A 53,787-nucleotide genomic window follows, 5' to 3' on the forward strand; every position below is an offset into this window, starting at 1 on the left:
GCGAGCTCGCCCTCCAGCCATTGCTGGATGTGGCTGCGCGGCGCGGCGCCGACCTTCTGGGCAACGGGCTGGCCGCCCTTGAACAGCAGCATGGTCGGGATGCCGCGGACGCCATAGCGGCCCGGCGTGTCCGGGTTCTCGTCGATGTTGAGCTTTACGATGTCGACCTTGTCGCCGATGTCGCCGGCGATCTCCTCGAGCGCCGGGGCGATCATCCGGCAGGGGCCGCACCATTCGGCCCAGAAATCGACCAGCACCGGGCCGGTGGCGTTGAGCACGTCCTGCTGGAAGGAGGCATCGGTAACAGTTTTGGTGGCCATGACAGGAATCTCCTGAACGGGAAGTTGGACGGCATGTAGGGTGAGTGGCAAGCTTGCTCAAGCGGTCGGGCGATAAGCATCCAGCAAGGCGTCGGGCAGCGGCAGCAACACCGGCGCGGCGGTGTAGAGCAGAGCCGTTTCGACCGGCCGGTCCGGGAAGATGACCCGCAGCGCGTCGCGATAGGCGGCCATCTGGCGGAGATGCGACGCGGGCGCGTCCGCGGCGGCGCCGGGAACCCGTCGGCCGGTCTTGAAGTCGGCCACGAGGATGCGGCCCTCCTCGACCAGCAACCGGTCGACCGTGCCGGACACGACCGCGCCGCCCGGCACGACCGCCGCGATCGGCGCCTCGGCAAGCGCGTCCGGCCCGAAGAGCGGCGCGAAATCGGGGTGGTCGACGATCCGGCAGGCGTCGGCGACCAGGGCCGAGCGCTCGGCCTCGTCGGCGACACCGGCCGAGCGAAGCAGCCAGACGTCCGCGCGGTCACGCCGCTGCTCCGGCGGCACCGCCGGCAGCCGCTCGAACAGCCGGTGGAGCAATTCGCCACGCCGGGCAGCCGCGCGAGCGGCAGTGTCCGGCGGCGGATAGGCCGCCTCGTCCTCGCCCGGGGCGGACGGCGTCAGCGGCCGTGGCGGGCGCGCTTCGGCGGGCGCGGCGACGGCAATCCAAGGGGGAAGCGATATCGCTCGCGCCGTTGCCCGCGGCGGGACGGCAGCCGATCGTGGCTTTTCACCCAATCTCAGCTCTGAACCCCAAATATCTGTTTCGGCAGCCGATGTTCCCATTCCCGCGAGCGCTGTCTCAATCGCCCGGTGCCAGCTCGCCACGGGCGCGACGCCCTTCGCCATCGCACCCAGCGCGCCGCCGACGTAAAGCCGCTCCTCCGCTCGCGTCATTGCAACATAGAGAAGCCGCCAATGCTCCTGCATGTCGCGCATATCTTGTCGCGCGACGATCGATGCCAGCGGCTCCGCCATCGCCTCGGCGCGCGGTCGGAAGACCGGCAGCTTCTCCTCGATGTCCGGCAGCGGCAGCGCGGCGAGGCGCTGGCCCGGGCCGAGCCGGGCCGGATCGGCGCAGGCGTCGGCGAGGATCACCACCGGCGCCTGCAGGCCCTTGGCGCCGTGGGCGGTCATCACCCGCACTGCGTCGCGCGGTGCCGAGGGGTCGCGGACGATCTCGACCTCGCCGCGCGCGAACCAGTCGAGGAAATCCTGCAAAGAGGTTTGCGGCCCGGCGAAGTCGAGCGCGGCGGAAAGCAATTCCTCGATCGGGTCGCGCGCCTCGCCGCCAAGCCGGTCGAGCAACCTGCGCCGGCCATCGAGCGGCCCGGAAAGCGTCGCCTCAAAGAAACCGTACGGCGTTTCCAGATCGGCCATGGCGAGCAGGCCGGCCAGCCCGTCCCTGGTGTCGGCCGGCGCGGCGTTCCGTACCACCGGCCAGAGCGCGCCTTTGCGGTCCGCCGCGACGGCATGGAGCTGATCCTGCGACCAGCCGAATAAAGGCGAGACGAGCAGGCTCGCGAGGTTGAGATCGTCGAGGGGCTGGACGGCGAAGCGCGCGGCGGCGAGCAGGTCCTGAACCGCCAACGGCGCCGAGAGGCGCAGCCGATCCACGCCGGCCACCGGAACGCCCTCGCGATGAAGCCTGGCGACCAGCAGCCCGGCCAGTTCGCCGCGGCGGCGGACGAGGATCAATATGTCCTCGGGCCGCAGCGGCTTGCCGGTCTTCTCGATCCGGAACGGCGCGTCGAGCCAGCCCCTGATCTGCTTCGCCAGCGCGCCGGCATAGGCGCGGGTCGTCTCGGCGATCCAGCCTTCCTCTCCCGCGTCTGCCTCGGCGACGAACGGCTTCCAGAGCGTGACTGAGCCGACGCGGCCGGAATGGTGGGCGGCGTGCGGCAGCGGCCGCTCGGGCAGCCCGAACGCCTCATAGCCAAGGTCGCCGATGACGCGATCGGCGACCGCGAGGATCTCCGGCGACGAGCGGAAGCTCTTCTCCATCGACAGATCGTGAAAATCGGGCGGCAGCACATCGGCGGGTGTATCCGCGTCCAGAGCCGAGTCGCGGGCCGCCAGCGCCAGCTGGCGGAAAGAGGCGCGGGCGCGTTCGAACTCCTGCGGATCGGTGCCTTGAAAGCCGAAGATAGCCTGCTTGAAATCGCCGACGGTGAAGATCGTCCGGTGTCGGCCGCGCGCGCCTGCGCCGGAGAAATATTCTTCCGTCAGCGCCTCCACGATCCGCCACTGGCGCGCATTGGTATCCTGCGCTTCGTCGACCAGGATATGATCGGTGCGCTGGTCGAGCTTGTAGCGTACCCACTCGCCCATCCCTTCCTCGGCGAGCAGGCGTTCGGCCCAGCGGATGAGGTCGTCGAAATCGGCAACGCCTTCGGCGCGCTTGGCGTCGCGATAAGCGAGGGCAAACACCTGGCCCGCGCGCAGGCCTGCCGCGAGCGCGGCCACCATCTGTCCCAGCACGCGTATCCGGACCAGCCGCCGGCAGCAGTCGCCCAGCCGCGCCGCGACCTCTTCATAGTCCGGCGCGGCGCGGAGCAGCCCGGCCGAAGCCTTGCGCGGCTCGCTTTTGCCGGTGAGCACGACCCGGGCGAGTTCGTCGATCGTCCTGCCCCGATCCGGGCCGGTCCGCGCCAGCCAGGCGGCGATCGCGTCGCAGGCGGCAAGGCCGGTCGCCGCGCCCCAGGCCCGGTTGGCGTCGGCGATGGCGCGCAGAGTGACGAGATCGAAGGCATCGTCGGCGCATTCGGCGGCGATCGCGTCCTCGATATCGCCCAGCGGCAGATCGAACAGAAGGCGCAGCCGCGCCTCGACCCCTTCGCGACTCCCCAGCGCGGCGAGCGCATCGGGCGCGCGGGCGCAAGCGCGCAGAAAACCTTCAGCCCCGCCCTCGCCCATGCGCAGGCTCAGCGCCTGAACGTCGCGCACGAGGCCGTGATCGCCCTCCTGCTCGGCACGGACCAGCATCTCCGCCAGCGTGGCACGGACCAGCTGCTGCTCGGCGCGGCCCTCGAGCGGCTGGAAGCCGGGCGTGAGTCCGGCCTCGGCGGGAAAAGCGCCGAGCAGGCCTTGCGCGAACGCGTGGATGGTCTGGATCCGCAGGCCGCCGCCGGTCGCGTCGAGGACATCGGCAAACAAGGTGCGCGCGCGCTCGCGTATCGCCGGACCGACCGGCTCGCCGAGCGCGGCGAGATCGGCCGACAGATGCTCGTCCTTGGCCCGCACCCAGCGCGCCAGCCGGCCATGGATGCGCTCCGCCATTTCCGCCGCGCCCGCCTTGGTGAAGGTGAGGCAGAGGATGGATGAGGGATCGGCGCCGGCAAGCAGCAGACGCAGCACCCGCGCGGTGAGCACCTGCGTCTTGCCGGTGCCGGCCGAAGCGGAGAGCGCGGCATGAACGCGCGGTCCGGCGGCGCGGGCCTGGTCCCCGACCAGCTTCGGCAACGGATCGTGGCGGCGCGCCATTCAGTCTGCCGAGGATGCGAAAAGCGGCAGCGTGCCGGGCGCGAGCGCGCCCTCGATTTCGAGCAGCTTCAACTTGGTGACGACTCCGCCGGGCGCCGAAAAGCCGCCCGTCTTGCCATCGGCGGCCAGGATGCGGTGGCAGGGCACGACGATCGGCCAGGGATTGCGGCCCAACGCCTGCCCCACCGCCTGCGCCGCCTCCGGCCGGCCCAGCCCGGCGGCCAGCGCGCCGTAGGTCCGCGTCTCGCCGGGCGGGATCGCGGCAGCGGCGCGATAGACGGCGTGCTCCCATTCGCCGATGCCGCGCTCATCGAGCGGGACGCCGGCATAATCCACTCGCTCGCCGGCAAGATGGGCGATGATCTTGCCGATCGCGCCGCGCACCCATTCGGGCGGGTCTTCCTCGGCGCAATCGGAAACGCGCCGGGCCAGGCGCCGCCGGGCCAAATCGCGGCCGAGCTCCGGCAGCTGGGTCGCGATCAGCCCCGCCTCGCTCCAGGCGACGGCACAGGCGCCGATCGCGGTATCGAACAGTGTGAATCCGCGCACGCTCATCGGCGATCGTCTAGCCGATCGCGACGCGGACGTCTCGCCTTGACAGCCTATCGAGGCGGTCTAGTCTGTCCGCGGTCCGTGGGCTCCGACACCGCTGATGGCTGCCTGGGTCGGGGGCAGGCCACCGGACGAGGGAGAGTCAAACATGAAACCCACCCGGAAAATCAGCCGGCGTTCGTTCATCGGCCGCGTCGCCGGCGGCGCGCTCGTCGGCGGCGCGGCGCTGACCGCCATCGCCACCCGCGCCCAGGCGCAGGTCACCGATTCCGACAGCGGGCCCTATGCCGATCCGGCGGGCCGCGGTCGCGGCAACACCGGCGTCACCGACAGCGATCCGCACGATCCGCCCGGACGGGGCCGCGGCGTCCGCCGCCCCACCACCAGCGGCATCACCGACGGCGACGCGGGCCGTACCGCCGATCCGGGCGGCAATGGCCGCGGCCGGCCGAACCGGCGGTGCGGCACCCGCATCACCGATGGCGACAGCGGCCGCTATGTCGACCGCGCCGGCTGCGGCCGCGGCCGTCCGCGCCGCTAATTCAGAGCCACAGCAAGGAACGGAGACGGCGGCGCGAGCCGCCGTCTTTGTCTGTGCGCCGGCCGCGCCGCTTGCCTTCCCGCGCGCCGCGGTTCAGGAAAGACGGGCGAGACGTCGCGAGTGAGGAAGATGGCTGAAGACAGGACCGAGGACGAGCCACCGCGCGGCGTGCTGGCGGAAGCCGCGGCGGCAAAAGCCAACAAGCCCGCCCGTCCCGACCGCACCCGCCAGATCGTCACCGGCGCCGCGATCGGCATCGGATCGGCGGCTTTGGTCGCGGCCTTGCTCTACGCCAATCGCCGCCGCAAGCGCGGCAACCCCCCGGCCTAGTCCAGCGCTGGCGCGACCGGCACGAGCTCGACGATGTCGAGCGCGCCGCCGCTGCGTGGCCAGGGCATCGCGATCCGATAGCGCAGCGGCCCGACGCGCTCGACGACGCCGGCCACGTCGCGGGCCGCATCGGCGCCATATCCGGGAGCCGCTTCTCTGGCCGCGGTCGCGCCAAGGAAGATCATCCGCCGCTCGCCGTCGACATAGAAATAGCCGGCCCAGCGCTCGTCGCCGCTCTGCTTGGCGAAGGACAGCAGCGCGCCTTCGACGCCGACATGGCAGAATTGCGCCGGGAAGCGGCGCGGCGCCCTGCCCTCCGCGAGCCGCCAGACGCGACAGCGATAGGAGCCGGGCGGCGGGGCCGGCCACAAACCCGCAGCCTCGCGAGCCAGCAGCGGCGATGCCCCGGCGCGTGTCGCCGCCCAGGCGGCGTCGAGCCGCGCCAGCCGGTCGGCGTCGGCCGGCGAGACGATCGCGCGCCAATTCTCGCCGACCGGCAGAACCGGGGCGGCGCTGGGCGGCAACGGCGGCGTGAGTTGGCAGCCAGTGAGCGCCAAAGCGAGGAATGAAAGGCGTAGCGAACCCGGCATTGCCGGTTCAGGCGTTGCCGCGCCCGGCGCTGAGAATCCGTTCGAGCACAGCAGGGTGAAGCGGCTGGGTGAACTCGCAGGTGAAGCGATAGCCTTCATTGGCGACGATCCGTGCCGGCCAGCCTTCCAGTCCCGGCAATACAACCCATAGCAACGTGCCGAGCCTTAGCGGCGCATAGGATTCGAACGAGACTGTGCGCGAGTCGAGGCTGTCGACGTCGATCGTCCAACGCCTCAGGCCCTCGCGCACCCGGGCGCTGAGATTGAGCTGCACGCTGGGCGCGGCCGATGCCGCCGCCTCGGACGACATCGCGGGAGACGGGCGCGGCGGCGCCAGTTCGGAATCGGGAAGCTGACTGCGGAGCCTGAGCCAGGGCATCAGCTCCTGCCAACTGATCTCGTGCGCGAACGCAATGCCGGCGACCCGCCCGTTGGTCCAGCGAACCACGCCTTCGACGGGATGGAGCCCTTCCGGCGTCACGATCACCTGGAGGTCCTGTGCGAGGGGGTATGGCATCTCGAGCTTCACGCCGCCCTGCGCGATGTCGCGGATCGCCGCGAGCTCGGTCCGGCCGTCATGTTCGAGCAGCGCCGGGCAGGCGATCTCGATCCGCGGCATCCGCCGCCGCTCGCCGGGCTGGCTGGCGAGGTTGCGGGCGATGATCGGCAGGATGTCGACGGCGCGATCGAATTTGAGGCCGATCTCGCTGCCCTGCCGCCAGGCGACGGTGCCCACCAGTGGCTCGCCGGTCTCGAGCTCGAGCTCGAGCCGTGCGCCCGGTTCGATCGGCACGTCAGCATGAAGCACCGCGCCGCCGGCGCCGAGCTTGCGGATCTGGCAGATCTGGCGGACGCTGCCGAGCACCAGCGCGCCCGGCTGGAACAGCGCGCCGGGATCGTCCGCCACGCCTGTCGCCGGCACCTCGCCGGATAGCGAATAAACCGTGTCCAACACCTTCCCACCCCGGGATTCTTCGTGCTTCCCGCATTGTCCGACTCCAGAGGTTTACGAATCGTAAACTTTCTTCGCCGCGCGGCCGCGAAAGCGACGGTCGGGCGACCATTTCCACCCGTCCGGCGCGCGGCTATGGCGGGATGAAGGCGGGCGAAGCGATCCCGCGCGACGAGGACCGCGACCCGTGCTCGATTTCGCCACTTTGAGCTTCTGGGATTTGCTGCCCTTCATCCTGGTCGGCTTCGCGGCGCAGATCGTCGACGGCGCGCTCGGCATGGCGTTCGGGGTCATTTCCACCACCCTGCTGGTCAGTCGCGGGGTCGATCCGGCGGTCGCTTCGGCGAGCGTCCATGCGGTCGAGGTGTTCACCACCGGCGCGTCGGGCGTCAGCCATGTCGCGCACCGCAACGTCAACTGGCGCCTGTTCCGGCGGATCGTCATCCCCGGCATGATCGGCGGCGTGCTCGGCGCTTATGTGCTCACCCAGGTTTCGGCCGCGACCGCGCGGCCGTTCGTCCTCACCTACCTCGCCGCGATAGGACTCTATTTGCTGTGGCGGGCGCTGCGCCACGCGCATCAGGAGCGCAAGCCGAGGATCGTCGAGCCGCTCGGGCTTGTCGGCGGCTTCCTCGACGCGGCGGGCGGCGGCGGCTGGGGGCCCGTCGTGACCTCGAACCTGCTTGCTCAGGGCGCCCATCCAAGGAAAGTGATCGGTACCGTCAACACCGCCGAGTTCTTCATCGCATTGACCATTTCGGTGACCTTCCTCTTGTCCCTGCGGTCGGAGGCGCTGACGTCGGCGATGGCCGGCCTGCTCATCGGCGGCCTGGCCGCGGCGCCGTTCGGCGCGCTCGCGGCGAAGCGGATTCCCGCCCGGCCATTGCTCGTCATGGTGTCGGTCGTGCTGATCGCCACCAGCCTGTACGGGATTTGGACCGCGCTGAGCTAAAAAGGTTAACAGAATTCGTTAACAATGGTAAACGAACGGCTCCACGCGTTCTTGAGGAGCGTTTGATGAAGAAGCCGCTCGTCCTCGCCGCCCTTTCCGGTCTCATCCTCGTCGGCGCCGCCTATCCCGGCCCCGCCGATCGCGACGACGACCAAAGCGCCTCGTCCTCCGAAGGCGGCCGGACCTACCGCCCGTGCCGCAGCCGGCGCGACGACAATTGCATCCAGCTTTACGAGCGCGGCGTCCGTGCCGCTTATGCCCGCTGGCTGCGCGACGGCGACCCCGGCTATGAAGAGGCGGTGCGCTATGCGGCGGTCGACGACCGGCGCTACGGCCGGCGCGGCCCGCACGATCACGATCGCGACGACGAACGCGGCGGTCATCGCAACCATGCGCTCGACGACGGCCATCACGGGCCGGACGCCGACCGGCGCGGTCATCACGCCCAGGACGGCCATCGGGGCCATGGCGCGGACCATGCCGATCTCGGCGACGGCCATCGCGGCCACCGCGAGCGGCATGCGTCGCTCGGCACGCGCTGCGAGGACGGTCACGCACGGCCCCGCGCGCCGCGACAGGCGATCCGCCCGGCCCCCCGCCCGCGCAACTATGAGGATAGCGGCGTCCGCGGGATGTAAGGTGAACAGGTCGCCATGACCCCCGGACATGGCTGAAACTGCCGGGGGCAGTTTCATCTGTTCACCTTGACGCGGCGCGGCGGCTGCGGGAACGCCTGAGATGTTCCGCCCTCAGCCGCCGAGGTCCCGCGTGATTCGCCCCGCTTTTGCCGCCATCCTGCTTGCTTTCTCCGCGGCGAGCCTCGCCCAGCCCGCCCGCGTCGAGACCCGTCAAGTCGGCGCGGCGCGCCTGGAGAATGTGCCGGAAATCCCGGCCGACGTGCGCGTCGCCGTCCAGCGCTACCAGAATTACCGGTCGGTCCAGTTCCAGGACTGGCTGCCCGGCGGCGCGATGCTGATCACCACCCGGTTCGGCGCGACCAACCAGATCCACCGGGTTGCGGGCCCGCTGCAGGCGCGCACCCAGCTCACCTTCCATGACGAACCGGTCGCGAACGCGCAGGCGATCCCGAACAGCAGCGCCTTCATCTACAGCCGCGACACCGGCGGCGACGAATGGTTCCAGATCTACAGCCGGGGCCTCGCCGGTGGCGACACCCGCCAGCTCACCGAGCCCGGCACCCGCAACCAGTCGGCGACCCTGAGCCGCGACGGCCGGCTGCTCGTCTGGTCGCGCGCCAGCCGGGGCTCGGCCGATTATGCGATTCTCGCGGCCGATCCGATGAATCCCGCCAGCCGCCGCGTCGTCTGGCAGGGGATCGGCGCGGTCGGCCCGGCCGACATCTCCGCCGACAACCGCCAGGCGCTGATCGCGCGCGGCATCTCCAACCGCGAGACGCGGCTGATGATCCTCGACCTGGGCTCCGGCCAGGTCCGCGAGCTGGCCTGGAGCGCCGCGACGCCGGCGCGGTACGAGGAGCCGCGCTTCGTCCGCGGCGGCCGGGCGATCCTCGCGATCACCGACGCCGGCAGCAACGTGCGCCGGCTGGTCGAGATCGACATCGCGACGGGCGAGCGCCGGCCGGTCTCGCCCGAAAGCCGCTGGGACGTCGAGGATTACGACCTCAGCGACGATGGCCGCGTGCTGGCCTATGCGTTCAACGAAGACGGCTTCTCCCGCGTCGTCGTCCAGGACTTCGTCACCCGCCGCGCCTTGCCGCAACCCACAGGCCTGCCGCGCGGCGTGCTGACCGCGCTCGAATTCTCGCCCGACGGCCGACGGCTGGCGATCGCCGTCACCGCCGCGACCACCGCCGGCGATGTCTGGACCTTCGACCTTGCCGGGCGTGGCGGAATCCAACGCTGGACGCAGTCCGAGCTTGGCGATCTCGACCCGGCCCGCCTCGCCGAGCCCGAGCTGATCCGCTTCGCCAGCTTCGACGGCCTCTCGGTCCCCGCCTTCGTCTACCGCCCGCGCGGCGTCGCGGCGAACGCGCGCACGCCGGTGATCGTCGACATCCATGGCGGCCCCGAAGCCCAGACCAGGCCCGGCTGGAACCCCGGCGCGCAATATTTCGCCGACACATTGGGCGCGACTGTGATCCTGCCCAATGTGCGCGGCTCGGATGGTTACGGCACCCGCTACCTCAACCTCGACAATGCCGAGCGGCGCGAGGACAGCGTCCGCGATATCGGCGCGCTGCTCGACTGGATCGGCACCCAGCCGAACCTCGATCCGCGCCGGGTGGCGGTCTACGGCCAATCCTATGGCGGCTATATGTCGCTCGCCGTGATGACCCATTATTCGGACCGGCTCGTCGGCGGCGTCGAGCGCTACGGCATCTCGAACTGGATCAGCTTCCTCCAGAACACCGAGGCCTATCGCCGCGACAACCGGCGGGCCGAATATGGCGACGAGCGGGTGCCGGCGATGCGCGCCGTGTTCGAGCGGATCTCGCCGCTCAACAACATCCGCCAGATCACCCGGCCGATGCTGGTGATGCAGGGCGCCAACGACCCGCGCGTGCCGCAATCGGAGTCGGACCAGGTGGTCCGCGATCTGCGCGCCAACGGGGTCGAGACCTGGTACGTGCTGTTCGCCGACGAGGGCCACGGCTTCCAGAAGAAGCCGAACAACGATCTCAGGCGCGAGGTGGAGACGGTGTTCCTGCGGCGGCTGTTCGAGAGGCGCTGACGCGTTCGTCCCCACTCCCCCGAGGGAGTAGTGGGTCAGTGCGAACGTTACTCTCGGAGGGACAAGGTTCAGCGCTACTGATGACTGACGTGAGAAATATCCCCGGTGGAGTCGTCCACGATCTTCCCGAAGATCTGAGAGACGCACTTGAGGTGGATTCAAAAGCCTTGGCAACTTGGGAAGATATTTCGGCGCTGGCGCGTAACGAATGGATTTGCTGGATCGAATCCGCCAAGAAGCAGGACACTAGGCGCAAGCGCATCGACTGGGGTTGCTCAAACTTGAGGGATGGAAAGCGCCGTCCTTGTTGTTGGCCGGGATGCCCTCATCGATGAGACCTGCCAAGCCTTAAGCCTATGTCCGCTTCCCACCCCGGCGGACATTTGGAGCAGCTAGCCAGCCATGGATCGAGGGGCAGCACTTCACTCCCGCCCGTACCATTCCTCCAGCCGCATCAGCTGGTCATATTCCGGCCAGGAATATTCCGGCTTCACCTTGGCGGTGAACGGCTCATCGCCGGTCAGCCACTTGCCGGCGGCGACGGCGAAGGCGCGCTCGGCGCGGGCGAGGAATTCCTCCGGGCCGATCTGCTCCGGTCCGCCGAGCGGGCTCGAGACGAAGCCCAGGCGGCCCTTGCTGCGGGCGAGGCTCCAATATTCGAAGGCGGCCGCCGCCCCTTCCACGCCATCGAAGCCGCCGCCTTCCGCGATCAGGCCGAGCAGGCCGAGCTGGAGCGAGAAGCCTTCCATCACCGCCTTGCGCGACGGCGGCTGACCAGTCTTGTAGTCGACGATCGCGAGGCTTCCGTCCGCCAGCCGGTCGATCCGGTCCGCCTTGCCGCTCAATTCCACGTCCGCGAGCGCGGTCCTGCCGGACGCCTCGGCCTTGAGCGGCCGGCGGCCGTCCGCGCGGCTCGCCGCCATTTCCTCGGCAATGAACGCGATCGCCTCCATCAGCCGCGGCTGCCACAAGGCGCGAAGCAAGGGGTGGACGCCCGGCAAAGCGAGCAAGGCCTCGGCCCGGGGCACCAGCTTCGCCGGATCGCAATCGTCCTCGCGCATCCAGTCCTCAAGCACCTTGTGCACCGCCGTCCCGCGCCAAGCGGCGGTCGGCTCGGCGTCGACGTCGTCGAGGCTCGACAGGCCGAGGATGCGGCGGGCGTAGAAGGCGAAGGGATCGGCCTGGAGCCGGTCGACCTCGGTGACCGAAAGCTTGCGCGGCCGTTCGCCCGGCGACGGCGCGGGGCGTGCGGCGGGACGCGGCGGTCCTTGCGGCCTGTCAATCGCCCGGGCCCAGGCGGCGAGGCGCGGCGCGCGGCTGACGCCGCCGGTCATCGCTTCCAGCCGCAGCCAGAAGCGCGAGGCGATGGTCGGCGAACGGGCATCGCGCCGGGCGCGGGTGATCAGCACCTGCGGAGCGCCCAAAGCGGCGGCGAAGTCATGCGCGGCGAGGCCGATGCGCCGCTCGAGCGACGGCAGGCCGAGATCGGCGCGCAGGCGCGGCGCCAGCCAGGGATCGGGCAAGGGCAAGGCCGGCCAGACGCCCTCGTTCAGCCCGCCCAGCACCATGAGGTCGGCGCGCTGGAGCTGCGCCTCGATCAGGCCCCAGATGGAGAGGCGCGGATGCTGGCCGTAAGGCGGCCGCACCGCCTCCGCCGCGAGCAGCTGCTCCAGCAAGACGGGAAGCTCGGCGGGATCGACCCGCTCCGGGCCGGTGTCCGCCGCCGCCTCGATCCGGGCGAACAGGTCGGCGGCGGCGCGGCCGGCGGGGCCGCTCCACACCGCATCGCCGGCCAGCCGCGCCGCGGCCTCGCGGATCGCCGCCAGCAAGGGGCCGAGCCGGACATCATTGGCGAAGGCACTTTCCAGCGGTTCGAGCAGCGGCGCGATGTCGCGCCACCCGGGCAAGGCGGCCGCACGCGTTTTCGCCTCGCGGTCCTCTCCGGCACGAAGGTGCAACGCGATCCCCTCCAGCCCGGTCGCGGGGCGCGGGCCGCGCAGCGCGAGATCGAGCCGGCGCGCGCCATCCAGCCAGCCGAGCCGTTCGTCGCCGGCGCGGACCAGCGGATGCTTGAGCAAGGCCAGCAGCGGGACCGGCGCGAAGCGCTCCGCCGCCGCGTTCGCCAAGGCGAGCAGCAAAGTGCCCGGTGGCGTTTCGCTGAGCGGCCGGCCGGCGCTGTCGTCGGCGACCACGCCCCACCGCTTCAAATGGGCCGAAACGCGCCGGGCGAGGCCGCGGTCGGGCGTCACCAAAGCCGCCGTCCGGCCCGGCTCTTCCAGCGCCTCGCGCAGCGCCAGCGCGATCGTCTGCGCTTCCTCGGCCGGATCGGCCAGCTCCAGCGCCCTGACCCCGCTCAGCCGGCGCTCGTTTGGGCGCAGCGTCTCCCAGCGGCCGGTGAACGCGGGTGGCGCCATCGCATGGCCGATCGCGCGGCCGCGCGCCGCCGGCGCGTCCCGGCCGCCGCCCCAGCGCCAGCTTTGCACCTCGCCGCGCGCCACGCCCATCCGGTCGAGCAGCAATTTCAGGTGGAATTGCGGGTGGGTTTCGATGGAGGGTCGCCGCCGGCCCGTTTCCGGATCGGGATCGTGCGGGCCGAGCGCGCGCCATTCCTCCTCGGCCATGTCGAGATCGAGTGCCGGGAGCACGACCATCCCGTCCGGGAGCCCGGATATCGCCTTGAGCAAGCGTGCGACCGCCGGCGCGCTCGTCGTCACGCCGGCGGCGCAGACGAAGCTTGCCGGTGGCGCCGTCCGCCAGCGCCGTGCCGCCGCGTCGAGCAGCCGGTTGCGCCGCGCGGCGAGGTCGATCTTGCCCAGCGCCGCGAGCACGTCGGGCCAGACGTCGAGGACGACGCGAAGCTGTTCGAGCGACTTTTCCCAGTGGCGCGCCAGGTCCGGAGCCTCGCCGGCAAAGCTGGCGAGGCGAGAGGAATCGATCTCCTCGACCAGCAATTGATCGAGCGTGCGGCCGAGTTCGCGCGCGAGCCGCAGCGCCTCGGCCGCGCCGACACCGCGCGCCCGCCCGATGAGCCCGGCCAGCAGGAACTGGCGCTCGATCGGGTCGATCGCCGGAGGAATTGCGTCGTCTTCCCCGATCGGCTCCAGGGCGCCGCCGAGCCGCTCGTTCAGCTCGGGATCGCCGATCGGAACCAGCCGCGGCAGCAGCAAACCGCCGCCCGAGCGGCGCACGAAAGCGTCCTGGATCGCGCGCGCGGCGCGGTTGTTCGGGGTCAGCACGATCCCGCGCGCGAGCCCCGTCTTCTCCCGTCCGAAACGGGCGACCAGCCCCGCCGCGAGCGCGTCGGCGAAGGCGCGATGGGCGGCGATGGTGAAAACTGCCGGGGTCACCGCGACAGCCTAGTGGCGGCTAGCCGGCGCGCAACATTTCCTCGGCGGCCTTGATGTTTTCGGGGCGGCCGACATCGAACCACAGGCCCTGATGCACCGCGCCGAACAAGCGCCCCTTTTCGATGGCGCGGTCCCAGAGCAGGTTCGTGGAGAAGGGCCCGTCCGGCAGATCGCCCGCGAAGAAGCGCTTCGAGAGCATCTGGATGCCGGTGTAGACGAAAGGGGCGACGCCGCGCGGCCGGCGGCGGGCGAGCGCTCCGTTGGCGCTCATATGGAAGTCGCCGCGGCCCTGATGGCAATTCGCCTGGGCCAGCGGAACGAGGAGCAGGAGGCCGTCCATCCGTTCCTCGTCCCAGCCGGACGCGAGCAGCTTCAAGGCGTCGACGGGGCCATCGACCCAGAAATTGTCCGCGTTGAGGGCGATGAACGGATCGGCGTCGATCAAAGGCAGCGCCTTGACGAGGCCTCCGCCGGTTTCGAGCAGTTGCGCCCGCTCGTCCGAGATCGCGAAGTCGATCCCCTTCACCCGGTTCTGGAGGTGCCCCTCGATCGCATCGGCGAGGTAGTGGACGTTGATCACCGCCTTCGCGACGCCCGCCGCCTTGAGATGATCGAGCACATGATCGATCAGCGGCTTGCCCGCGACCTCGATCAGCGGCTTGGGCCGGGTCGCGGTGAGCGGGCGCATCCTTTTGCCGAGACCCGCGGCCATCACCATCGCGGTGGTGGGCACCGCCTGGCCGGGATCGGGGCGCAGCGCGAGCGCCTTTCTCTGCCGGCTCATGCGGGCAGCGTCTCGCGCCAGGCCGCGGCGCGCTTTTCCGTCGGCACATGCGCGTCGAACCAAGCTTTCACGCCCGCGAGCGATGCATGCTCCAGGTCGCGCTCCAAAAGGCCCCACATGCGCGGCTGATAGCCGGTGTAATGCAGCTTGCCGTCGCGCTTCCAAAGCCGGGTGAAGACGCCGAGGATGCGCGTGTTGCGCTGCGCCGCGAGCGCCCAGTAAGCGACCTCATATGCCGGGTCGCAGCCGGTCGCGGCCATGTAGCGGGCGAGCATGTCGCGCTCGATCTCCGGCGGAACGTCGCGCCGCGCATCCTCCAGCACGGAGGCGAGGTCATAGGCCGGATGGCCGGCGACCGCGTCCTGGAAATCGAGCAGGCCGAGATGCGCGATCCCCTCCCGCCCGTCGACCAGCATCAGATTCTCGGCATGATAGTCACGCAGCACGGTGACCGGCGAGAGGCCGTCCGCCGCCACCGGCGCCAATGCGTCCCGCCAGGCTTCGAGAAACGCCTCGCGGTCGACGTCAAGGCCGAGCGCCGGGCAATACCAGTCGGCGAACAAGGTCACCTCGTCCAGCCACAGGTCGAGCCCATGCTCGCGCAGGCCCGCCATTGGCGGCTTGTCGTGCAGATGGACGAGGAGGTCGATGGCGCCTTCATAAAGCAGCCGCTCGCGATCCGGCGCGGCATCCGCCGTCTCGCGGAAGCGCGCGTCGCCGAAATCGTCGATCAGCAGCAGCCCCTGGTTCAGGTCGCAGGCGAGGATCGCCGGCGCGGACAGGCCGGCCTCGGCCAGCCATTCGGCGACGGCGATGAAGGGGCGCGGGTCCTCATGCGGCGGCGGCGCGTCCATCAGCACCGCCCGGCGCGCGCCATGGATCACCCTGAAATAGCGGCGAAAGCTGGCGTCGCCGGCGAGCGGCCGAATCTCTGCGCCGCCCCAGCCATGCGCGGCGAGAAAGGCGGCGGCGCCCGCCGGAGGAATCATCGAAGCGGCCATCGCCCGCCCCAAGCGGGCGGCACGTGCGCTGTCAAGGCGCGGCCGCCTCCGGGCGCGTCGGCGAGGGTCAGGAGGAGCGTTTCCGGCCACAAAGCCGGCAGCCGCTCCGGCCATTCGATCAGCATGGCGGAGTCGGCCAGCGCCTCGCCAAGCCCCAGCTCCTCAAGTTCTGCCGGGTCCTCGATCCGGTATAGGTCGACGTGCCAGAGCGGAAGCCGCACGTCGGGCGGCGCATAGGTGATGACGATCGGGAAGCTCGGGCTCGCGACCTCGCCCTGATGGCCGAGCCCCTTCAGAACGCCCCGCGCCAGCGTCGTCTTGCCAGCGCCGAGCGCGCCAGACAGGGCGACGAGGTCGCCGACGCGAAGCGTCGCGGCGAGGCGGCGGCCGAATTCCTCGGTCGCCGCCGCATCGACAAGCAGGACGGTCACGCCCGCCGCGCCTCCCGCGCCTGATGCTCCGCCTGCTGGCCGGCGGTTCGAGGAAGGCGGATGGTCACGGTTGTCCCCTGCCCCGGCTCCGATTCCAGCGCGATCGTGCCGCCATGCGCCTCGACGAACTGCCTCGCGAGCGGCAGGCCGAGCCCGACCGCCGCCGCCTCGTCGCCGCGACCGTCGACGGTGCGATGGAAGCGGTCAAAGACGGCGAGCCGGTCCGTCGCCCCTATGCCGCGGCCATTGTCGGAGACAATGATCCGCGCCTCGCGTGCGTCGCCCTCGGCATGGACCAGCACCCGGCCGCCATCGTCCGTATAGGACACGCCGTTGGCGATGACATGCGCCAGCGCCTGGCCGAGCCGGCGTGGGTCGCCGGTGATGATGCCGACGCTCGGGTCGATCTCGATCGCGAGGTCCAGCGCCTTGCGCGCCGCGCGCTCGCGCATACCCTCCGCAGCTTCCGCGCACAGAGCGGCGAGGTCGACCTCGTCCTCGGCGAGCAGCAGGCTACCCGAGTCGCTCTGGGTCAGGTCGAGCACGTTGTCGATCAGCGCGCCGAGCCGGCCGACGCTGTCGAGAATCGCGACGACATATTCGGCCGCGGTGGGCGTGAGCTCGCCGGCATAGCCGCCCGAGAGCATCTCCGCGAAACCGGCGATCGAGGTGAGCGGCGTGCGAAGCTCATAGCTCATGTTGGAGACAAAGGCGGTCTTCAGCCGGTCCGCTTCCTCCAGCGCATCGGTCCGCTCGCGGAGTGCAGTCTCGACCTTTCGGCTGTCGGTAATGTCGAGCATCGTGAACAAGGCGGCGCCATCGGGGAGCGGCACGGCCGCGAACTCGAACTCGCGATCGTCCGCCATCGCGACCCTGCCTGAGCGCTGCTTGCGCTCCTGGGTGGCGCTCCGCACCAGCTCGCGCACCAGCCCGGCATGGCTCGCTTTCTTGAGCCGCGCGGCGAGATGCGGGGTCAACGCATCGACCCGCGGATGGGCGGCGAGCTGCTCCTCCTCGAAACCCCACAATTCCTTGAAACGGGTGTTCCACAGGTTGAGCCGGCCGTCCGAGGCGAAGACGCCGACCGCCTCGAACAGATTGTCGAACGTGGCGCTGCGGACCCGCAGCAATGTGTCGCGCGCCGAGGCGAGCTGGATCTGCTCGGTCCGGTCCTCGAAGATCAGCAGCAAGCCGCCGTCGGGGAGCGGCTGGGCGACGACGCGGAGGTGGCGGCCGCCGGGCAGCAGCCAATCCTCCTCGTCCGCGGCGAGGCCGCTGGTGAACCAGCGCCGCCGCTCCTCTTTCCATTCCGGGAAATCGCGGACCTCGGGCAGCGCGCCCTTGTCGCGCATCGCGTCGATCAACCGCTCGAATTCGGGCCGGTCGGCGAGGAAATCGGCCGACAGGTCGAACAGGCGCGCGAAGGGCTGATTGAAGAAGGCGAGGCCGCGGTCGCGGCCGAACTGGGCGACGCCGGCCGAAAGCCGGTCGAGCATGTCGCGCTGCGCATCGGCGAAGCGGGCCAATGCGGCGCGCGCTTCCTCCTCTTCCTCGACATCGATCGCATAGCCCGCGATCCCGCCGGCGGCGAGCGGCGTCTCGACCACCCGCATCGCCCGGCGCTCGCCGCCGATCGTCGCCGGCTGGATGCGCTGCACGGTCGCGCCGCCATCGCGCACCGCCGCCGCGTCGGCGAGCGGGCTGTGCCCGTCCGCCTCGTCGATCAGCTCGATCTGGCCGCGCACGACGTCCGCCGCGCCCTCTGTCTCGACGGCTTTCACATAAGCGCTGTTGACCAAAGTGAGCGACAGGTCCGGGCCGCGATGCCAGATCGGGAACGGCGCCGCTTCGATGAGCGCGGTCAGCGCGTCAAGCGCGGCGCCGCGCCGCTCGACCTTTTCCGCCAGCGCCTCGATCCGTCGTTCCGCCTCGGTCGCGTCGAGCAGCCAGAGCAGGACCGCGCCTTCGCCGAAGCCGGCGGGCGCCGGCCCGGCCTCGACCTTGAGCACCCGGGCCGATCCCGTCGGCGTAAATGAGAGCGAGGCGACACCGCCGGTCGCCGCGTCGGCGACCAGCGCGTCGAGATCAGGTGCGGTTTCGGCGATCGCATCACGCAAATCGGTCCATCGCTCTGGCAGCCGGCCGAGCCCGAGCATCGGCGCGATCCGCTCGTCGCCCTCGAGGAGCCCATAGGCGCCGATCAGCAGCGCCGCCGCCGGACTGGCCGCCAGCAGCGCCTCATGCCGGGCGCCACCGTCCGACAGGGCGGCGGCTTCCCGCGCGCGCCGCATAGCGCGCAAAGTCGCCCAGAGCGCGAGCGCGACCCAGAAGCCGGCGACTAGCGCCAGCACGATCATCGCGGTTTGGCCGAGCAGCATCCTCCCGCGTCTCTAACCGGCACGCGGGCCGAGCGGAAGCGCGACGCGAGGATCAGTAGCGATAATGCTCCGGCTTGAACGGTCCGGCGACCGGCACGCCGATATAATCGGCCTGGCGCTGGTCGAGCTTGGTCAGCTTCACGCCGAGCTTGTCGAGATGGAGCGCCGCGACCTTCTCGTCGAGATGCTTGGGCAGGACGTAGACGTCGTTCTGATATTTGTCGCCGCCGGTCCACAGCTCGATCTGCGCCAGCACCTGGTTGGTGAAGCTGGTGCTCATCACGAAGCTCGGATGGCCGGTCGCGTTGCCGAGATTCACCAGCCGGCCCTTCGACAGGACGATGATCTTCTTGCCGTCGGGGAACTGGACCTCGTCGACCTGCGGCTTGATCTCGGTCCACTTCATATTGCCCAGCGCCGCGATCTGGATCTCGCTGTCAAAATGGCCGATGTTGCACACGATCGCCATGTTCTTCATGTCGCGCATGTGATCCAGAGTGATCACGTCCATGTTGCCGGTCGCCGTCACGAAGATGTCGGCGCGCTTCACGGCCTCCTCCATCGTCACCACCTCATAGCCCTCCATCGCCGCCTGCAGCGCGCAGATCGGGTCGATCTCGGTGACGAGGACGCGGGCGCCGCCGTTGCGAAGCGACGCCGCCGAGCCCTTGCCGACATCGCCGAAGCCGGCGACGCAGGCGATCTTGCCGGCGAGCATCACGTCGGTGCCGCGGCGGATCGCGTCGACCAGCGATTCCTTGCAGCCATAGAGATTGTCGAACTTCGACTTGGTGACGCTGTCGTTGACGTTGATCGCCGGGAAGGGAAGCTTGCCCTTCTTGGCGAGGTCATAGAGCCGGTGGACGCCGGTGGTCGTTTCCTCGGACACGCCCTTGATCGCCTCGACCGTCTTCGTGAGATAACCCGGCCGCTCGGCGAGGAAACGGTTCAGCGTCGCGACGAAGACTTCATCTTCCTCATTGGTCGGCGCGAACAAAGCCTCGCCCGCCTCGACGCGCGCGCCCCAGAGCGCGAACATGGTGGCGTCGCCGCCGTCGTCGAGGATCATGTTGCAGGTCGTGTCCTGCCCCCAGTCGAAGATGCGGGTGACGTAGTTCCAATATTCCTCCAGCGTCTCGCCCTTGATCGCGAAGACGGGCACGCCCGATGCGGCGATGGCGGCGGCCGCATGGTCCTGGGTCGAGAAGATGTTGCACGAGGCCCAGCGAATCTCGGCGCCCAGTTCGGCCAGCGTTTCGATCAGCACCGCGGTCTGGATCGTCATGTGGAGCGAGCCGGTGATCCGCGCGCCGGTCAGCGGCTTCGATGCGCCATATTCGGCGCGCAACGCCATCAAGCCCGGCATCTCCGTCTCGGCGATCTCGATCTCCTTGCGGCCGAAATCGGCGAGATTGATGTCGGCGACGACATAATCGTCGAATCGGGCACTGCCGCTGTCGCGGGTTGGCTTGGCGTCCAGAGTCGTCGCCACGGCTGGTCTCCTTAGAAATGAAAAGGACCGCCGAAGCGAAGGCGGTCGCGCGCTCGGCCACTAGCCGCGACCGTCCCGGAATGCAAATATAAAGGTATCTTTATATGTCGGTTAGGCTCATCAATTTGGAGATGGCGCCGCCGCCGACGCGAAGCTGAGGCCTCAGCGGCCGCCGGGCAGCTCGGGCGCGGCGCCCAGCCGATCGGCGATCTCGACCAGCCGCCGTGCGTCGCCGGCCGCCTGCGCCGCCTCGTCGGCGAGCATCGCCGTCTCGGCGCACAGCTCCTCGTTCGTGTCGTCCGCGCCATAAGCGTTGGCGAGCATCGTCGCGAAGCGATCGTAATGGAACTGCGCCTCGCCGCCATGGCCGGCGCGGAACTGCGCCAGGATCACCCCGTTCGCGCCCTGAATCGTCTCCCGGCTCGCCCGCACGAAGCGGTTATAGGCCGGCGTCACGTCATAGCCCATCGCGACGCAGCGCCGCGATGCGACCATCAGCCGCGACTGCAGGTTGCGCACCTGCGCCGCCGCGGTCTGGGTGTCGTTCCAGCAGCTCATCGTCGCCTGCGCCGGCGACGCGATGATGAGGGCCGCCGTCACGGCGAGCCCGGTCTTCCTCAGTCCCCACATGTCCAATTCCCCCACGGTCCACTCGGGCGGGCGCGGAAGTGCGACCGGCCGAGTCGGGAGGCTGCGCCCGAGGGGTAAGCGAGGCGTGAAGGATCAAGGTTAAATGCGACGGATCAACGGCTTAGTTACGCAGTGCCGGATTCCGCCGCGAGCAGGCGCGGGTCGATGCCGGCCTGGCGAAAGGCGGTCGCCCAGCGCGATTCGACGTCGCAGTCGAACAGGAGATGCTGGTCGCCCGGCGTCACGAACCAGCCGTGCCGGCCCATCTCGCTCTCGAGCTGGTCCGGGCCCCAGCCGGCATAGCCGAGGGCAGCGATCCAGCGCGACGGCCCTTTCCCTTCCGCGATCGCCTTGAGGATGTCGAGCGTGGCGGACAGCACCCAGCGGTCGCTCACCGCGATGCTGTCCTGCCCGCCCCAATCCGGCGTGTGGAGGATGAAGCCGCGCTGCGGCTCGACCGGGCCGCCATGATGGATCGACGCATTGGGCGCCACGCCGGGCGCGATGTCGAGCTGCTTCAGAAGATCGTGGAAGCCGAGCCGCGGCACGACGCGCCCCAGCCCGATGCCCAGCGCCCCGTCCTCGTCATGCACGCACATCGCGATCACCGCTTTCTCGAAGCGCGGATCGCCGATGCCGGGCATGGCGAGCAGCAGCTGGCCGGACAGGAAACGAGGGGCATCCACAGGATCGTTATAGGCGTTTGGCGCGCGCGCGGACAATTGCTAAGGCCCCGCCCGCACCCCCGCGAGGAGTTCAGACATGACGATTCAGGTTGGCGACCGCATCCCCAGCACGACCCTGGTCAAGGCGACGGCCGAAGGGCCGCAACCGGTCGAGAGCGACTCCTATTTCGCCGGCCGCAAGATCGCGCTCTTCTCCGTCCCAGGCGCGTTCACGCCGACCTGCTCCGCGCGCCACCTGCCGAGCTATGTCGAGAAAGCCGACGAGCTGGCGGCGAAGGGCGTGGACGAGATCGCCTGCGTGTCGGTCAACGACGCTTTCGTGATGCAGGCCTGGGCCGAATCATCGGGCGCGGAGGGTAAGGTAACAATGTTCGCCGACGGCAATGGCGATTTCGCCGCCGCGCTCGGCCTCGACGCCGATTTCTCCAAATTCGGGATGGGCAAGCGCGGCCAGCGCTGGTCGGCGATCGTCGACGACGGCGTGGTCAAGGAGCTGAACGTCGAGGCGCCGGGCGCCTACAGCGTCTCCGGTGCCGAGTTCATGCTCGCGCAGCTTTAGGCGTCCTGTTCTCCGTCATTGCGAGCCGCGAAGCGGCGCGGCAATCCAGTCTGGATTGCTTCTCTGCGCTCGCAATGACGACTAGCGCAGCACCTCGGTCTGGAAACGCTGGGCCATGTTGGCGAAGACCAAAAGGTTCACCGCGAGATCGCCGCGCAGAAAGCCGAAATCGGCGGTGAGGTAGCGCTGGATCGCGGCGCGGCCGTCGGCGGTGACGTGCGCGGACGAAAAGGCGAAGCGCTGGTTGAAGCGATGGATGTTCGCGGCCAGCCGCTCGGGCGGCACCGCCGGCGGGCGCGGCCAGACCGACTGGATGCTGATCGCCTTGCAAGCCGCGCCCTGCCGCTCGCAGCTCCCGAACAGGATCGCCGCGCGACGACCGTTGGCGAACTGCACCTGCAGCGCCGGCCGGACCGCCGTCCCGCGCCGCTCGAACCGGGCGTTGATCTGGCGCAGCACGGTCTCGACCGTGTCGTAATTGAAGGCGGGCATGACCTGCCGGTTCTCGGGCGCCGCCGGGTTGAACGGCACCTGCGCCGCGGCAGGGGCGGCGAGCAACAGCAGGGGAATAGCGATCAGCGCGCGCATCAAATTCTCCGAACGGCGGATCGCCGCCGTTCGCGCGGTCTTTTCGACGGGATCAACGGGACGTGCGACGACCCGTGCCGGCCGCCGGACTGCCCGAGCCCTGCCAGCCGCATTGCCGGCCGCGATTCTGTTCGCGCAGCCAGCCGAGCAGCGGCTGGAAATAAGCGACCATCGGCCGGGCCGACATCTCGCGGGTGCCGGTGAAGGCCTGCAGCGCCTCCGGCCAGGGCCGCGACGAGCCCATCGCCAGCATCTCGTTCAGCCGCCGGCCGACCTCGCGATTGCCGTAGAAAGAGCAGCGGTGCAGCGGCCCGCGCCAGCCGGCCATCCGGCAGGCCGCCTCGTAGAACTGGAACTGCAGGATGCGGGCGAGGAAATAGCGGGTGTAGGAGACGCTCGCCGCGGTGTGATACTTCGCGCCGGCGTCGAAATTGCGCTCGCTGCGCGGGCTCGGTGGGACGATGCCCTGATAGCGCAGCCGCATCTCGTCCCACGCCGCCTGGTAGCGGTCCGGCGTGATCTGGCCGGAGAAGATGCCCCAGCGATAGCGGTCCATCAGCAGGCCGAAGGGCAGGAAAGCGATCTTGTCGAGCGCCTGGCGGAGCAGCAGCTGGCGGTCCTGATCGGGCGTCGGCAGCTGGTTCTGCTGGAGGAGGCCGACCTGGACCAGATATTCCGGCGTCACCGACAGCGCGATCGTGTCGCCGATCGCCTCGTGGAAGCCGTCATTGGCGCTGTTCATGAACAGGAAGGGCTGCCGGTTATAGGCGCGCTGGTAGTAGTTATGGCCGAGCTCGTGATGGACGGTGACGAAATCGTCGCCGTTGACCCGGGTGCACATCTTGATCCGAAGATCGTCCTGATTGTCGACGTCCCAGGCCGAAGCGTGGCAGATCACCTCGCGGTCGCGCGGCTGGGTGATCATCGAGCGGCGCCAGAAGGTTTCGGGCAGCGGCGCGAAGCCCAATGAGCTGAAGAATCCCTCGCCCGCCCGCACGATCCGCTCCGGCGTGTAGTTGGCGCGGGTCAACAGCTCCGTGAGATCGTACGGCGCGGCCGCCTGCTGGCCCTCGGCGCGCGGCGCGACTATGTCGTAGATATTGCCCCATTCCTGGGCCCAGAGATTGCCGAGCAGATCGGCGCGGATCGGGCCGGTCGCGGGCTGGACGGAATCGCCATATTGGCGGTTGAGGCCGGCGCGGGCGAAGCAGTGGATCTGCTCGTAGAGCGGCCGCACCTCCTGCCACAGCCGCTCGGTCAGCTGCTCGAACTGCTCCGGCGTCATGTCGTAATTGGAGCGCCACATCGCGCCGGTGTCGGCGAAGCCCAGCTCGCGCGAACCCGCATTCGCGATCTCGGTCATGCGCTGGTACTGGGCCCGCATCGGCGAGCCGACATTGTCGTTCCAGCTCGTCCACATTTCCCTGAGCTGATCAGGGTTGCGCACGGTGCCCATCCGCGCCTCGATCTCGTTGCCAGTCAGCGTCTCGTTGCCCATCCGCCCGCGGCCGCGGCCATATTGCGACGAGAGGTCGGTCGAGATCCGGTTGAGCTCGGCCGCCGCGCCTTCCGTGGTCGGCGCCGGCAAAGTGAGGCCGAGGCGCAGATTGTTGAGCTTGCGGCGCGTCGGCTCATCGAGCCCGGGGGCGCGAAGGAAATGCGCCGCCTCGCCCGCGAAGCGGACGCCCATCTGGGTGCCGATCGTGCCGAAATAAGCGGCGAGCGCGTCGGTATCTTCGGTGATGTAGGTCGCGTTCACCCATTGGGCGCGGCCGCTGATGACCGAGAATTCGCTGAGCTCGCGCTCCGCCCGAGCGACGAAAGCCTCGGCTTCCGCCTTCGTCGGCGCGGCGCGCTGGGCGGCGGCGCCGGGCTGCGCGGCGGGCGTCTGACCGGCGACTGATGCGGCGCCGACACTGGCGAGGCAGGCCGCGGCGGCGAGAGCGATGGCGGAAACCGTGCTTTTCATCGGAACATCCTCGTCTGGTCTGTTATTCCGAGCCCCTGGCGCGGCTGTTTGAACCCGGCCCGGACCGCCGTCAACGGGCGAGGAACGCCGCCATCGCGCGGCCCAGATCGGGCTTGGTCACCGCGCTCATATGATTGCCCGGCACCTCGACGAAGGTCGCATCGGGAATGAGCGCGGCCACCTGCTCGGCCTCGCCATTGTCGTGATCGTCGGCGCCCTGGAGGACCAAAGTCGGCATCGGGATCGCGCGAAGCTCGGCTTCGGTGGTATCGACGAAGCTGTCGAGCAGCGGCAGCAGCGCCTCGGGATCGCCGCCGGTCGTCTTCAGGAACGCCTCCGCCAGCCATTCCGGCGAGCCGCGTTCATGCGTTCCGAGGTCGGTCAGGATGCGCTTGAAATGGTCGCCACGGGCAATTGTGTCGGTGAGCCCGGTCAGTCCCATGCCGGAGATGATCAGCCGCCGAGGCCGCGCGCCCTTCACCACCATCCGGACGGAGGTCCGGGCGCCGAGCGAGTAGCCGCCAAGGTCATAGTCGCGGAGGCGCAGATGGGCGAGCAGCGCCAGCCCATCGTCGGCGAGCACGTCCGCCGGATAAGCCGACGGATCGTGCGGCTTCGCGCTGATGCCGTGCGCGCGCAGATCGGGCATGATCACCCGGAAGCCGGCGGCGGCGATCGTCGCGGCATGGCCGAATTTCAGCCAGTTTGTCTCGGCATCCGAAAAGAGACCGTGCAGCAGCACGACCGGCCTCCCTTCGCCCAGTTCATGCCAGGCGAGCGTGACGCCATCCGGCGCGGCGAAGCTGTGCATACCCGGTGTCATTCGGCCTCCGGCGCGGGCGTCAGCCTTCGGACCACGCCGAAGACAACGATCAGCAACGCCAATAGGACAAGCACGGAAGCGAGCAGGAAGGCGCCCCCCGGCTGACCCCGCTCGGCGCCGAACGCCAGGGCCTGGGTCATCGCCAGCGGCCCGATGATCGCGGCGATGCTGGCGATGCTCGCCATCCCGCCCTGCAAAGCGCCCTGGTGCGACGCGTCGGTCATCCGCGACAGCAGGGCGTTGAGCGACGGCCAGACCAGCCCCTGCAACGCGCTGAAGAAGATGATCGCATAGACCTGCCACCCTTCCCGCGCGAGCACGTAGAGCAGGAAGCTGGATCCCCCGACCAGCATCCCGATCACCACCGTCCGCGCCTCTCCGAAGCGGGCGATCGCCGGGCCGGTGACCAGGCTTTGGGCGAGCGCCATGGCGAGCCCGGCGGCGGCGAGCGACCAGCCGATCGCCGTCGCATCCCAGTGCATCGCGAGCCCAGCCCAGAAGGCCCAGGTCGCCGGATAGACGAAGTGGGCGAGCTGCCAGAGCAGGGCCGCGACCAGCAGCGGCGTCGCGCCGCCGGCATGGAAGAGCGGCCGAAACGCGCCGAAGACATGGGCGTCGCGCCAGTGGAACGGGCGGCGACGCTCGGCCGGCAAGGTCTCCGGCAGGCTGAACGCGATCCAGATCGCGTTGGCCCCAGCGAGAACCGCCGCGACAATGAACGGCGCCCGCGTTCCGAAATCCGACAGCAGCCCGCCGATCGCCGGGCCGAGGATGAAGCCGAGCCCGAACGCCGCGCCCATCAGGCCGAAGGTCGCGCCCCTCTTCTCCGGTTCCGTTATATCGGCGAGCACCGCGTTGGCCGGCCCGTAGGTCGCGCCGGCGATTCCGGCGATCGCCCGCCCGACGAACAGCCAGGCGAGGGTCGGCGCCGCGGCCATCAGCAGATAATCGAGCGCGAAGGCGATCGCCGAGAAGAGCAGGATCGGCCGCCGCCCTAAGCGGTCGCCGAGATTGCCGAGCACCGGCCCGGCGAAGAATTGCGCCAGGGCATAAGCGACGAGCATATAGCCCGCGATGCGCGTCGCCTCGGCGAGCGAGACCTGGCCGAGATGGACGATCAGATCCGGCAGCACCGGCAGGACGATGCCGAAGCCGATCGAATCGAGCAGCAATATGGTGAGAACGATCGGGACCGCCGGGTGGTGGAAGCGCATCCTTAGGCCGGCATTTCGGTGCCGGACCTGGCCCAGCGGTCGATCAGCACCTGATATTCGTCGGCGCGCTGCTCCGGCAAGCCCTCGGTGTTGAGCCAGGCGCGGTGCATGCTCTCGACGCCGAAATGGCCGGTCGGCCGGAAGCGCGACGGATCGTCGAAGGAAGCGACAGTGAGGTCCATCTTGTGATGATCGGGGTGAGCGAACCCCAGCGAGGTACCGCATTCCCGGCAATAAGGCCGGCCGGCAATCGGCGAGGATTCATACCAGTCGGGCTCATGCTCCCACGCAACGTCCGACTTCTTCACATTCGTGAACGCGATCGAGACGCTGCCGGTGGCGCGCTGGCACATCCGGCAATGGCAGAGATAGGCGTCGTTGCCGTCGATGTTGACGCTATAGCGGATCCGCCCGCACATGCAGCCGCCGGTCATCTGGTCAGCCATTTGGGCCCTCCTGGAACGAGGGCCGCGATACACGCCTTAGAGCGAGCGCTCCAGCCGGCTGATCAGGCCGCGCGCCGGGCTGGCGGGGGCCTCGTCGGCGATCGCGCCATGATCGAGGCGGCGGACGCGATCGTAGAGGTCGCTGCTCGCCTGGATGATCTCGGCCGCCGCTTCCGGCAGGCGCGGCAGCAGATCGGCGTCCGGGGGAGCGGCATCGCCGAGCCGTCGCTCCGGCGTCGCCGCCTCGGCGCGGGTCAGCTCGCCGGCGCGCACGGCGCGCTGGTTGAGCAGCCAGGCGATGACATGCATCAGCCGGGTCGTCACGCGGAGCGACTCGCAGGACAAAGCGACGCGGTCGGCCGGCACCAGCGCCAGCCGGTCGTCGCGCGCCTGATTGTCGAAATAGGAGCGCGCCTCATCGGCGAGCACCATCGCCTCGATATAGAGCGCATCGACCCACTTGGCCGCGACGTCGGGTTCCCTGAGGATGGTCGCCATGGCAATGGATTGGCACAGGCGGGGCGCAGCGGGAACGCCGAAAAGTTACTTACCGAGTCCCAAAAGAAAACGCTGTCAGGCGATGATGTCAGGGACCTGGCGGCTCTCCAGCAGCGCGATCTCGTCCTTGAGCCTGAGCTTGCGCTTCTTGAGCCGCGCGAGCCGGAGCTGATCGAGATTGACCGATTGACGGAGAGCGTCGATCGCCGCGTCCAGATCGCGATGCTCCGTTCTCAGCGTCGCCAGCCGGATCGCCGCCTCGTTCGCGCCCAAGCCGGCGCCGGCACCTGTATCGTCAGCCATCCGTTCCCCTTCGCCGGCCGAGCCGGCATGATAGGCTCTCGACAAGTCGCCGTCGATATCGGACAGTCGGCGGTTGCGAGGGGAGACAATTCCCCCGTCGGATGGTTAGATGGAGTCCGTCGTTAGCAAAGAAGGAGGCGTGTTCATGCAGGAGGCGCACATGTCGGCCCTCGAGGCCAAGCATGCGGGGCTCGAGGCCCAGATCGAAGAAGAAAACCAGCGCCCGCTGCCAGACACGGCCACCTTGCACCGGCTCAAAAAGGAAAAGCTCAAGATCAAGGAAGAGATGGCGGGGCTGACCCACCACTAGCCGAAGCCAGCCGCCGCTTCTCCCGCCCGGAGGAGCGGCGTTCCTCATTCATCGACAAGCGCCGAGGCGGCGCCGCCGGAGGTCAATCGTCGCGGGAGATGCGCTCGTTGCGCTCGTGCCGCTCCTGCGCCTCGACCGTCATCGTCGCGATCGGCCGTGCCTCCAGCCGGGCGAGGCCGATCGGCTCGCCGGTTACCTCGCAAAAACCATATTCGCCGGACTCGAGCCTTCTCAGCGCCGAATCGATCTTGCAGATCAGCTTGCGCTGCCGGTCGCGGGTGCGCAGGTGAATACCCCAGTCGGTCTCGCTCGAGGCGCGGTCGGTGAGATCCGCTTCCTGGATCGGGCCGCTGGCGAGCGCCGTCATCGTCTCCCGCGATTCCCGGACGATGGCGTCCTTCCAGCCAAGCAGCTTTTGCCGGAAATAGGCGATCTGCTCGGCGCTCATGAATTCTTCATTGGCGGACGGCCGGTAGCTGCCGTCGGCACGCGCACCAAAAGCGTCACTGTGAAGCGTAGCCATTACCCCTCCACTCCATTTCCCGGCCTTTTGAGACCGGGTCCGAACACGGGGCGGGCGAGCCTGTAACCGGCATTTTCTGTCTCCCGCCCCGGGGCGCGCCTATACAGTTGCCGCGAAAGCCCGGCAAGCCACGCTAACATAGAGCGAAAATATCACATCGGCGGGCGCGGTCCGGATGCCGCCCGGCACAGATCGGTGGCGGCGAATCGGGAGCGAGGTGATTCGTTTGCGCCCGTCATCGCCCGCCTGACCATCAAGTCGCGGCCAAGTGCTCGTTCACTCCGCCCCGGGCGCTGTCCAGTAATGGGACGCAATCGCCGTGCGAGGCCCAAATCGGGCCGCCAAAGGCCATGAAGATGGTTAACGCGCTTGCGCTTAAACCGATCGTTTGCATTCGCTGCTTAGTGCCCGATCGGCCGAACGACTTGGCGACCGCTTCGTCATCGACCCTCAGGCCAGGAACAGGATGCTGCTCATGTCGGTAAGAATGGCTCTCGCGCAACTTTGCGCTTGCACCTGCGGAGGCGCGATGGTCGGCGGCGGCGCCGTCTATGTGGCGGAAAATCCACCGGCGCGTCCGTCCCTCGTCCAGTCGGCGCATGCCCGCACCGCCACCCAGGCCAGCAGCACCAGCCGCTGGACCGGCAGCCGGACCAGCTACCGCCGCACCACCCGCGGCCGGGTCGTCCGGCGTACCGTGCGCCGCACAGTCTGCGCGGCGGGCGCCGGCGCCGGCGCGGTCACCACTTCGCGGATGATCATTCCCCCGGTTTTCGCGCCTCCGCCGCCCCAAGTCGCGTCGAGCGGGGGCTCCAGCGGCCTGGTGGTCGTCGGCGGTTCCGGGGGCAGCGGCTTCGGCTTCGGCGGAGGCTTCTTCTCGGGCGGCTTCTTCGGCGGCAGCAGCAGCTCGTCGGGCGGCAGCAGCGGCACGACGATCAACGTCTCGACCTCGACGTCGAGCGGCGTGTCGACCTCGACCGGTAGCGTCTCGACGTCGAGCGGCGTCTCGAGCTCCACCTCGACCGGCGGCAGTTCGACCTCGACGGGCGGCTCGTCCACCTCGACCTCCACGGGCGGCAGCTCGACCTCGAGCGGCAGCGTGTCGACCACCTCTTCTTCGTCGAGCTTCGGCGGCGGCACGTCGAGCTCGACCAGCAGCGCGTCGTCCTCGTCCGCCTCCTCGGCTTCGAGCAGCTCGACCTCCTCGTCGAGCGGCGGCAGCAATGGCGGCTCGAACGGCGGCACGCCGGTCCCGGCGCCGCCGATGATCCTGCTCTTCGGCGCCGGCGCCGCGGCGCTGATCGCCAGGAAGCGGCTCGGCAGGCGCTCCGCCTGAGCTGGCAGCACCGAGCCTGAAAGAGGCCCCGTCCGGACCAACCGGGCGGGGCCTTTTTCTTTTGGTCAGGTCGTCGCTCAGGCGCCCTGCAATGCCTTCTCGATTTCCGGCACCGGCAGGTTGACCAGATCCTTCGGCACCTCGCCGAGGATCCGCCGCTCAACCTCCTTGTGATAATGCTTTCTGAGCGCACCGAGCGTGCGCGGCGGCGCGACGATGATCAGCGCCTCGAACTCGTTGGCGAGGGCGCGTGACTTCAGTGTCTCGGCAAGCTCGGCGGCGAAGCGGTCCTCTTCCTGCCGGTGGAAATCGACCTCTTCCATCGATCCGCCGCGGCCGTCCATCGTCTTCATTGACTGGCCGGCGGTGTCGCTTGCCTGCTCATGATGCGCGGGATTAGCGAACTCCGCCTTGTCCTCGATCGAAAGGTTGGGGAACGCGCCGTCGCCTTCGTTGCGGAAGAACAGGGACTTGCGCCCATCCGCCACCAGAACGAGGCTATTGTTGGGCAGCTGCATCGCACACTCCATCGCCGGTTTCCGCCCATCAACGAAACAGGCGGCGCGATGGTTGCCGCCCGCGCGGCGAGCCGCCATAGCCGCTAGTGATGCGGATCCTGCTCACCAATGACGACGGCGTGAACGCGCCGGGGCTGAAGGTGCTGCAGGCGATCGCCCGCGCCTTTTCCGACGACCTCTGGATCGTCGCGCCGACCGAGGAGCAATCGGGTGCCGGCCATTCGCTGACCCTGACCACGCCGGTGCGCCTCCGGAAGCTCGGCGAGCGGCGCTTCTGCGTCACCGGCACGCCGACCGACGCGGTGATGATGGGCCTCGCCAATCTGATGAAGGACAGCCCGCCCGACCTCATCCTTTCCGGCGTCAATCGCGGCGCAAACCTGGGCGAGGACGTGACTTACTCGGGCACCGTCTCGGCGGCGATGGAAGGCGCCCTCGCCGGCATCCCCTCGATCGCCTTGTCGCAGAGCTATTCGCGCGAGGGCATGGGCGACGCCGTGCCCTTCGCGGCGGCCGAAGCCTGGGCGGAGCGGGTGCTGAAGCCGCTCATCGCCACGCCGATGGCGAGCCGGACGTTGGTCAATGTCAACTTCCCCGCTCTGCCGCCCGAGGAGGTTCGGGGCGTCCGCGTCGTCCGCCAGGGATTGCGCGACTATGGCCGCACCCGGATCGTCAAGCGCGCCGATCCGCGCGGCTACAATTATTACTGGTTCGGGCTGGGGCCGATGATCCATACGCCGGGCCACGCCACCGATCTGGAGGCGATCGCCGACGGCTTCGTGTCGGTGACGCCGCTCCACCTCGATCTCACCCATGAGGCGTCGATGGAGCGGCTCGCCGCGCTCTATTCCTGAGCATCCGCCGGCCGGCGACCGCTCCGGCCGCACGGCTCATGGCTCTGGCGAGCGCCTGACGCGACGAAGCGACGCTGCGCCGGGAACAAGCGCGCGCGAGGCCGGTTCGGGGCCGATCGGCGTGGCCGTGGGGGTCATTGCCGATTCCACAAACATCCTCGCAGCTTGCAAAGGAAACCCGATGCGCCTCGTCGCTCTTTTTGCCGGTCTTATGCTCAGCGCCGTGCCGGCGGCCGCCCAGAACATGCAGGAACCCGCCTCTACGCCGCCGGCCGGCGAGCAAGCGCCGGCGGCGGAGCAACCGCGCGCCGCCTCACCCGCCGAAACCGCCCAGCTCGTCCAGACCGAGTTCGCCGCGCGCGACCGCAATGGCGACGGGTCACTCAACCAGGCCGAGTTCAGCGCCTGGGTCGGCGAGCTGATGGCCCGCAGGCCTGGCCAGGCATCGCCGCCGAGCGAGGCCCAGCTCACCGCCGCCTTCGCCCGGGCCGACGCCGATCGCAACCAGGCGGTCTCGCAGGCGGAAATGACGGCCCTGTTCTCGCGGACCCGGTAGCGCCCAGGCGCCGCGCGGCGGGGGCGGTTCGTTCCGCCCCCGCCGCATTCTGGCGAGTGATGACCCGCGAGGGCGCCCTAGTCGAACAGCTCGGACAGGAACGACTTACGGCGATGGCTGTGATGCCCCCCGTGCCGGTAATGGGCGTCGTCGCCATAATATTGTTGTGGCGGCGCCTGGTGGACGGGCTGCACGCCCCTCGCCCCCGCCGCGCCGAGCCCTTCGGCGGCCTGGCTGCGCTCGATGATCTTGTCGAGCTCGCCGCGATCGAGCCAGACGCCGCGGCAGGTCGGGCAATAATCGATCTCGATCCCCTGCCGCTCGGACATTGTCAGCGTCGCGCCGTCGACCGGGCAGACCATCGGTCCGGGATTCGCCATGTTGAATTCTCCTCGTTGAGCCATGTCGATCGGGAGGAGATGCGGGCGCTTAAGGGCCAAGAACCTGCATCGAGCCTTCCCGATGCGGTCCGACATCACGTCGCCCAAAGGCGCCGCCAGAGGGGCCCGGTCCGCAGGGGCGAATTAGGGTCGCGATGTGACGCTTGCAAGGGCAGGCGCCGCTAGCCACCACAGCCTCCTCCGCAACCGCCGCCGCCACCGCCTCCGCCGCAGCCGTTGCCGTCACCGCTCGTTCCGCCCGCGGACCCGCCACAGCTGCCGCTGCAGCTCCGACCGCTCATATGTTGCCTCCATTCGCCGAACCTCGCGAAAGCGAGGAGGCCAGCGAAAATCACGAGAACGGATACGATGGCGAGCACATAGGTCAGGGTGCTTGGGCCTCCGTCATCGGAGGAGAACATCGTGCAGGCGCCAAGCAGGGCCGTCGCCGCCGCAAGCCCGGCCGCGCGGCCGGTCAGCGCCTTCGGCACCAGCCAGTAGCGCGCGCGATCCACCCATTGCGGCCGCGCGGCGAAGCGCGTGCCGGCGTTCGGCCAGATGTCGGCCCGCGGCGAGGATTCAAAGGTTTTCCCGTAGAGCCAAAGGGTCGCCTCATATTGACTATGATGGCGCACCGCCTCGTCGCGGCCGCCGGCCGTCGGCTCATGGTGCAGGGCGCGGCCAAGAATCTGGCCGCAGAGCACGTCCCGATAATGGCGCGAATAGCCGAGATGGAGATGCCAGGCCTGGTCCACGTCCTCCGACGGGGTGACCGGCTGATCGCTCGTCGCGGCAAGATAGAGGAAGCGGCGATATTCCCCGAACACCGCATCCGCATAAGCGGCGCTCCACCCATTTTCGCAGGCAAGCCTGGCAACGAACGTCAGGGCGGCGCCTTCCGGTTCGATGCGCATCCTGTCAAGGGATCGCCATAAGATGCCGGCCTGCCAGTCGGGGGTCTCCCCTATCTGGCGGCCCGCCTTCAGCTGCTCATGCTTCCCCATCGCGAATCTCCCCGATGACGAGCCCGAATGATAACTCTACTGCTAGAGTTGACAATAGGGAGGAGCCGAACGGTTTTGCTTTCGAGCCAAGCGGAGAATCCCGGAATCCCCGCCCGAGCCTATGAAAATCGCGGCGGACGCACTATGTGGCGCGCCTTCCAATGGAACTCGAACTCCCCGCCTCGCCCAAGGTCGGCATGGTTTCGCTCGGCTGTCCGAAGAACCTCGTCGATTCAGAGCGCATCCTGACCAAGCTCCGCTCGGACGGCTATGCCCTGTCCGCGGACTATGCCGGCGCGGACGTGGTGCTGGTCAACACCTGCGGCTTCCTCGACAGCGCCAAGGAGGAGAGTCTGGAGGCGATCGGCGAGGCGATCGCCGAGAACGGCCGGGTGATCGTTACCGGCTGCTTCGGCAAGGAGGCGGAGGTCATCCGCGCGCGCTTCCCGGACGTGCTCGCGATCACCGGTGCGCATCAATATGAGGAGGTGGTCGGTGCCGTCCATGTCGCCGCGCCGATCCCGCCGAGCGCCTATCTGAACCTGGTGCCGGATGCCGGCCTGAAGCTGACGCCGCGCCACTATTCCTATCTGAAGATTTCCGAGGGCTGCAATCACCGCTGCGCCTTCTGCATCATCCCGAGCCTGCGCGGCGACCTGGTCAGCCGCCGCCCCGACGCGATCCTGCGCGAGGCCGAGAAGCTGGTCGCGGCGGGCACGAAGGAGCTGCTGGTCATCAGCCAGGACACGTCGGCCTATGGCGTCGATATCCGCAAGGAGCCGCGGATGTGGAAAGGCCGCGAGATCGTCCCGCACATGACCGATCTCGCCCGCGCGCTCGGCCGGATCGCGCCCTGGGTGCGGCTTCACTATGTGTATCCCTATCCGCACGTCGATCAGGTCATCCCGCTGATGGCCGAGGGGCTGGTCCTCCCCTATCTCGACATCCCCTTCCAGCATGCCAGCCGCAGCGTTCTCAAGGCGATGCGCCGCCCGGCCAACGAGGCGAAAGTTCTGGAGCGCATCCGCGGCTGGCGGGAGATCTGCCCCGACATCGCGATCCGCTCGACCTTCATCACTGGTTTCCCCGGCGAGACCGACGCGGATTTCGAATATTTGCTGGACTGGCTGGACGAGGCGCAACTCGACCGGGTCGGCGCGTTCCGCTTCGAGCCGGTGCAGGGCGCGGCGGCGAACAGCCTGCCCGGCGCGGTGCCGGAAGAGGTGAAAGAGGAGCGCTACGCCCGCTTCATGGCGAAGAGCGCCGCAATCTCCGCCGCCAAGCTGCGGGCCAAGGTCGGCCGCGCCCTCGATGTGATCATCGACGCCGTCGATGCCGAGACGGCCGGTGCCACCGGTCGCTCCACGGCGGACGCGCCGGAGATCGACGGCGAGGTGCACCTGCGCGACGCTGGCCATCTCGCCCAGGGCGACATCGTGAAAGTCATGATCGAGGATGCCGACGAGCATGACTTGTTCGGCGCGCCCGTGCCGCGCATGGCCGGGTGACGAACAGGGGCAAAGCTGCCTAGGATGGGCTTCATGCAAGCCCCACCCCGCCCTCGCCTCGCCGCGCTCGACAGCTTTCGCGGGCTCACCGTCGCCGGGATGATCATCGTCAACACGCCGGGATCGAGCGAGCATGTCTGGTGGCCGCTCGACCATGCCGAATGGCATGGCTTTACGCCGACCGACCTCGTCTTTCCCGCCTTCCTCTGCGCGATGGGCGTCGCGCTCGGGCTGTCCTTCCCGCGCACCATCGACGCGCAGCTCTGGCGTCGCGTCGCGTGGCGGGTCTTCGCTTTGATCGCGATCGGCTGGGCGTGGCAGATGCTCGCGCGGCCGAGCATCGAGATGTTCCGCGTCTTCGGCGTGCTGCCGCGCCTCGGCCTCTGCTTTGGCCTCGCCGCGACCTTCGCGATCCTCACCGCGCGCCGCGCGCCCGACGGCAGGGCCAGCCTAAACCCGATCGCGATACTCATCGCCATCGCCGTCCTGCTGCTCGGCTATTGGGCGGCGATGACGCTCGGCGGCGATTTCACGCCCGAAGGCAATCTCGCCGGATGGGTCGATCGCGCGGTCGTCAGCGCGAACCATATGTGGCGGCTCGGCAGGGATGCCGCCGGCAATGTTGTCTACGATCCCGAGGGACTGTTCTCCACTTTGCCGGCCACCGCCAACGTGCTGTTCGGCCTGCTCGCCGCGCTGGCGTGGCAGCGCGCTCCCGATCGCGCCACTTCATGGATCGCGCTCGCCGGAGTCGCGCTCGTCCTGCTCGGCCTCGCCCTCGCGCCCGTTTTCCCGATCAACAAGCGGATCTGGACGAGCAGCTACGTTCTGCTCTCGACCGGCCTTTCAGCCTTGCTCTTCGCCGGCTGCATCGTCGCGACGCGGAGTCCAGCAGTCCGTCGCGCGCTCCGGCCGTTCGACGTGTTCGGAATGAACGCGATCTTGGGCTACGTCGTCTCGCTGCTGATCGGCCTGGCGGGGATCCGGCTGGGCTTCCAGGCCGCCGGCTTTGCGGCGATCGACGGCGTGCTCCACGCCCCCTGGCTCGCGTCGTTCCTCTATGCGCTGGCGGTACTGCTCATCGTGCTGGCGTTGCTGATCCCGCTGCACCGGCGCGGCATCCATCTCCGCCTGTAACCGCAAGGACCGTTGCTCCGATTCCGGCTGGCCTGTCAGGGCAGCCGCATAAGCGCGTGTCCCGCGCGGATGCGGGCGCCATCTTCGATCCCGTCCGCGAGCGCGAAGCCATGCGGCGCGAGGACGATCATCGTCGAGCCATGCTCGAACCAGCCCATCTCCTCACCCTTCTCCAGCCGCGTGTCGCACGGGATCGTCCGCGCGCCGCCGTCGCGCAACAGCCGGCCGTCGCCGGCGAAGTGGAGGCGGATGCCGGCGACGAGGATCGCCGCGACCGGGACGAGCAGGATCGGATGGCCGCTCGCCGCGAGCCGGGCCGCGATCACCGCCCGCTCGTTGCGGCAATAGAGACGCTCGACGCGATTCAGGGCGGCGCGGTTCACGTTCCAGGCGTCGCCGGGGATGTAGCGCACCTGCTCCACGGTCAGAGCGTGCGGTGCATGGAAGCGGTGATACATGCCGGCGGTGAGCCTGAGCGTCACGAAGCTGCCCTCCGCAAACTCGTCCGCCTCGCCGTCGAGCAGGTCGCACAGCGCATAGTCCCGCCCTTTCACCTGATAGAGCCGGCCCGCCTCGACCCGGCCGCAGGTGCCGACGATCGCATCGCAGGGGCTTGCCAGAATTTTCGGCGTGGAATCAAAGGGTCGCGCACCGTCCATGAGATCACGCGTAAAGGCGTGATGGAGGCTGCGGAACCGCGTCTCGCGGGCCTGATCGAGATCGGGATCGGCGAAGAAGCGCCACAGCGCGATCGAAGGGACCCGCACCAGCGGGTTTTCGATCTTGCTCAGATTGCCCATCCACCGCGTCGCCGATCGGCGCGGCAGGCGATTGGTCAGCGCGAAATTGACGTCGTCGCGCAGCAGCAGGCCCATCAGACGGTGGCGCACTGTCATATTTGATACCCCGGCCTGTCGTAGCGCTGCCGTCGATGCGGAACAAAACGACATGGGCGACCGCGGCCGTGACCGGCGTCGTCAGCCTCCTCACCCTCGGCGCGGTGCGCCGAAGGCTGATCCTGTCGCGGGCCAAGCATCGCTCCCTCAGCGGCCATGTGCGGATGGCGAAGCGGGTGGCGGGACTGATCCCCTTCTACGCTTATGACGAGCGCCGCTTCTTTCGCGCCGACGACCCCACCGAGGACGTCGCGGCGACGAGGGAGGCGAGCTTTCGGCGTCTTTCCGCGCTCTATGCCGAACGCTTCGCGAAGAGCGTGGCGCTGACCGCCGCGGCGCGCGAGGGTCTGTCGGATCTCCAGTTTACCGGCGCCTATCGGGTGCCCTTCCAGTTCAGCCGTTACGTCCGCGAGCACCTGCCGGTCGGCGCCTTCATGGAGTCCTCCGACGGCGTGACGCTCACCGACCTGGACGGCAATGTCCTTTACGATCTGGCCGGCTCCTACGGCGCCAATCTTCTCGGCCATGACGTTTACAAGGCCTGCATCGCCGAGGCGGTCGAGGAGGCGGGCCGGCTGGGGCCGGTGCTCGGCAGCTACCACCCGATCGTCGCCGACAATGTCGCGCGGCTCAGGGCGCTGTCCGGCATGGACGAGGTCTCGTTCCACATGTCGGGCACCGAGGCGGTGATGCAGGCGGTGCGCCTCGCCCGCTACCACACCGGCCGGCCGCGCATCGTTCGCTTCGCCGGCGCTTATCATGGCTGGTGGGGCGAGGTGCAGCCGGGCATCGGCAACCCCGTCCCGGCCGACCGCACGCTGACCCTGGCCGACATGTCCGACAAGGCGCTCGCCGCGCTGGCGAGCCGCAGGGATGTCGCCTGCGTGCTGGTCAATCCGCTGCAGGCGCTGCATCCGAACAAAGGCGCGCCGGCCGATTCCGCTTTGGTCGATTCGAGCCGTGCGGCCGGCGTCGACCGCGCCGCTTATGGCGCATGGCTGCGGCGGCTGGCCGACACCTGCCGCGCCAACGGCATCGTCCTGATCTTCGACGAGGTGTTCACCGGCTTCCGCCTCGCCCCCGGCGGCGCGGCCGAATATTTTGGCGCGAAGCCGGACATGGTGACCTATGGCAAGACGCTGGGCGGCGGGCTGCCGGTCGGCGTGATCTGCGGGCCGCATGCGCTGATGAAGCGCTACCGCGACGACCGGCCCGGCGACATTTGCTTCGCCCGCGGCACGTTCAACAGCCATCCCTATGTGATGGGCGCGATGAACGCCTTCCTCAGCCGCTTCGAGAGCGCCGAGGTCCGGGCGCTCTACGATGGGCTCGACGAGCGCTGGAACGGACGCGCCGCCACGCTCAACGCGCGCCTTGCCGAAGCGGGCGTGCCGGTCGCGGTCGCCAATCTCTCGACGATCTGGACGGTCACCTTCGCCGCGCCCTCGCCCTACAACTGGATGCTGCAATACTATCTCCGCGCCGAGGGGCTGCATTTGTCCTGGGTCGGCACCGGCCGGCTGATCTTCAGCCTGAATTATGACGACGCCGACTTCGCCGAGGTCGCCGAGCGGTTCGTCCGCGCCGCGCATGCGATGCAGGACGATCAATGGTGGACGCACGATCCCGCCCTCACTGACAAGACGATCCGCCGCCGGCTGCTGCGCGAAATGTTCGCCGCGCGGCGGAAGGGCTGAGCGCCGGCGTGATCAGTGCGCGCCGGCGGCGAGTTCGTCCTCGAGCTCGCCGTCGATCCGCTCGCCCTTCAGCAGCCGCACCGGCGCCTTGTAGTAGAGCTTGATGTCGTTGAACGGGTCGGTGACGATCTTCGCCGCCCAGGCGAGCCCGGTCTCGATGTCGCGGATGAAGAACAGCTGCACGGTGCGGAACACCAGCCCGGCGGCGCCAAGCCCCAGCCAGAGCAGGCCGAGATGGCGGACGAATTCGACCGGGCCGTCATGCGGAACGAACAGGCCGAGCGCAGTCGGATCGAGCCAGAGCAGCAGGGGCGTCGCCATCCAGATCGACATGAACACCCATTTGCGGAACAGATTGTAGCCGACCTTGATCTCTTCCTTATATTCGTGCGTCGCCTGATTGACCTCGTCATAGCCCTTCGGCTCGAAGAAGAAGTGACCCGCCTGGCGGCTGGTCATCGCCACCAGCCAGCCCAGCAGGCTCGCCAGCGCGGGATCGTGGAAGAGCAGGATATAGGCGCAGATGAATGTGCTCGCGCTCAGGAAGTGGAGGCTCTGGTTGATCAGGCTATGGTGATAATAGCGATGATCGTCCCAGCGAAGCTCGTTCAGCAATTCCTTGAAGCCGTTCATTTTTCGCCCCTGCCTGATTGAGTTTGAGTTGCCGGTTCCGCCCTAGGATGCCTGCGCCAGCTTCTCGAAGCGGACGAGGCTGAAATGGCCGAGCGGCGGCAGCGCGCGTCGCTCGATCAGCCGCACCGACGGCGTGCGCGCCGCCCAGTCGGTGTAGCGCTCCCAAGGAAATTCGGTGCGGAAGCCGAGGCGCTGCGTCACCGGCATCAGCGTCTTCTCGATCGCCTTGCGCACGCCCTTTTCGGCGCCGACCCGGGTTGTGATCACGATCTCGCCGCCCGGCCGTACGACGCGGGCGAATTCGTCCAGCGCCTTTTCCGGATTGGGCACCGAGGTGATGACATATTGGGCCACGACGACGTCGAACGAATCGTCGGGAAAGTTGAGATTCTCGGCGTCCATGACGTCGATCGCCTCGACATTGTCGAGGCCGAGCGCGGCCACGCGCCGGCGCGCCTTCTCGAGCATGGGCTCGGAGATATCGACGCCGTAGAGCCGGTTGGCGCGGCTATAGGCTGAGAGCGAGATGCCCGTCCCGACTCCGACCTCCAGGATGCGGCCGCCGATTCGCTCGGCGACCCGGATCGAGTCGACCCGGCCGCGCCGGAAGACCGGGCCGAAGACGAGATCGTAGACGGGAGCCCATCTGCCATAGGCGCCCGCGACCTGCTCGGTTCGCATGATCTCTTGGGGGTGGGCGGCGGTGCTGTGCATCGAAAACCCTTTCCGCTCGCGGCCCGGATTCGGGCCCCGGCGACCGTTATGTTCGCGCATTGTGAAAGCCTCGCGACTGTTGTGCGTTCTTTGCGTTTCAGCCGCGATGCACCGAGGCTCGCTGTCGCCGCGCCGATCCGCTAGGAGCGCCCGCGTGACCGACCTCTCCGCTCTGCTCAAGGCCGACAAGGGCCAACGCGCGACCGCCCTCCATCTCATCGACAAGAACATAGTCGACGCCTGGCTCAAAGCGCAGCCGGCGCGGGTGCGCGGCGCGGTCGCGGCACAAGGCTTCCAGGGCGAGGGCTTCCAGCTCGCCATCCTGCCCGGCGAGCGCGACGAATGGGCGGTGGTGCTGGGCGTCGCCAATGTCGAGGAACTTTCCGTCTGGTGCCTCGCCAAAGCGGCGGAAAGCTTGCCGGAAGGAACCTATCGCGTTGCGGAGCGCGGGCCCGGGCCGGCAATGCTCGGCTGGCTGCTCGGCCAGTATCGCTTCGACCGCTACAAGGAGAAGAAGAACGGCAAGGGCGCGCGCGTCTTGCTTGCCGACGAACCGGCGCGGATCGACGAGACGGTGGCGCTCGCCGAAGCGACCTTCCTGGTTCGCGATCTGGTCAACATCCCGGCCGGCGACCTCGGGCCGGCCGAGCTCGAGACGGCCGCACTGGCGCTTGCCGACCAGTTCGGCGCCAAGGTCAGCGTCACCCGCGACCATGCGCTCAATGAAGGCTATCCGATGGTCGCGGCGGTCGGCGCCGCCGCGGCGCCGGGCCGCGAGCCGCGCCTGATCGAGCTCGAATATGGCGACCGGCGCCATCCCCGGATCGCGGTCGTCGGCAAGGGCGTCTGCTTCGATTCCGGCGGGCTCGACATCAAGCCGTCCTCGGGCATGCGATTGATGAAGAAAGACATGGGCGGGGCGGCCCACGCACTGGCGCTGGCGCGGCTCATCATGGGCCTGAGGCTGCCGGTCCGGCTGCATTTGCTCATTCCCGCGGTCGAAAATGCTGTCTCGGGCGCTGCCTTCCGGCCCGGCGACATCCTGAAGAGCCGCAAGGGCCTCACCGTCGAGGTCGGCAACACCGATGCGGAGGGTCGCCTGATTCTCGGCGACGCGCTCGCGCGGGCGGGCGAAGAGAAGCCCGACTTGATCCTCGATTTCGCGACCCTCACCGGGGCGGCGCGGGTGGCGCTCGGGCCGGACCTGCCGGCCTTGTTCGCCAATGACGACGCCCTCGCCAGCGTCCTGCTCGCCGGCGGCGAAACGGTGAGTGACCCCTTGTGGCGGATGCCGCTCTGGGACGGCTATGACGAGCTGCTGGCCTCCGACGTCGCCGATCTCGGCAACATGGCGGACGGGCCGATGGCGGGCTCGGTCACCGCGGCGCTCTTCCTGCGCCGCTTCGTGCCGGAAGGCACGCCGTGGGCCCATCTCGATACCTTCGCCTGGCGCGCCGCGAACAGGCCGGGCCGGCCGAAAGGCGGCGACGCGCTCGGTCTGCGCGCCGCCTGGGAGATGTTGCGCCGTCGCTACGCGAACTGATCCGGATCAGGCATTTCCGATCTGTTCCGCAACGAAAACGGCTTTTGCTGGTTATACGACGCAATCATGACAGCAATTCGCCGGAGCGAGACCGTGCCCGACCAAGCCCTCAGCCGCTGGATGCAGACCCTGATCGCCTATGTGCGCTCGGGCCAGCCCGATCTCACCAACCGCCAGATGGCGTTGATGATGATCGTCTATCTCACCCAGGGTCCGCACACCGTGCGCGGCCTCGCCGAGCGCCTCGGCGTGTCCAAGCCGGTGATCACGCGCGCCTTGAATACTCTCGGCGCGCTCGGCTATCTGCGCCGCGTGCGCGACGATGCGGACCGCCGCAATGTGTTCGTCGCCAAAACGCCCATGGGACAGGACTTCCTTGAACGCTTCGGACGCAACCTCGACGGAGTCGCAGAACGCGGCGGCGGCAGCGCAGGCCGGGCACCGGACGAGCGCGGACTCATCCTCCAGCACGGCTAAGAGTTTCCGGCTCGCCGGTCCATCGGTTCGGCTCGATCCGCGCATCAACGCGTTTCGCGACGATCTCGCCGATATCGCGTTATCCGATCGTGTGCTCGCGCCGCATTATGCGCGGCCCATGGCCCGCGCCGCATTGAGCGCGGCCTCCGTCCACGCCTCACCCAACGCCGACGCCGAACAGGTCGCGAGCCTGGCTCCCGGCGCGATCTTTGCCGTGCTGGAATTCGCGGGAGGCTGGGCCTGGGGCTTCGTGCAGGACAACCACCTGGTGGGCTACGTCCCGGCCGCCGCATTGGACCAATCCACGCATCCGTAGCGGAGCTTTCAGCCACCGATTGCATTTCGGCTCCGAAAGCATAGGCTCCCCGTCCGGCAACAGGGAGGGGAGACCATGAACGCTCTTGGCTCATCGACGCCGGTCTGGTTCCGGCTGGTCGGCATCGTCGCGGTGCTGTGGAATCTGATCGGGGTCTGGACCTATCTCGGCCACGTCGGCGCGGTGCCGCCGATGCAGCCGATGACTCCCGAGCAGCAGGCGCTGTCCGCGACGGTTCCCGCCTGGGTGGTCGGCGCCTTCGCGATCGCGGTCTTCTCGGCCCTGCTGGCGAGCGTCCTGATGGTCATGTCCAGGGCGCTGGCGCGGCCGCTGTTCCTGCTCTCGCTGGTCTGCGTCGTCGCCCAGATGGGCTGGACCCTGTTCGTCAGCAACGCGCGCGCGGTGGAGGGCAATGCCGCCTTCGTCATGCCGCTCGTCGTGACCGGCATCGGCGCGTTGCTCTATTGGGCGAGCAATGTCGGCGTGAAGCGGGGCTGGCTGCGCTAGTTTTTCCCGGACGTCGTCTGTCGGCAATTAAGGGAGGACGTGATGAACGATGCAATCGGCGGGGGCGTCCCGCTCTGGTTTCGAATCGTCGCGGCACTTGGGCTGTTGTGGAACCTGTTCGGGGTCTACGCCTATCTGGAGACGGTCGGCGCCGTCCCGCGCTCCGACGCGGCGATGAGCAGCGCGAACATGCCGTCCTGGGTGACGGGCGCCTTCGCCATCTCGGTCTTCTCGGCGGTGCTCGCCACGGTCGGCCTGCTGCTGCTCAGGCGATGGGCGAAATGGCTGCTGATCCTGTCCTTCCTGTGCCTGATCGCCCAGGACATCTGGGCATTCGCGCTGGGCAATGCCGATACGTCCAAAGGCCTGGCGATTCCGATCGCCGTCAACCTGATCGCCATCCTGCTGCTCTGGATGGCCTGGGAAGGCGACCGGAAGGGCTGGCTTCGCTAGTTCATCTCGCCGCGGGCGCGGCGGATCGCGTACCAGCGCTGCACGTTTGCGTTATGCTCGGCCAGCGTGTTGGCGAAGATATGGCCGCCGCTGCCGTCGGCGACGAAGAACAAGGCCTGCGTGTCCTGGGGATCGAGCACTGCGGCGATCGACGCGCGGCCCGGATTGGCGATCGGCCCGATCGGCAGGCCGGCCAGCACATAAGTGTTGTAGCCGTTGCGCGCCAGGAGCTCCGAGCGGAGGATGCGCCGGCCGAGCGGCCGCCCTTGGGTGATCGGGTAGATGACGGTCGGATCGGCCTGGAGCGGCATGCCCTGCCTGAGGCGGTTCGAATAGACGCCGGCGATCGTCCGCCGCTCGGACTCGCGGCTCGTCTCCTTCTCGACGATCGAAGCGAGGATGATCGCCGCTTGCGGGCTTTGCACCACGCTGCCCTGCCGGCGTCGCGCCCAGAGCCGGGCCAGCGTCTCGGTCATCGCGCGCTGCATCCGGGCCAGCACGGCAGCCCGGGTTTCGCCCCTGCGGAAATCGTAGGTGTTGGGCAGCACCGATCCTTCCGGCGGCACCTCGATGTCGCCGGTGAGATAGGGAATGGCCATCAATCGGTCGCGCACGAGCACCGAGGGCATACCTTCGGGAATCGTCACCATCCGCCGCACCGGCTGGCCGAACTGGAGCATATCGAGGATCGCCGCCGGGCTCATGCCGGGCCGGATCAGGAACTCGCCCTGCTGCAGCGGCGCGTGGCTGCCGAACAGACGGGCGAAGATACGGAAGGTGATCGCGTTGCCGCGGATCGCTCCCGCCTGCTCGAGCTGGGCGGCGATGCGCGCGGTTCCGGAGCCCTGAGCAACGATGAACGTCGTCGGCTGCTCGGTCGGCCCGGGCCCGATCCAGAGCAGCCAGGTGGCGCCACCCGCCGCCGCGACCAGGAGGACGAAGAGGACGATGAGGACGAGGACGCCGCGCTTAAGCCGTGCGCCCAGCCTGCGTCGTCGCCTGCGCTTCGGTTGGGCCATCTGTCGCTATGCCGAATTGCCCCCTCTCCCCTGAGGGGAGAGGGTTGGGGTGAGGGGGTTCTGAGTCCGCGAGCAGCCTCCACCGCCGGACCCCCTCTCCCTACCCTCTCCCCGCTGGGGAGAGGGAAAAAGGGAGGAAGACCGCAATGCTAGACTGCCTTCATCACCAGGCTTGCGTTGGTGCCGCCGAAGCCGAAGCTGTTGTTCAGAACGGCCTTCACTTCGCGTTGCCGCGCCTTGTGCGGCACCAGGTCGACGCCCTCGGTACCCTCGTCCGGATTGTCGAGATTGAGCGTCGGCGGCACGATCTGGTCGCGGATCGCCAGGATGCAGAAGATCGACTCGACCGCGCCCGCGCCGCCCAGCAAATGGCCGATCGCCGATTTGGTCGAGCTCATCGACACCTTGCCGATCGCATTGCCGAACAGCTGGCGGACGGCGCTGAGCTCGATCGTGTCGGCCATGGTCGAGGTGCCGTGCGCGTTGATATAGTCGATGTCGGAGGGGGTCATGCCCGCCTTGTTCAGCGCCATTTCCATCGACCGGTAGGCGCCCAAGCCCTCCGGATGCGGCGCTGTGACGTGATGCGCGTCGCCGGACAGGCCATAGCCGACAACCTCGGCATAGATTTTCGCGCCGCGCGCCTTGGCATGCTCATATTCCTCGAGCACCACCACCCCGGCCCCCTCGCCCATGACGAAGCCGTCGCGGTCCTTGTCATAGGGGCGGCTCGCTTGCTCCGGCCGATCATTGTACGTCATGTTGAGGGCGCGGGCCTGCGCGAAGCCGGCGATGCCGATCGGGCAGATGGTCGCTTCGGCGCCGCCCGCCAGCATGATGTCGGCATCGTCGTCGCGGATCATCCGCGCCGCGTCGCCGATTGAGTGCGCGCCGGTCGAGCAGGCGGTGACGACCGCATGGTTCGGCCCCATCAGGCCATATTTGATGCTCACCTGACCCGAGATCAGATTGATCAGGCGCCCGTGGACGAAGTGCGGCGACACCCGTCCCGGCCCCTTCTCGGCCAGCAGCAGGCTCTCGCTCTCGATGCCCGGCAGTCCGCCGATCCCCGAGCCGATCGACACGCCGGCGCGCAGCCTGGTCGCCTCGTCCATCTCGGTCAGGCCGGCATCCTCCAGCGCCTGCCCGGCCGCGTCGAGGCCGTAGATGATGAACGGATCGACCTGGCGCTGGATCTTGTGATCGACGCGCTTGCCGGGGTCGAAGCCATATTCGTGGTCGGCGGGCTTCACCTCGCAGGCGATCGTGCATTTCTGGTCGCTGGCGTCGAACCTGGTGATCGGCCCGGCGCCGCTCTTGCCGGCGATCAGGTTCCGCCAGCTGGTTTCGACGTCGCCGCCCAAAGGCGTGACGAGCCCCAATCCGGTGACGACGACACGACGCATGATTCAGTCTCCAAAAAAGCCAACAGGCCCAGACCCGTTCGGGCTGAGCCTGTCGAAGCCCTGCATTTTTCTAGAAGCCGCCTCTTGGAAGGACAGCCCTTCGACAAGCTCGGGGCGAACGGAAGAGGGGGGTCTCCCCAGCCTCAGGCCTTGTTCTGGTCGATATAGTCGATCGCGTCCTTGACGGTCGAAATCTTCTCGGCGGCGTCGTCCGGGATCTCGACCCCGAACTCTTCCTCGAACGCCATGACCAGCTCGACGATGTCGAGGCTGTCGGCGCCGAGATCGTCGATGAAGCTCGCTTCCTCGGTGACCTTGTCCGCCTCGACGCCGAGATGCTCGACAACGATGCGCTTCACCCGATCCGCGGTCTCGCTCATATGCCACCTTTCCCTAGACGGTGTGTTTCGTTGCGACCGCACTAGCCGCACGGCGCGGCGGAACGCAAGGGGCGCGAACGCGCCTCAGAGCATCGCCATCCCGCCATTCACGTGCAAGGTCTGGCCGGTGACGTAACCCGTCTCGCGGCTGGCGAGATAGATCACCGCCGCCGCCACGTCCTCTCCCGTCCCCAGATCGCCGGCCGGGATGCGGCCGAGCAAGGCCTCCTTCTGCGCCTCGGGCAGCACGTCGGTCATCGCCGAGCGGATGAAGCCGGGGGCGACGCAATTGACGGTGATGCCGCGGCTCGCCAGCTCGGCCGCCAGCGCCTTCGACATGCCGACGAGGCCCGCCTTGGACGCGGCGTAATTGGCCTGCCCCGGATTGCCGGTCGCGCCGACGACGCTGGTGATCGAGATGATCCGGCCGAAGCGCGCCTTCATCATCGGCCGGGCGGCGGCGCGGGCGAGGCGGAAGGCGGCCTCCAGATTGACCCGGATCACCGTGTCCCACTCCTCGTCCTTCATCCGCATCGCGAGATTGTCGCGGGTGACGCCGGCATTGTTGACCAGGATATCGAGCTGCCCCAGCGCCTCGACCGCCCGCGGCACGAGCCCATCCACCGCCGCGCCGTCGGAAAGATCGCAGGGCAAAGCGACATGATCGCCGCCCAGATCGGCCCGGAAGGCCTCCAGCTTCGCCGCATTGGAGCCCGAGACGGCCAGCCGCGCCCCCTGCCCCGCCAGCCCTTTGGCGATCGCCGAGCCGATCCCGCCGCTCGCGCCGGTGACCAAAGCCGTCATTCCCGAAAGGTCGAACATGCCCTTCTCCTTTATCTTGGGCGCCGCGTTGCCACCGCGGCCGCGCGCGCGCCAGCCACTTTCGGCCCGCATTGATCCTGGCCGCCGCGCTGATAGGATGGGCCATCGGCTGGGGTAGGGCATGATCGATCGCCGTCACGTCGTGCTGGGCGGGCTTGCCGGGCTTCTCGCGCCCGCCGCGGCCCATGCGCAAGGCGGAGGGCCGGGCGGCCCCGGCGGACCCGGCGGCCCGGGACCGGGCGGCTTCGAGGACCGGTCGCGGCTCGACCAGCGGCCGGACGTGCCGATGCAGGACATGGACCCGCTGCCTCAGCCTCAGCCGCCGCGCATCCGCGCCTTCGTCGTCAGCCAGAGCTATCGCAGCACGCCGGCCTTCACGCTCGCCAACACGACCCGGGACGCGGCTTTGATCGCGCGCAGCTTCCAGCAGCTGAACCTCGATGCGGTCTCCGCGATGGTGGACGCCGATCCCGATCAAACGCTGACGGGAATCGCCAATTACCTGCGCACCGTCGACGCCAACACGATCGCGATGGTCTATGTCGCCGGCCACGGGCTGGAGATCGGCGGCGAGAATTTGCTGATGCTGGAGGGCGGCGACGCGTTCCTGAGCCTGCAGACCTTCGTCCAGGCGTTGCGCGAGCGGGCGGGAATGGCGATCCTCTTCCTCGACGCCTGCCGCAACAATCCGCTCACCGGCCCGCTTCCCGTCGACGCCCAGGTGTCGCGCACCATCTCCGGCAGCCGCGACGGGGTGCGGCTGCAGACCGCCAATCTCGAGGAGCTCCGCGCCCGGTCGCGCGGGCAGGCGGGCCGGATCCGCCCCTTCACGCTCCAGGGCAGCGGCATCCGGATCGTCTTTTCGACCGACCCGGCCAATGTCGCCTATGACGGCGTCAGCGGCAGCCGCAACGGCCCGTTCGCCGAGGCGCTCGCCCGCTTCATTCGCCGCCCGATCAGCCTCGACGACATCGTCTCGCTCACCACGGGCGAGGTGCTGCGCGCCACCCGGCGGCGGCAATCGCCCTGGAGCCAGGGCTCTATCGATCGGCCGATCTACCTCTCCGGCCCCCGCCGCCGGCTGCAATCGCAGTTGAGCGGCGCCTAGATCTCGCCGACCAAAGCGTCGATGTCCTCCGGCGTCGCCACGCTGGTCGTCCGCGCGTCGGGCGCGATGCGCTTGACCATCGGCGACAGGACCTTGCCGCCGAACTCGACGAAATGGGTCACGCCCGCCGCCGCCATCGCCTCGACGCTCTCGCGCCAGCGCACCATAAAGGTCACCTGCTCGACCAGCAGCTCGCGGATGTCGTCCGGATTGTCGACCGGCGCCGCGGTGACGTTGGCGTAGAGCGACACCGCCGGCGGCTCCATCGCCGCCTCGGCCAAAGCCGGCGCCATCGCGTCGGCGGCCGGCCGCATCAGCGGGCAGTGGAACGGCGCCGAGACCGGCAGCAGGATCGCCCGCTTCGCGCCCTTCGCCTTGGCGATATCGAGCGCCCGCTCGACCGCCGCCTTGTGGCCCGAGATCACGACCTGCGACGGATCATTGTCGTTGGCGACGGTGCAGACCTGACCCTGCGCCGCTTCCTCGGCGACCGCCTCGGCCAGCTCGAGATCGGCACCGAGCAAGGCCGCCATCGCGCCGACGCCCACCGGCACCGCCGCCTGCATCGCCCGGCCGCGCCGTTTCAGCAGCCGCGCGGTGGTGGCGAGATCGAATGTGCCCGCCGCGCACAAGGCGGAATATTCGCCAAGGCTGTGGCCGGCGACGAAATCGGCCTTCGACTCCAGATCCAAGCCGGACGCACGCAACGTTGCGATCGCGTTCGCCATGATCGCCGGCTGGGCGTTCTCGGTCAGAATCAGCTCCTCCGCCGGCCCTTCCGCCATCAGCCGCGAGAGATGCTGGCCGAGCGCCTCATCGACCTCTTGGAAGACGTCGCGCGCCGCCTTGCTCGCCTCGGCCAGCGCCACGCCCATGCCGACCGCCTGGCTCCCCTGCCCCGGAAAAATGAACGCGCGCATCAACCGATCCCTCATGTAGCCTTGGTTCCTGCCCGCCCTGTCTCCATTTCCCGCTCATGTCGAGCGCCGTCCGGCGGGTGAATCTCAGCTTCCGTATGGACCGAGAAACCGCGCGCCGTTGAAGTGGATCAGGTGCGTTGGCGCATCGGCGACCCATACCTCCGATTCCCATGCGATCTCCGCGACGTATCGCGCCATGACGGCGCGGGTCGGGAAAGCGGTCACATAGACGAGCCCGACGGTTGACCCGGCGAAGAGCGCGGCAAGTTCGTGGTGCCGCTTGCCATCGACGGGGCCGTGACTGGTGACGGATTCAATCAAGAGCAGCCAGTTTCGCCTGACATCGTAGATCACCACGTCGGGCATCTTGCCGTGATGATCGACCGTTACGCCCAGCGCGGCCAGCTGCTCGCGGTCGAAAAAGCCCATCTTCTCGCCGGTATCCCCCGCATAGATCAACATGCTTCCCGGAGCGAAGCGGGGCGCGAATTCGTGAACGATGTCGCGGATCAGCGCGCTATGTTCGCCTGGACTGAGGCGGATTTCGGTGCCGTCGGCAAGCTGGACAGGAATGCGCTCCATGTCGCGCCTGCGAGCGAAGCGATCCGCCAGTGACTGCACATCGCGCCGGTAAGCCGCAAGCCGCTTGGCCCATCCGGGCTTGCCATAGCTCTCGAACAGCGCGAGCGCGTCGGGCGATACCTGATAGACGGCGGCGGGGCTGTTGACCGGGCGTGCAGGGTCATCGGGATTGTAAACCGCAGTTCCCGCCAGCACGAACTGGTGCATCGTTTGCTGCCGCACCGTTTCGCGCGTGTTCGGCTTGTATTCCTTCCCGTAATGCACCCGCATCCAGTCCATGATCGGCGTGATCCCCATGAGAGGAGCAGTGGCGCGTTTCCATTCGCGGTCGGGCCGTAAATCGAGCAAGGCCAATAGCGTCAACGCCGAACGCTCATTCTGCTGCGCGCGGGGCAATCCAAGATCAGCCAGCATTTGCAGGGCGGCAGCGATATTGGGATGATCGATCAAAGGCTTTTCACCCGTTCGTCGATCTCATCCTGCGCGATGCTTGCGCGACCCTTCGCCCATTGGCCAAGCACGATAAGAGCCTCGCGGCTGGGATAGCGCATTGCGCGGAGGTCGGTCGCGTTGACCTGCGTGTGACCGTTGAAGCGCCGGAAATAGGTATCGACGGCGGTGGCGTTTAGGTACGCGGCCAGTCCGTGCGCCAGCTCTCCGGGAATGGGCTGGCGCTTGGCATGGAATACATTGAGGTGATTCTCGATCCCGATCATTTGAGCTGGCAGGCGGGCGGGGTCGACGACGTTGGCGACGATCCGCCTGCGCTCCTCCTTGGACGAAAAACGCCGGACCACTGCGTAGAAGCCGTTGGGATAAAGCCATTTGCGCGTCGCCATCGTGTCGCGGATGGCGTTGGGCTTCTTGAACCCCGGCTTGGGCCATTGCAGCCCGCCCGCGCCGAAATGGCCGGGATAGAGTAGCGGCACGGCGCCGCTCTCGGGATCGGCCCGCAGACTCTCGCGCAGCCGAAAATCGACCACAGGCCCGGTCGAAACGGTCAGTCCCAGATCGGCGAGACTGTGGCCGAAGCTGGCGCGCTCCAAGAGCTGCTCATCATTGCCGGTCGGAATGTGGATGAACTCGTCGGCATCGTCGGGAAAGACGATCCGCGCGAAATCGTGCTGCTTCTCTGCATGATCGGCAAAGCTGTCGTCGGTCGATGTCGAGACGATGACGGGGCCTTGTTCTGCGCCGCGCACCAGCTTGATGATGATGTTTTCCTGCAGAACACCATCGTCCCTGAACGCCTTATTGCGAGCATCGAACAGATGGATATGCCGAACCGACGCGCGCCGCAGGATGAAACGGCGGAAAGGCTGATAATAAGGGCCGTTGCAGAAACTGCGCGGGATGATCGCGACCAACTCGCCGCCCGGTTCGAGCAATTCGAGCGCCAGTCCGACGAACCCGCTGTAGAGATTGACCGTTTCCAGCCCCGCCGCTCGAAGAAGGGCGCGCTGACGCGAGTCGTTGCCGATCTTCTTGTAGGGCGGGTTGAGGATGGCGTGCGTGTAGCGCGTGCCTCTGCCGAGGCAGATGCAGTTAGCCGCCTCCTCAATGAAATCGCGTTCGATCAATTCGCAATAGGCCTTGGCGCGGAGAGCGGCGAGGTTGGCGCGCAAGTCGGGCAGAATTTGATCGTCGAACTCAAAGGCGGTGGAGGCGACCCGGGCCGTCCCCACCCGCTCGACGAAGGCGGCGGTCAGCGCGCCCTGCCCGGCCCCTGCATCGAGAAGGCGAATGTCTTCCGTCGACCGAAAGTCGAACAACGAAGCCATGAACTCGGCGACGCTAGCCGGTGTCATGAACTGGCCAAGCCGCGATTTCCGTTGCCGGGGCGTCATGCATTGTTCGCGCACGGGCACTTCGTGCTGTTCCGACTGCAAAACGACCGGGTTCGCTTCAGGTGAGCGGCGCGAAAAGTCAGCCATGATCATGAGCGATCGCAGAACTCGGTCGGGAGGCGACTCTCCACTTTCCCAACGGAACACGACATCCATCGACTCTCCGAACTCGGCGGCAACGTCGTCAAGCCCGAGTCCGCATCGATCTCGCAATTCACAGAAGTTCAGCGTCATTGCCGCCCCTTCTTGAGCAACGTCCCGGACTTAGAGAAAGATCATATGGAGAACAAGCCGCCGACCGAGATATCGGCAAACTTTATCAGGCTTCCATAGCCCCACCCTGCCCGCGCCCGCGCGCCGGTTCAAGCCGTGCCCGCCGCCGCTTTCCTACACGCGTCCGTTTCGGTTATGTTCCGCGCCATGAAGTCCCCTGCTTCCCTCTCCCGTCGCCACGCCCAAACCCTTGGCCACCGCGAACATTGGGAACATTCGCCGCCGCCCGTCCATCCCTAGCGAGGGGGACTTTTTTCTTCCCATGGAAGCTGAAACTTATGAAACTTCCGGCTCTCCCGAGCGAGGGCGAGAGGCCCAGCCTGGACGGATCGTCGGTCGCCGCGACGGACCTGTCGGAGTTGTCGGGTTTACCCCCTCCACCCCCCGCGATTCCGTCTGCAAGTCGTGAACTTTGCCCGTCGCGCGCCGCACTTGATTTTCGCGCCCGTTTCCGCCACAGGCCGCCCATCCGGGGCGAAGGCGTGCCTTCATGCCCCGGCTTTGTTTTTCAGACGACAGCCGGAGGGGCGTCCGCAACGGGCGGCGTCAGCGATCGGCCAAAAGAAGGAAAGCGCGAACATGCCGCTCTATGAGCATGTGTTTCTCGCGCGTCAGGATCTGGCTCAGGCGCAGGTCGACGCGTTGGCGGAAAACGCCACCAAGATCGTCGAGGACAATGGCGGCAAGGTCGTCCGGACGGAGGCCTGGGGCCTCCGCAACCTCGCCTATCGCATCGCGAAGAACCGCAAGGCGCACTATGTCGCGCTCGATTTCGACGCGCCGCCGCCCGTGGTCGCCGAGCTCGAGCGGCAGACGCAGATCAACGAGGACGTGATCCGCTACATGACCATCCGCGTCGATGAGCATGAGACCGGCCCGTCGGCGATGATGCGCCGCGGCGACCGCGACAAGCGCGGCCGCGACGATGACCGCGGCGATCGCGGCGACCGCGAGGATCGCCCGCGCCGCTCGCGCGACGATTTCGACGCTTAAGGAGGCAGACCCATGGCACGCCCATTCTTCCGCCGCCGCAAGTCTTGCCCCTTCTCCGGCAAGGATGCGCCGCGCATCGATTACAAGGACGTCCGCCTGCTCCAGGGCTTCGTGTCCGAGCGGGGCAAGATCGTCCCCAGCCGCATCACCGCGGTCTCCACCAAGAAGCAGCGCGAGCTGGCCCAGGCGATCAAGCGCGCCCGCCATCTCGGCCTGCTGCCCTATGTCGTAAGATAAGGAGCCGGGAAGATGGACGTCATCCTGCTCGAAAGGATCGAGAAGCTCGGCGCGATCGGCGACGTGGTGAAGGTGAAGAACGGCTATGCCCGCAACTTTCTCCTTCCCCGCGGCAAGGCGCTCCGGGCCAATGAGTCGAACCGCAAGGTCTTCGAGGCCAATCGCGAGAAGATCGAGGCGACCAACGCCGAGCGGCGGACCGAGGCCGAGAAGGACGCGAAGAAGGTCGACGGGCTGAAGCTGCTGCTCATCCGCCAGGCGTCGAACACCGGCCAGCTCTACGGCTCGGTGTCGGCCCGCGACCTCGCCGAGGCTCTGGAGGCGGAAGGGCACAAGCTGGCCAAGAGCCAGATCATCCTCGATCGGCCGATCAAGGCGCTCGGCGTTCAGGACGTGAAGATCGCGCTCCACCCCGAAGTGGCGGTGATGATCACCGTCAACGTCGCCCGCTCGCCCGAAGAGGCCGAGCTGCAGGCGGCCGGCAAGGACGTGATGGCCGAGATGTTCGAGAAGGACGTGTCGGGCTTCGTCGAAGAGCGCCCGGCGGGTCTGGAGCCCGGCGAGGTGATCGCCGAGCCGGAAGCCGAGGAGGCCCCGACGGCGGAGGTCGAAGCCGCTCCCGTTGCCGAGGCGGAGCCTGCTCCGGCCGAGGAGGAAACGCCGGCCGAGGACGAGAAGCCGGCCGACGAGGCCTGAACCCTTCTCGTCATTGCGAGGAGCGAAGCGACGAAGCAATCCAGGCTCGGTCTGGATTGCTTCGCTGCGCTCGCAATGACGAAATTCAGCGGATGTCGGCCAGCTCCAAGCCCTTGGTCTCCCGCGCCAGCATCGCCGATAGGCCGCTGATCGCGCAGGCGACAGCGACGTAAAGCGCCACGGGCACGGCCGAGTCATATTCGCGGTAGAGCCAGACGGCGATGATCGGCGCCAGCGAGCCGGCGAAGATCGCCGTCAATTGATAGGCGATCGACGCGCCGGAATAGCGGATTCGGGTCGGGAACAGCTCCGCGATCATCGCGGCCTGTGGCCCGTACATCGCGCCGTGCAGGACGAGCCCGACGACCAAAGCGATGACGATCTGCACGGGATCGCCGCTCGCCAGCAGCGGGAACAAGGCGAAGCTCCACGCGGCCAGCCCCAAGCCGCCAAAGGCGTAGACCCATCGCCGTCCGATCCGGTCCGACAGCCAGGCGAAGAACGGGATAGCGAAGAACTGCACCGCCGCGCCGATGAGCAGCGCATTGAGCGCCAGCGCCC

58 protein-coding genes (1 of these 58 only partly in view) are annotated in these 53,787 nt (G+C 68.3%); 22 read left to right on the forward strand and 36 right to left on the reverse strand.

What is annotated here, in order from left to right; all coding sequences use genetic code 11:
- From trxA to ACT4N3_RS03575, 3 genes are all read right to left on the reverse strand, one after another.
- The coding region (gene trxA, locus ACT4N3_RS03565) for a thioredoxin (RefSeq protein WP_444853833.1) at window positions 1-320 on the reverse strand (320 nt) is incomplete at its 3' end.
- A gap of 57 nt (window positions 321-377) precedes the next feature.
- Complete coding sequence (gene addA, locus ACT4N3_RS03570) at window positions 378-3,803, reverse strand: double-strand break repair helicase AddA (protein WP_444853834.1); 3,426 nt, start codon at window positions 3,801-3,803, stop codon at window positions 378-380.
- Window positions 3,804-4,358 (reverse strand): methylated-DNA--[protein]-cysteine S-methyltransferase, encoded by a 555-nt coding sequence (locus tag ACT4N3_RS03575; RefSeq protein WP_444853835.1) that lies wholly within the window; start codon window positions 4,356-4,358, stop codon window positions 3,804-3,806.
- 145 nt (window positions 4,359-4,503) lie between these two features.
- Here ACT4N3_RS03575 and ACT4N3_RS03580 point away from each other — a divergent pair, with 145 nt between their 5' ends.
- Complete coding sequence (locus ACT4N3_RS03580; protein WP_444853836.1) at window positions 4,504-4,896, forward strand: hypothetical protein; 393 nt, start codon at window positions 4,504-4,506, stop codon at window positions 4,894-4,896.
- A gap of 129 nt (window positions 4,897-5,025) precedes the next feature.
- Window positions 5,026-5,226 carry a hypothetical protein gene (locus ACT4N3_RS03585; protein WP_444853837.1) on the forward strand — a complete coding sequence of 67 codons (201 nt, stop codon included), beginning with the start codon at window positions 5,026-5,028 and terminating at the stop codon, window positions 5,224-5,226.
- On the opposite strand, the gene ACT4N3_RS03590 is transcribed toward ACT4N3_RS03585, so the two are convergent.
- A complete protein-coding gene (locus tag ACT4N3_RS03590; protein ID WP_444853838.1) occupies window positions 5,223-5,816 on the reverse strand; it encodes a DUF4893 domain-containing protein in 594 nt (197 codons plus the stop codon). The two genes, ACT4N3_RS03585 and ACT4N3_RS03590, sit on opposite strands and share 4 nt — an antisense overlap.
- A 7-nt stretch (window positions 5,817-5,823) precedes the next feature.
- Window positions 5,824-6,771, reverse strand: a complete 948-nt coding sequence (locus ACT4N3_RS03595; protein WP_444853839.1) for a PilZ domain-containing protein — start codon at window positions 6,769-6,771, stop codon at window positions 5,824-5,826.
- A gap of 184 nt (window positions 6,772-6,955) precedes the next feature.
- Between ACT4N3_RS03595 and ACT4N3_RS03600 the strand changes: the two genes are divergently transcribed.
- The 4 genes from ACT4N3_RS03600 (at window position 6,956) to ACT4N3_RS03615 (ending at window position 10,767) form a co-directional block, all read left to right on the forward strand.
- Window positions 6,956-7,720 (forward strand): sulfite exporter TauE/SafE family protein, encoded by a 765-nt coding sequence (locus ACT4N3_RS03600; RefSeq protein WP_444853840.1) that lies wholly within the window; start codon window positions 6,956-6,958, stop codon window positions 7,718-7,720.
- 65 nt (window positions 7,721-7,785) lie between these two features.
- Window positions 7,786-8,358 (forward strand): hypothetical protein, encoded by a 573-nt coding sequence (locus tag ACT4N3_RS03605; protein WP_444853841.1) that lies wholly within the window; start codon window positions 7,786-7,788, stop codon window positions 8,356-8,358.
- 130 nt (window positions 8,359-8,488) lie between these two features.
- Complete coding sequence (locus tag ACT4N3_RS03610) at window positions 8,489-10,432, forward strand: S9 family peptidase (protein WP_444853842.1); 1,944 nt, start codon at window positions 8,489-8,491, stop codon at window positions 10,430-10,432.
- 80 nt (window positions 10,433-10,512) lie between these two features.
- Window positions 10,513-10,767, forward strand: coding sequence for a YdeI/OmpD-associated family protein (locus ACT4N3_RS03615; protein WP_444853843.1), 255 nt, complete (start codon window positions 10,513-10,515; stop codon window positions 10,765-10,767).
- A gap of 87 nt (window positions 10,768-10,854) precedes the next feature.
- Here the strand turns inward: ACT4N3_RS03615 and addB are convergent, their stop codons facing one another.
- The 8 genes from addB to ACT4N3_RS03655 form a co-directional block, all read right to left on the reverse strand.
- Window positions 10,855-13,779 (reverse strand): double-strand break repair protein AddB, encoded by a 2,925-nt coding sequence (gene addB / locus ACT4N3_RS03620; protein ID WP_444853844.1) that lies wholly within the window; start codon window positions 13,777-13,779, stop codon window positions 10,855-10,857.
- A gap of 19 nt (window positions 13,780-13,798) precedes the next feature.
- The gene (locus ACT4N3_RS03625; RefSeq protein ID WP_444853845.1) at window positions 13,799-14,563 is read right to left on the reverse strand and encodes a nucleotidyltransferase family protein; all 765 of its coding nucleotides are present in this window, start codon (window positions 14,561-14,563) and stop codon (window positions 13,799-13,801) included.
- Entirely contained in the window at window positions 14,560-15,564 is a 1,005-nt protein-coding gene (locus ACT4N3_RS03630) for an aminoglycoside phosphotransferase family protein (protein ID WP_444853846.1), read from the reverse strand. The genes ACT4N3_RS03625 and ACT4N3_RS03630 overlap by 4 nt, the downstream gene beginning before the upstream one ends.
- Entirely contained in the window at window positions 15,549-15,995 is a 447-nt protein-coding gene (gene tsaE / locus ACT4N3_RS03635; protein ID WP_444853847.1) for a tRNA (adenosine(37)-N6)-threonylcarbamoyltransferase complex ATPase subunit type 1 TsaE, read from the reverse strand. Before tsaE ends, ACT4N3_RS03630 begins: the two co-directional genes overlap by 16 nt.
- Window positions 15,992-18,373, reverse strand: coding sequence for a PAS-domain containing protein (locus ACT4N3_RS03640; protein ID WP_444853848.1), 2,382 nt, complete (start codon window positions 18,371-18,373; stop codon window positions 15,992-15,994). Before ACT4N3_RS03640 ends, tsaE begins: the two co-directional genes overlap by 4 nt.
- A 52-nt stretch (window positions 18,374-18,425) precedes the next feature.
- Complete coding sequence (gene ahcY / locus ACT4N3_RS03645; RefSeq protein WP_444853849.1) at window positions 18,426-19,865, reverse strand: adenosylhomocysteinase; 1,440 nt, start codon at window positions 19,863-19,865, stop codon at window positions 18,426-18,428.
- Between the two features lie 162 nt (window positions 19,866-20,027).
- Window positions 20,028-20,495, reverse strand: coding sequence for a hypothetical protein (locus ACT4N3_RS03650; RefSeq protein ID WP_444853850.1), 468 nt, complete (start codon window positions 20,493-20,495; stop codon window positions 20,028-20,030).
- 125 nt (window positions 20,496-20,620) lie between these two features.
- Window positions 20,621-21,181 carry a YqgE/AlgH family protein gene (locus tag ACT4N3_RS03655; RefSeq protein WP_444853851.1) on the reverse strand — a complete coding sequence of 187 codons (561 nt, stop codon included), beginning with the start codon at window positions 21,179-21,181 and terminating at the stop codon, window positions 20,621-20,623.
- 76 nt (window positions 21,182-21,257) lie between these two features.
- On the opposite strand from ACT4N3_RS03655, the gene ACT4N3_RS03660 reads away from it, so the two are divergent.
- Complete coding sequence (locus tag ACT4N3_RS03660; protein WP_444853852.1) at window positions 21,258-21,740, forward strand: peroxiredoxin; 483 nt, start codon at window positions 21,258-21,260, stop codon at window positions 21,738-21,740.
- A gap of 81 nt (window positions 21,741-21,821) precedes the next feature.
- Here the strand turns inward: ACT4N3_RS03660 and ACT4N3_RS03665 are convergent, their stop codons facing one another.
- From ACT4N3_RS03665 to ACT4N3_RS03695, 7 genes are all read right to left on the reverse strand, one after another.
- Complete coding sequence (locus tag ACT4N3_RS03665; protein ID WP_444853853.1) at window positions 21,822-22,328, reverse strand: YbjN domain-containing protein; 507 nt, start codon at window positions 22,326-22,328, stop codon at window positions 21,822-21,824.
- A gap of 52 nt (window positions 22,329-22,380) precedes the next feature.
- On the reverse strand, window positions 22,381-24,297 hold the full coding sequence (locus ACT4N3_RS03670; protein WP_444853854.1) for a M2 family metallopeptidase: 1,917 nt from the start codon (window positions 24,295-24,297) through the stop codon (window positions 22,381-22,383).
- A 70-nt stretch (window positions 24,298-24,367) separates the two neighbouring features.
- The gene (locus ACT4N3_RS03675) at window positions 24,368-25,120 is read right to left on the reverse strand and encodes an alpha/beta fold hydrolase (RefSeq protein ID WP_444853855.1); all 753 of its coding nucleotides are present in this window, start codon (window positions 25,118-25,120) and stop codon (window positions 24,368-24,370) included.
- Entirely contained in the window at window positions 25,117-26,334 is a 1,218-nt protein-coding gene (locus ACT4N3_RS03680; RefSeq protein WP_444853856.1) for an MFS transporter, read from the reverse strand. The genes ACT4N3_RS03675 and ACT4N3_RS03680 overlap by 4 nt, the downstream gene beginning before the upstream one ends.
- 2 nt (window positions 26,335-26,336) lie before the next feature.
- Window positions 26,337-26,780 carry a GFA family protein gene (locus ACT4N3_RS03685; RefSeq protein WP_444853857.1) on the reverse strand — a complete coding sequence of 148 codons (444 nt, stop codon included), beginning with the start codon at window positions 26,778-26,780 and terminating at the stop codon, window positions 26,337-26,339.
- Between the two features lie 36 nt (window positions 26,781-26,816).
- Window positions 26,817-27,278: a DUF1465 family protein gene (locus ACT4N3_RS03690; protein ID WP_444853858.1), complete on the reverse strand. Its 462-nt coding sequence runs from the start codon at window positions 27,276-27,278 to the stop codon at window positions 26,817-26,819.
- 75 nt (window positions 27,279-27,353) lie between these two features.
- On the reverse strand, window positions 27,354-27,581 hold the full coding sequence (locus ACT4N3_RS03695) for a YdcH family protein (protein WP_444853859.1): 228 nt from the start codon (window positions 27,579-27,581) through the stop codon (window positions 27,354-27,356).
- A gap of 145 nt (window positions 27,582-27,726) precedes the next feature.
- On the opposite strand from ACT4N3_RS03695, the gene ACT4N3_RS03700 reads away from it, so the two are divergent.
- The gene (locus tag ACT4N3_RS03700) at window positions 27,727-27,891 is read left to right on the forward strand and encodes a DUF465 domain-containing protein (RefSeq protein WP_444853860.1); all 165 of its coding nucleotides are present in this window, start codon (window positions 27,727-27,729) and stop codon (window positions 27,889-27,891) included.
- A gap of 82 nt (window positions 27,892-27,973) precedes the next feature.
- Here ACT4N3_RS03700 and dksA read toward each other — a convergent pair whose 3' ends face one another.
- The 3 genes from dksA to ACT4N3_RS03715 form a co-directional block, all read right to left on the reverse strand.
- Window positions 27,974-28,414, reverse strand: a complete 441-nt coding sequence (gene dksA / locus ACT4N3_RS03705; protein WP_444853861.1) for an RNA polymerase-binding protein DksA — start codon at window positions 28,412-28,414, stop codon at window positions 27,974-27,976.
- A 657-nt stretch (window positions 28,415-29,071) separates the two neighbouring features.
- Window positions 29,072-29,761, reverse strand: coding sequence for a hypothetical protein (locus ACT4N3_RS03710; RefSeq protein ID WP_444853862.1), 690 nt, complete (start codon window positions 29,759-29,761; stop codon window positions 29,072-29,074).
- Window positions 29,762-29,827: 66 nt separating this feature from the next.
- Window positions 29,828-30,268: a host attachment family protein gene (locus ACT4N3_RS03715; RefSeq protein ID WP_444853863.1), complete on the reverse strand. Its 441-nt coding sequence runs from the start codon at window positions 30,266-30,268 to the stop codon at window positions 29,828-29,830.
- Between the two features lie 89 nt (window positions 30,269-30,357).
- Here ACT4N3_RS03715 and surE point away from each other — a divergent pair, with 89 nt between their 5' ends.
- Together surE and ACT4N3_RS03725 are read left to right on the forward strand one after the other, a co-directional pair.
- Window positions 30,358-31,122 (forward strand): 5'/3'-nucleotidase SurE, encoded by a 765-nt coding sequence (gene surE, locus ACT4N3_RS03720; RefSeq protein WP_444853864.1) that lies wholly within the window; start codon window positions 30,358-30,360, stop codon window positions 31,120-31,122.
- A 181-nt stretch (window positions 31,123-31,303) separates the two neighbouring features.
- Complete coding sequence (locus ACT4N3_RS03725) at window positions 31,304-31,678, forward strand: hypothetical protein (protein ID WP_444853865.1); 375 nt, start codon at window positions 31,304-31,306, stop codon at window positions 31,676-31,678.
- Between the two features lie 77 nt (window positions 31,679-31,755).
- On the opposite strand, the gene ACT4N3_RS03730 is transcribed toward ACT4N3_RS03725, so the two are convergent.
- On the reverse strand, window positions 31,756-32,058 hold the full coding sequence (locus ACT4N3_RS03730) for a TFIIB-type zinc ribbon-containing protein (RefSeq protein WP_444853866.1): 303 nt from the start codon (window positions 32,056-32,058) through the stop codon (window positions 31,756-31,758).
- A 182-nt stretch (window positions 32,059-32,240) separates the two neighbouring features.
- Complete coding sequence (locus ACT4N3_RS03735; RefSeq protein WP_444853867.1) at window positions 32,241-32,972, reverse strand: glycine-rich domain-containing protein; 732 nt, start codon at window positions 32,970-32,972, stop codon at window positions 32,241-32,243.
- 287 nt (window positions 32,973-33,259) lie between these two features.
- On the opposite strand from ACT4N3_RS03735, the gene rimO reads away from it, so the two are divergent.
- Together rimO and ACT4N3_RS03745 are read left to right on the forward strand one after the other, a co-directional pair.
- Window positions 33,260-34,570: a 30S ribosomal protein S12 methylthiotransferase RimO gene (gene rimO, locus ACT4N3_RS03740; RefSeq protein WP_444853894.1), complete on the forward strand. Its 1,311-nt coding sequence runs from the start codon at window positions 33,260-33,262 to the stop codon at window positions 34,568-34,570.
- Window positions 34,571-34,603: 33 nt separating this feature from the next.
- On the forward strand, window positions 34,604-35,707 hold the full coding sequence (locus ACT4N3_RS03745; RefSeq protein ID WP_444853868.1) for an acyltransferase family protein: 1,104 nt from the start codon (window positions 34,604-34,606) through the stop codon (window positions 35,705-35,707).
- Between the two features lie 35 nt (window positions 35,708-35,742).
- Here the strand turns inward: ACT4N3_RS03745 and asd are convergent, their stop codons facing one another.
- A complete protein-coding gene (gene asd / locus ACT4N3_RS03750) occupies window positions 35,743-36,603 on the reverse strand; it encodes an archaetidylserine decarboxylase (RefSeq protein WP_444853869.1) in 861 nt (286 codons plus the stop codon).
- Between the two features lie 35 nt (window positions 36,604-36,638).
- On the opposite strand from asd, the gene ACT4N3_RS03755 reads away from it, so the two are divergent.
- The gene (locus tag ACT4N3_RS03755) at window positions 36,639-38,300 is read left to right on the forward strand and encodes an aminotransferase class III-fold pyridoxal phosphate-dependent enzyme (protein ID WP_444853870.1); all 1,662 of its coding nucleotides are present in this window, start codon (window positions 36,639-36,641) and stop codon (window positions 38,298-38,300) included.
- A gap of 12 nt (window positions 38,301-38,312) precedes the next feature.
- Here the strand turns inward: ACT4N3_RS03755 and ACT4N3_RS03760 are convergent, their stop codons facing one another.
- Entirely contained in the window at window positions 38,313-38,933 is a 621-nt protein-coding gene (locus tag ACT4N3_RS03760; RefSeq protein ID WP_444853871.1) for a hypothetical protein, read from the reverse strand.
- Window positions 38,934-38,975: 42 nt separating this feature from the next.
- Complete coding sequence (locus ACT4N3_RS03765) at window positions 38,976-39,647, reverse strand: class I SAM-dependent methyltransferase (RefSeq protein ID WP_444853872.1); 672 nt, start codon at window positions 39,645-39,647, stop codon at window positions 38,976-38,978.
- 154 nt (window positions 39,648-39,801) lie between these two features.
- Between ACT4N3_RS03765 and ACT4N3_RS03770 the strand changes: the two genes are divergently transcribed.
- The 5 genes from ACT4N3_RS03770 (at window position 39,802) to ACT4N3_RS03790 (ending at window position 42,943) form a co-directional block, all read left to right on the forward strand.
- Entirely contained in the window at window positions 39,802-41,190 is a 1,389-nt protein-coding gene (locus ACT4N3_RS03770; RefSeq protein WP_444853873.1) for a leucyl aminopeptidase family protein, read from the forward strand.
- A 120-nt stretch (window positions 41,191-41,310) separates the two neighbouring features.
- A complete protein-coding gene (locus ACT4N3_RS03775) occupies window positions 41,311-41,667 on the forward strand; it encodes a MarR family transcriptional regulator (protein ID WP_444853874.1) in 357 nt (118 codons plus the stop codon).
- On the forward strand, window positions 41,567-41,983 hold the full coding sequence (locus ACT4N3_RS03780; RefSeq protein ID WP_444853875.1) for an SH3 domain-containing protein: 417 nt from the start codon (window positions 41,567-41,569) through the stop codon (window positions 41,981-41,983). Before ACT4N3_RS03775 ends, ACT4N3_RS03780 begins: the two co-directional genes overlap by 101 nt.
- A gap of 75 nt (window positions 41,984-42,058) precedes the next feature.
- Window positions 42,059-42,490 carry a hypothetical protein gene (locus ACT4N3_RS03785; RefSeq protein WP_444853876.1) on the forward strand — a complete coding sequence of 144 codons (432 nt, stop codon included), beginning with the start codon at window positions 42,059-42,061 and terminating at the stop codon, window positions 42,488-42,490.
- Window positions 42,491-42,532: 42 nt separating this feature from the next.
- Complete coding sequence (locus ACT4N3_RS03790) at window positions 42,533-42,943, forward strand: hypothetical protein (RefSeq protein WP_444853877.1); 411 nt, start codon at window positions 42,533-42,535, stop codon at window positions 42,941-42,943.
- On the opposite strand, the gene mltG is transcribed toward ACT4N3_RS03790, so the two are convergent.
- The 4 genes from mltG to fabG all read right to left on the reverse strand — a co-directional run bounded on the left by mltG (window position 42,940) and on the right by fabG (window position 46,570).
- Entirely contained in the window at window positions 42,940-43,962 is a 1,023-nt protein-coding gene (gene mltG / locus ACT4N3_RS03795; protein ID WP_444853878.1) for an endolytic transglycosylase MltG, read from the reverse strand. The genes ACT4N3_RS03790 and mltG overlap by 4 nt on opposite strands.
- A gap of 149 nt (window positions 43,963-44,111) precedes the next feature.
- Window positions 44,112-45,368, reverse strand: a complete 1,257-nt coding sequence (gene fabF, locus ACT4N3_RS03800) for a beta-ketoacyl-ACP synthase II (RefSeq protein WP_444853879.1) — start codon at window positions 45,366-45,368, stop codon at window positions 44,112-44,114.
- A 143-nt stretch (window positions 45,369-45,511) separates the two neighbouring features.
- Complete coding sequence (locus tag ACT4N3_RS03805; protein ID WP_444853880.1) at window positions 45,512-45,748, reverse strand: acyl carrier protein; 237 nt, start codon at window positions 45,746-45,748, stop codon at window positions 45,512-45,514.
- Window positions 45,749-45,832: 84 nt separating this feature from the next.
- Window positions 45,833-46,570, reverse strand: coding sequence for a 3-oxoacyl-[acyl-carrier-protein] reductase (gene fabG, locus ACT4N3_RS03810; protein ID WP_444853881.1), 738 nt, complete (start codon window positions 46,568-46,570; stop codon window positions 45,833-45,835).
- A 121-nt stretch (window positions 46,571-46,691) separates the two neighbouring features.
- Between fabG and ACT4N3_RS03815 the strand changes: the two genes are divergently transcribed.
- Window positions 46,692-47,678 carry a caspase family protein gene (locus tag ACT4N3_RS03815; RefSeq protein WP_444853882.1) on the forward strand — a complete coding sequence of 329 codons (987 nt, stop codon included), beginning with the start codon at window positions 46,692-46,694 and terminating at the stop codon, window positions 47,676-47,678.
- Here ACT4N3_RS03815 and fabD read toward each other — a convergent pair.
- From fabD to ACT4N3_RS03830, 3 genes are all read right to left on the reverse strand, one after another.
- Window positions 47,675-48,598, reverse strand: coding sequence for an ACP S-malonyltransferase (fabD, locus tag ACT4N3_RS03820; RefSeq protein ID WP_444853883.1), 924 nt, complete (start codon window positions 48,596-48,598; stop codon window positions 47,675-47,677). The genes ACT4N3_RS03815 and fabD overlap by 4 nt on opposite strands.
- Window positions 48,599-48,682: 84 nt before the next feature.
- On the reverse strand, window positions 48,683-49,630 hold the full coding sequence (locus ACT4N3_RS03825; RefSeq protein ID WP_444853884.1) for a BsuBI/PstI family type II restriction endonuclease: 948 nt from the start codon (window positions 49,628-49,630) through the stop codon (window positions 48,683-48,685).
- Entirely contained in the window at window positions 49,627-51,261 is a 1,635-nt protein-coding gene (locus ACT4N3_RS03830; protein WP_444853885.1) for an Eco57I restriction-modification methylase domain-containing protein, read from the reverse strand. Before ACT4N3_RS03830 ends, ACT4N3_RS03825 begins: the two co-directional genes overlap by 4 nt.
- A 618-nt stretch (window positions 51,262-51,879) precedes the next feature.
- On the opposite strand from ACT4N3_RS03830, the gene rpsF reads away from it, so the two are divergent.
- Genes rpsF through rplI form a run of 3 tightly spaced genes read left to right on the forward strand, consistent with a single transcriptional unit; the run spans window position 51,880 to window position 53,226 of the window.
- A complete protein-coding gene (gene rpsF, locus ACT4N3_RS03835; protein WP_444853886.1) occupies window positions 51,880-52,293 on the forward strand; it encodes a 30S ribosomal protein S6 in 414 nt (137 codons plus the stop codon).
- Between the two features lie 12 nt (window positions 52,294-52,305).
- Window positions 52,306-52,530 (forward strand): 30S ribosomal protein S18, encoded by a 225-nt coding sequence (gene rpsR, locus ACT4N3_RS03840; RefSeq protein WP_444853887.1) that lies wholly within the window; start codon window positions 52,306-52,308, stop codon window positions 52,528-52,530.
- A 12-nt stretch (window positions 52,531-52,542) separates the two neighbouring features.
- A complete protein-coding gene (gene rplI, locus ACT4N3_RS03845) occupies window positions 52,543-53,226 on the forward strand; it encodes a 50S ribosomal protein L9 (RefSeq protein ID WP_444853888.1) in 684 nt (227 codons plus the stop codon).
- Between the two features lie 85 nt (window positions 53,227-53,311).
- On the opposite strand, the gene ACT4N3_RS03850 is transcribed toward rplI, so the two are convergent.
- Window positions 53,312-53,787, reverse strand: partial view of an MFS transporter gene (locus ACT4N3_RS03850; protein ID WP_444853889.1) — the final stretch only. The gene runs 817 nt beyond the window's last position; the window shows 476 of its 1,293 coding nt (coding positions 818-1,293); its start codon lies beyond the right edge, outside the window; the stop codon is at window positions 53,312-53,314.

Origin of the sequence: Sphingosinicella sp., assembly GCF_052388015.1 — a bacterium.
GTDB lineage: Bacteria > Pseudomonadota > Alphaproteobacteria > Sphingomonadales > Sphingomonadaceae > Allosphingosinicella.

Bases quoted from the DNA above. Each gene is read 5' to 3' on its own strand.
- ACT4N3_RS03605 (WP_444853841.1), top strand. From the start codon at position 7,786: ATGAAGAAGCCGCTCGTCCTCGCCGCCCTTTCCGGTCTCATCCTCGTC.
- fabD (WP_444853883.1), bottom strand. From the start codon at position 48,598: ATGCGCGCGTTCATTTTTCCGGGGCAGGGGAGCCAGGCGGTCGGCATG.
- addA (WP_444853834.1), bottom strand. From the start codon at position 3,803: ATGGCGCGCCGCCACGATCCGTTGCCGAAGCTGGTCGGGGACCAGGCC.
- rimO (WP_444853894.1), top strand. From the start codon at position 33,260: ATGGTTTCGCTCGGCTGTCCGAAGAACCTCGTCGATTCAGAGCGCATC.
- ACT4N3_RS03830 (WP_444853885.1), bottom strand. From the start codon at position 51,261: ATGACGCTGAACTTCTGTGAATTGCGAGATCGATGCGGACTCGGGCTT.
- ACT4N3_RS03585 (WP_444853837.1), top strand. From the start codon at position 5,026: ATGGCTGAAGACAGGACCGAGGACGAGCCACCGCGCGGCGTGCTGGCG.
- ACT4N3_RS03685 (WP_444853857.1), bottom strand. From the start codon at position 26,780: ATGGCTGACCAGATGACCGGCGGCTGCATGTGCGGGCGGATCCGCTAT.
- rplI (WP_444853888.1), top strand. From the start codon at position 52,543: ATGGACGTCATCCTGCTCGAAAGGATCGAGAAGCTCGGCGCGATCGGC.
- ACT4N3_RS03690 (WP_444853858.1), bottom strand. From the start codon at position 27,278: ATGGCGACCATCCTCAGGGAACCCGACGTCGCGGCCAAGTGGGTCGAT.
- ACT4N3_RS03665 (WP_444853853.1), bottom strand. From the start codon at position 22,328: ATGCGCGCGCTGATCGCTATTCCCCTGCTGTTGCTCGCCGCCCCTGCC.
- ACT4N3_RS03675 (WP_444853855.1), bottom strand. From the start codon at position 25,120: ATGACACCGGGTATGCACAGCTTCGCCGCGCCGGATGGCGTCACGCTC.
- asd (WP_444853869.1), bottom strand. From the start codon at position 36,603: ATGACAGTGCGCCACCGTCTGATGGGCCTGCTGCTGCGCGACGACGTC.
- surE (WP_444853864.1), top strand. From the start codon at position 30,358: ATGCGGATCCTGCTCACCAATGACGACGGCGTGAACGCGCCGGGGCTG.
- ACT4N3_RS03630 (WP_444853846.1), bottom strand. From the start codon at position 15,564: ATGGCCGCTTCGATGATTCCTCCGGCGGGCGCCGCCGCCTTTCTCGCC.
- dksA (WP_444853861.1), bottom strand. From the start codon at position 28,414: ATGGCTACGCTTCACAGTGACGCTTTTGGTGCGCGTGCCGACGGCAGC.
- ACT4N3_RS03755 (WP_444853870.1), top strand. From the start codon at position 36,639: ATGCGGAACAAAACGACATGGGCGACCGCGGCCGTGACCGGCGTCGTC.
- ACT4N3_RS03580 (WP_444853836.1), top strand. From the start codon at position 4,504: ATGAAACCCACCCGGAAAATCAGCCGGCGTTCGTTCATCGGCCGCGTC.
- rpsF (WP_444853886.1), top strand. From the start codon at position 51,880: ATGCCGCTCTATGAGCATGTGTTTCTCGCGCGTCAGGATCTGGCTCAG.
- ACT4N3_RS03660 (WP_444853852.1), top strand. From the start codon at position 21,258: ATGACGATTCAGGTTGGCGACCGCATCCCCAGCACGACCCTGGTCAAG.
- ACT4N3_RS03735 (WP_444853867.1), bottom strand. From the start codon at position 32,972: ATGCGCATCGAACCGGAAGGCGCCGCCCTGACGTTCGTTGCCAGGCTT.
- ACT4N3_RS03730 (WP_444853866.1), bottom strand. From the start codon at position 32,058: ATGGCGAATCCCGGACCGATGGTCTGCCCGGTCGACGGCGCGACGCTG.
- ACT4N3_RS03790 (WP_444853877.1), top strand. From the start codon at position 42,533: ATGAACGATGCAATCGGCGGGGGCGTCCCGCTCTGGTTTCGAATCGTC.
- ACT4N3_RS03745 (WP_444853868.1), top strand. From the start codon at position 34,604: ATGCAAGCCCCACCCCGCCCTCGCCTCGCCGCGCTCGACAGCTTTCGC.
- mltG (WP_444853878.1), bottom strand. From the start codon at position 43,962: ATGGCCCAACCGAAGCGCAGGCGACGACGCAGGCTGGGCGCACGGCTT.
- ACT4N3_RS03815 (WP_444853882.1), top strand. From the start codon at position 46,692: ATGATCGATCGCCGTCACGTCGTGCTGGGCGGGCTTGCCGGGCTTCTC.
- ACT4N3_RS03775 (WP_444853874.1), top strand. From the start codon at position 41,311: ATGCAGACCCTGATCGCCTATGTGCGCTCGGGCCAGCCCGATCTCACC.
- ACT4N3_RS03670 (WP_444853854.1), bottom strand. From the start codon at position 24,297: ATGAAAAGCACGGTTTCCGCCATCGCTCTCGCCGCCGCGGCCTGCCTC.
- ACT4N3_RS03590 (WP_444853838.1), bottom strand. From the start codon at position 5,816: ATGCCGGGTTCGCTACGCCTTTCATTCCTCGCTTTGGCGCTCACTGGC.
- ACT4N3_RS03575 (WP_444853835.1), bottom strand. From the start codon at position 4,358: ATGAGCGTGCGCGGATTCACACTGTTCGATACCGCGATCGGCGCCTGT.
- ACT4N3_RS03625 (WP_444853845.1), bottom strand. From the start codon at position 14,563: ATGAGCCGGCAGAGAAAGGCGCTCGCGCTGCGCCCCGATCCCGGCCAG.
- ACT4N3_RS03680 (WP_444853856.1), bottom strand. From the start codon at position 26,334: ATGCGCTTCCACCACCCGGCGGTCCCGATCGTTCTCACCATATTGCTG.
- ACT4N3_RS03695 (WP_444853859.1), bottom strand. From the start codon at position 27,581: ATGGCTGACGATACAGGTGCCGGCGCCGGCTTGGGCGCGAACGAGGCG.
- ACT4N3_RS03615 (WP_444853843.1), top strand. From the start codon at position 10,513: ATGACTGACGTGAGAAATATCCCCGGTGGAGTCGTCCACGATCTTCCC.
- ACT4N3_RS03650 (WP_444853850.1), bottom strand. From the start codon at position 20,495: ATGTGGGGACTGAGGAAGACCGGGCTCGCCGTGACGGCGGCCCTCATC.
- ACT4N3_RS03785 (WP_444853876.1), top strand. From the start codon at position 42,059: ATGAACGCTCTTGGCTCATCGACGCCGGTCTGGTTCCGGCTGGTCGGC.
- ACT4N3_RS03725 (WP_444853865.1), top strand. From the start codon at position 31,304: ATGCGCCTCGTCGCTCTTTTTGCCGGTCTTATGCTCAGCGCCGTGCCG.
- ACT4N3_RS03760 (WP_444853871.1), bottom strand. From the start codon at position 38,933: ATGAACGGCTTCAAGGAATTGCTGAACGAGCTTCGCTGGGACGATCAT.
- ACT4N3_RS03640 (WP_444853848.1), bottom strand. From the start codon at position 18,373: ATGCTGCTCGGCCAAACCGCGATGATCGTGCTGGCGCTAGTCGCCGGC.
- rpsR (WP_444853887.1), top strand. From the start codon at position 52,306: ATGGCACGCCCATTCTTCCGCCGCCGCAAGTCTTGCCCCTTCTCCGGC.
- fabF (WP_444853879.1), bottom strand. From the start codon at position 45,368: ATGCGTCGTGTCGTCGTCACCGGATTGGGGCTCGTCACGCCTTTGGGC.
- ACT4N3_RS03805 (WP_444853880.1), bottom strand. From the start codon at position 45,748: ATGAGCGAGACCGCGGATCGGGTGAAGCGCATCGTTGTCGAGCATCTC.
- ACT4N3_RS03715 (WP_444853863.1), bottom strand. From the start codon at position 30,268: ATGCAGCTGCCCAACAATAGCCTCGTTCTGGTGGCGGATGGGCGCAAG.
- fabG (WP_444853881.1), bottom strand. From the start codon at position 46,570: ATGTTCGACCTTTCGGGAATGACGGCTTTGGTCACCGGCGCGAGCGGC.
- ACT4N3_RS03765 (WP_444853872.1), bottom strand. From the start codon at position 39,647: ATGCACAGCACCGCCGCCCACCCCCAAGAGATCATGCGAACCGAGCAG.
- ACT4N3_RS03700 (WP_444853860.1), top strand. From the start codon at position 27,727: ATGCAGGAGGCGCACATGTCGGCCCTCGAGGCCAAGCATGCGGGGCTC.